Source organism: Actinoallomurus sp. NBC_01490, assembly GCF_036227085.1.
GTDB classification, from domain to species: domain Bacteria; phylum Actinomycetota; class Actinomycetes; order Streptosporangiales; family Streptosporangiaceae; genus Actinoallomurus; species Actinoallomurus oryzae.
Window position 1 is genome coordinate 3667025 of the sequence record NZ_CP109433.1, and the last position, 57671, is coordinate 3724695.

Consider the following 57671-nt stretch of genomic DNA (forward strand, 5'->3'; position numbering starts at 1 on the left):
ACCACCCCCGAGGTCCACGCGCTCGCCGGGAGGCTGCTGGCCACCGGCATCCGGCCCGAACTGGTCGCCCGCGAGGTCTGGGACCGCGCCCCGTTCGGCTACCTGCCCGTGCTGTCCGCGGCGCTCGGCCGCGCCACGCTCGAACCGGACGTGGCCGGCGGCCTGGGCATGGTGTGGACCACGGTCACGCGCGCCGACCGTGCCGCGTACAGCCTGCCGTACGACCTGCTCGAAGGCGTGATCGACGTCGTCCGGCGCACGGACGAGGCCGAGGTCGCCGTCGTCTTCAAGGAGGACGACGAGGGCGCCTGGCAGGTCTCCACCCGCTCCAAGGGGCGCGTCGACGTCGGGATGGCGTGCGTCGCCCTCGGCGGCGGCGGACACCCGACGGCGGCCGGTTTCACCTTGCACGGCGAGGTCCGGCACGCGGTCGAACGCCTACGGGAGCTTCTCGCCGAGATCGAGGTCGTCACCCGCACATGAACGGACTTGTCATCGTCGACAAGCCGGCCGGCTGGACCTCCCACGACGTCGTGGGCAAGCTGCGCCGGCTGGCGGGCACACGCAGAGTCGGCCACGCCGGCACGCTCGACCCCATGGCCACGGGCGTGCTCATCGTCGGGGTGGACAAGGCGACCCGCCTGCTCGGCCACCTCGCGCTCACCGAGAAGTCCTACGACGCGGTGATCCGGCTGGGCCAGTCGACCAACACCGACGACGCCGAGGGCGAGGTCACCGCCACGGCCCCCGCCGCGGGGGTGACCGAGGGGGAGCTGCGCGCGGCGGTGGCCGACCTCACCGGCCCGATCGAGCAGATCCCGCCCCAGGTCAGCGCCATCAAGGTGGACGGACGCCGGGCGTACAAACGGGTCCGCGACGGCGAGGAGGTCGCGCTCAAGGCCCGTAAGGTCACCGTGTACGACTTCGCGCTCGGCGACCTGCGCTACGCCGGTGACGTGCTCGACGTCTCGGCGACCGTCACGTGCTCCAGCGGCACCTACATCCGCGCGCTGGCCCGCGATCTGGGCGCGGCCCTGGGCGTCGGCGGCCACCTGTGCTACCTGCGCCGCACCCGCGTGGGCCCGTACGACCTGTCCCAGGCCCGGACGATCGAGCAGCTCACCGAAGAACTGACCGTCCTTCCGCTGGCCGACGCGGTGTCCGCGGCCTTCCCGCGGCTCGACGTGTCCACCGAAGACGCCCGCAAGATCGCCCACGGCGGGCGCCTGGGCGCGACCGGCCTGGGGCCGGGCCCGATCGGCGTCTTCGGCCCGGACGGCACCCTGCTCGCGCTGATGGAGGAGCACGGCCCGGTCGCCAAGCCGATCGCCGTCTTCGTCCCTTAGCGCCCGTCTCGAAGCCGCCCGCTCAGCAGGACGGCGGGGCTTTGAGACAGGCCCGGGGAGACCGTCTCACTGTTCGCGGCGGCGGGCGCGGTAGGCGGCGACGTTGGTGCGGTTCGCGCAGGCGTCGGAGCAGAACCTCCGTCGCCCGCCGCGCGAGTCGTCGGCGTAGACGCGGTCGCAGCCGGCGGCGGCACAGACCCCGATCCGGTCGATGCCGTGGTCGCAGACCAGCTCCGAGAGGTTCATCAGCGTGGTCGCACGGAACCGGTGCGCCAGCTCGACCTGCGGCGGCGCGTAGTGCAGGTGCAGGCCGCGCTCGTCGTGGTCGGCGAGGTGGGGGTGCATGGGCACGTCCGCGAGCAGGGCGTTCAGCAGCTCCACCGCCCGGTCCAGCGCCTCCGCCTCGAAGACCGCCCGGAGCGTACGTGCCCAGGGGCGCAGGCGCGCCGCGGTGTCCGGGGTGAAGTCCGCCACGAAGAAGCCGTGGTCCGCCAGCACGCCGCGCAGCGCGTCGTCGGTGTCGGCCCCCTCAGCACTCGTCACGGCGTTGACCAGAGCGGCCGCGGCGCCGACGCCGTGACTTTTGTAGCCGGTGACCCGCATCGCCCCATCCTGCCCGACGGTCGAGGTGTAAGCGTTATCATCATATTAATCATTACAGCGATCGCATTGGCGGAATCCGGTGACCGAGTGCCCTGTCTGTGCCTGGCCTGAGTCCGAGCCGTACGAGGTCCTCTCCCGGCACGCCACCTCCGAGGGCCTGGTGACCTACACCCGGTGCGCCTGCGGTGAGGTGCGCGTCAGCCTCCTGCGCTACGGCGTCGCCGAGACCCTTCGCCCGGGGCGCTGACGCGGCGCGACGTCGCCGGAACCGGCCCGATGTCACCCCCGGTGCCCCACCCATGGCACGCTAGGGCGTGTCTCGAAGTCCCCGTCCGTGGCGAGCGGTGCGCGGTAGGACAGCGGTGCTTTGAGACGGGCCCTAGGAGCACCGCGAGAAGGGGTGGACAGTGCGACGTTGGCATGGCCTCGACGACGTGCCCGCAGACTGGGGCAGGTCGGTCGTCACCATCGGCGTTTTCGACGGTGTGCACCGCGGGCACCAGCGGCTCGTCGACCGCACCGCGGAGCTCGCCCGCGAGCTGGGCTCGCCCGCCGTGGTGATCACGTTCGATCCGCACCCCGACGAGGTCGTACGGCCGGGGACGCATCCGCCGCTGCTGTGCACGCCTAAGCGGCGCGCCGAAATCCTCGGTGAGCTGGGCGCGGACGCGGTGATGGTGCTGCCCTTCACCCTCGAGCTGTCCCGCATGGGCCCGGACGAGTTCGTCCAGTCGGTCCTGGTCGACCGGTTGCACGCCGTCCGCGTCGTGGTGGGGGAGGACTTCCGGTTCGGGCACAAGGCCAAGGGCGACGTCGCGCTGCTCCAGGAGCTGGGCGGCAAGTACGACTTCGAGGCCGAGGGAGTGCCGCTCGTCGCCGACGGACGGCCGATCTCCTCGACCCTGGTCCGCGAGCACCTCGCCGAGGGCGACGTCGAGGGCGCCACGCGGCTGCTGGGCCGCCCGCACCGTGTGGAGGGCATCGTCGTACGCGGGGCGCAGCGCGGCCGTGACCTCGGGTTTCCCACCGCAAACCTGGAGAGCCTGCCGCACACCGCCATCCCGCGCGACGGCGTCTACGCCGGATACCTCAACTGCGCCGGCTACGCCGAGCTGCAGGGCGACCGGTCCGCGGGCCATCCGGACGCCCGCTGGCCGGCCGCGATCTCCATCGGCGTCAACCCGACGTTCGAGGGCGGCGAGCGCACCGTCGAGGCGTACGCCCTCGATCGCGACGATCTCGACCTGTACGGCGCGCACGTCGGCGTCGACTTCACCGCGCGGCTGCGCGACACCCTCAAGTTCGACACGGTCGAGGCGCTGATCGAGCAGATGCGCCGCGACGTCGACCGGGCTCGCGAACTCACCCGCGAGTAAGGCCGGTTCACGGGAACACTCCGCCATGACAGGGTGTTCAATCGTTAACGGGCCTCCAGGTTTCACGTGGTACCGTGATTTGCCGCTGGGAAGTGACCGGCAGTAGTCGGCTGCCCGCGCGGGGCGTGATCGCCCACCCACTCGGATGACTGTGGGTACGCATGGTTTCCGAGTGTTTCGACTTGATATCGGCGTACCCGCTAGAGAAGGAGAGCCGTGTCGCTCGACACCGCCGCCAAAAAGAAGATCATGGAAGAGTACGCCACGTCCGAAGGCGACACCGGGTCGCCCGAGGTCCAGGTGGCCGTGCTCACCAAGCGCATCAATGAGCTCACCGAGCACCTGAAGACCCACAAGCACGACCACCACTCCCGTCGTGGTCTGCTGCTGATGGTCGGCCGGCGCCGTCGCCTCCTGCAGTACCTGCAGAAGAAGGACATCAACCGCTACCGTCAGCTCATCGAGCGGCTCGGCCTTCGCCGATAGCGGTCAGAGGGAGCGGCCTCCGCCGCTCCCTCTCTTCGTATTCGTACAACTGAAGGAGCCCGTGACCGCCGCCCCGCGTGCGTCGGGGGCCGGTCCTCGGTAGTGGCCATCGGAACCGGGCGGATCCGACGGCTTCGATCGAAGACCGGCACCTCTCCACAGAGAGTCGCACCACCGGGGAACCGGATGCGGGCCTCCACTGATTCCCAAGGAGGGTTCACATCGTGGAAGGTGTGAAGATCGCCGAAGCCGTTATCGACAACGGCGCTTTCGGCCAACGCACGGTCCGATTCGAAACCGGGCGGCTCGCCCGCCAGGCGGCCGGTTCCGCCGTCGTCTACCTCGACGACGACACCATGGTCCTGTCCGCCACCACCGCGTCCAAGAAGCCGAAGGACAACCTCGACTTCTTCCCGCTCACGGTCGACGTCGAGGAGCGGATGTACGCCGCCGGGCGCATCCCCGGCTCGTTCTTCCGCCGCGAGGGCCGGCCGAGCGAGGACGCGATCCTCACCTGCCGGCTGATCGACCGGCCGCTGCGCCCGTCGTTCAAGAAGGGCCTGCGCAACGAGATCCAGGTCGTCGCCACGGTCCTGGCGCTCAACCCCGAGCACCTGTACGACGTCGTCGCGATCAACGCCGCGTCGATGTCCACCCAGATCGCGGGCCTGCCGTTCTCCGGCCCGATCGGCGGCGTCCGCGTCGCGCTGATCGAGGGCCAGTGGGTGGCCTTCCCGACCCACGGCGAGCTGGAGCGCGCGACCTTCGACATGGTCGTGGCCGGCCGGGTGCTCGAGGACGGCGACGTCGCGATCATGATGGTCGAGGCCGAGTCGACCCCGCACACGCTGGGCCTGGTCGCCGACGGCGCCGCCGCCCCGACCGAGGAGGCCGTGGCCGAGGGCCTCGAGGCCGCCAAGCCGTTCATCAAGGTGCTCTGCCAGGCGCAGAGCCAGCTCGCCTCCCAGGCGGCCAAGGAGACGGCCGAATACCCGATCTTCCTGGACTACCAGGACGACGTGTTCGCCGCCGTCGAGGCCGCCGTACGCTCCGAGCTCGCCCAGGCGCTGACCATCGCGGCCAAGCAGGAGCGCGAGAGCGAGCTCGACCGGGTCAAGGCGCTCGCCGTCGAGAAGGTCGGCCCCGACTTCGAGGAGCGCGAGAAGGAGATCAGCGCCGCGTTCCGCGCGCTGACCAAGAAGCTCGTGCGCGAGCGGGTCATCTCCGAGAAGATCCGCATCGACGGCCGCGGGGTCAAGGACATCCGCCAGCTCACCGCCGAGGTCGGCGTGGTTCCGCGGGTGCACGGCTCGGCGCTGTTCGAGCGCGGCGAGACCCAGATCCTGGGCGTGACGACGCTGAACATGCTCCGCATGGAACAGATGATCGACACGCTCAACCCCGAGCGCACCAAGCGCTACATGCACAACTACAACTTCCCGCCGTACTCCACCGGTGAGACCGGCCGCGTCGGCTCGCCGAAGCGCCGCGAGATCGGCCACGGCGCGCTCGCCGAGCGGGCGCTGATCCCGGTGCTGCCGACCCGCGAGGAGTTCCCGTACGCCATCCGGCAGGTGTCGGAGGCCGTCGGCTCCAACGGCTCCACCTCGATGGGCTCGGTCTGCGCCAGCACGATGTCGCTGCTGTCCGCGGGCGTGCCGCTGAAGCAGATGGTGGCCGGCATCGCCATGGGCCTCATCGGCGAGGGCGACGAGTACGTCACGCTGACCGACATCCTCGGCGCCGAGGACGCGTTCGGCGACATGGACTTCAAGGTCGCCGGCACCCGTGACCTGATCACGGCGCTCCAGCTCGACACCAAGCTCGACGGCATCCCGGCCAGCGTTCTGGCCGGCGCGCTCAAGCAGGCCAAGGGCGCCCGGCTGGCCATCCTCGACGTGATGCAGGAGGCCATCGAGGCCCCCGGCGAGATGAGCCCGAACGCTCCGCGCATCATCACGATCAAGGTTCCGGTCGACAAGATCGGCGAGGTCATCGGCCCCAAGGGCAAGATGATCAACTCCATCCAGGACGACACGGGCGCCGAGATCACCATCGAGGACGACGGCACGATCTACGTCGGCGCCACCGACGGTCCGTCCGCGGAGGCCGCGCGGCAGGCGATCAACTCGATCGCCAACCCGCACATGCCGGAGGTCGGCGAGCGCTACCTCGGCACGGTCGTCAAGACCACGACGTTCGGCGCGTTCGTGTCCCTGCTGCCCGGCAAGGACGGTCTGCTGCACATCTCCCAGATCCGCAAGCTGCACGGCGGCGCCCGGATCGAGAACATCGACGACGTCATCAAGGTCGGCGAGAAGGTCCAGGTCGAGGTCACCGAGATCGACTCCCGCGGCAAGCTGTCGCTGGTGCCGGTCGAGGTGATCGAGCGCGAGGCGGCGGCCGCGGCCGAGGGCGGCTCGGACGCCCCGGAGGCGGCGCCCTCGGGCGACGGCCAGCCGGAGGAACGGCGCGAGAGCCGCAGCGACGGTGAGCGTCCGCGCCGCCGGCGCACCCGCAGCGGCGGCAACCGCGGCGGCGACGGCTCCGACCGCAACTCATGACGATCACCGCACGCGAGCAGAAGCCCGGCTCGACGCACACCGTCCACCCCGGCACCGACGGTGCCGGGGTGGTGCGGCGCACCGTCCTGCCGGGCGGCCTGCGCATCGTCACCGAGACGATGCCGACCGTCCGTTCGGTCGCCTTCGGCATCTGGGCGGGTGTCGGGTCACGCGACGAGTCGCCCGAAGAGGCCGGCGCGTCGCACTTCCTGGAGCACCTGCTGTTCAAGGGCACGCCGAAGCGCACCGCGCTGGAGATGTCGTCGCTGATGGACGCGGTGGGCGGTGAGATGAACGCCTTCACCGCCAAGGAGTACACCTGCTACTACGCGCGGGTGCTCGACTCCGACCTGCCGCTCGCCATCGACGTCGTCTCCGACATGGTCACCTCGTCGCTGATCGAGGATCAGGACGTCGAGGCCGAACGCGGGGTGATCCTCGAAGAGATCGCCATGCACGACGACGACCCGACGGACGCGGTGCACGACGAGTTCGCCGCGGCGCTGTTCGGCGACGTGCCGCTCGGCCGCCCGATCCTCGGCACCGTTGAGTCGATCAGTGGCCTGCCCCAGGAACGCATCGCCGCGTACTACCGGGGACGTTACGTCGCGCCGAACCTCGTCGTCGCCGCGGCGGGCAACCTCGACCACGACGAGGTCGTCCGCCTGGTGTCGGAGGCGTTCGCCTCCCGCCTGGGCGACGCCGGCCGCGGGCCGAATCCACCGCGCACCGAGGGCCCGGGCGCCGCGACCAACCCCGGCGTCCACTCGATCGACCGGCCGACCGAGCAGGCCAACCTGATCCTCGGCACGGTCGGCATCACCCGTACGGACGAGCGCCGCTTCGCCCTGGGCGTGCTGAACGCCGCCCTGGGCGGCGGGATGTCGTCGCGTCTGTTCCAGGAGATCCGGGAGAAGCGCGGGCTGGCGTACTCCGTGTACAGCTACAACTCCCAGTACGCGGACACGGGCACGTTCGGCGTGTACGCGGGCTGCCTCCCGGCCAAGGTGGACGAGGTCCTGGCCATCTGCCGCGACGAGGTCGCCAAGGTGGCCGCCGAGGGCATCACCGAGGACGAACTGGAGCGCGGCAAGGGACAGTTGCGCGGCTCCTTCGTCCTCGGCCTGGAGGACACCGGGTCGCGGATGAGCCGCATCGGCAAGAGCGAGCTCGTGTACGAGAGCCTGCTGTCGGTCGATGACATCCTCGGCCGGATCGAGGCGGTGACGCTCGATGACGTCCGCGCGATCGGCGCGGAGGTCCTCGGCCGACCGATGACACTGACCGTCATCGGTCCGTTCGGAGACCGCGACTTCACGCTGTGAGCCGGGGCCGCCTCAAAGCGCCCGCCGTCCCATCGTGACAGGGAAGCCGGTCCGGGCTCGGCCGACGACCCGACGGTAACGCGTCGAGGCGCCCTCTGGGGCGCCGCTTGACGACACGCCGCCGGACACTCGCCGGCCGACGGCGGGCCGCTCCCGCTGCTATCGCCCTCGCCGGGCAGGCCTCGTGCCTTGCCCCGCGAGGGCGAACGCGTCTCGACCGCGCCGACGGTAAGCCGCAGCCCACGCCCGATCGGCTTCCTGTCCGACGTGTCGTCGCTGCGCGTCGGGCTCGGCGTGGCGGCCGTCCTGGGCCTGCTGATCGCGCGGGCGCGCGGTACGTGCCGATGCGGCGCCTGGTGGCGTTCCGCGGCGAGCGCGAGGTCGAGCGGGACACCGTGACCCTCGCGGCCTGACCCGCCTCACCCGCCCGCCCCGTACGGCCTGACGAACGGCGGAACGGCCCGGCGGCTACTGGAGGAGTCCGCCGGGGCGTTCCTCGGAGCGGTCGCGCAGGCCGGGGCGATGGGGTACGGCGGCCCGGTCGTCCGCCGGCGGGATGTTCGTCGTTGTTTCCGGATCGGCGGAGACGCGGTCGTGGGCGATAGGCTCGGCGCTGCGCCGGAACGAGCGAGAGGGAACAGATGATCAAGGTCGGGGTGCTGGGTGCGCGCGGGCGTGTGGGTGCCGAGCTGTGCCGGGCGGTTGAGGCGGCGGAGGATCTGGAACTCGTGGCCGCCGTGGACGTCGGCGACGCGCGGGATCCGCTCGCTTCCGCGGAGGTCGCCATCGACTTCACGCATCCCGATGCGGTCATGGACAACCTGCGCTGGTGCGTCGAGCACGGCGTGCACACCGTCGTGGGAACGACCGGGTTCGACGAGGGCAGGCTCGACACCGTGCGTGGCTGGCTCGCCGCCCACCCCGGGGTCAACTCGCTGATCGCCCCCAACTTCGCCGTCGGTGCGGTGCTGATGATGCACTTCGCCCAGAAGGCCGCCCCGTTCTTCGACTCGGTGGAGATCGTCGAGCTGCACCATCCGAACAAGGCCGACGCGCCCAGCGGCACCGCCCGCCGTACCGCCGAACTCGCGAACGCCGCACGTGAGAAGGCCGGCGTCGGACGCTCGCCGGACGCGACCACGACCGCCCTCGACGGAGCCCGTGGCGCCGACGTCGGGGGCGTCCGCGTGCACGCCGTACGCCTCGCCGGCCTGATCGCCCACCAGGAGGTGCTGCTCGGCGGCCACGGCGAGACCCTGACGATCCGCCACGACTCGCTGAGCCGCGAGTCGTTCAGCCCGGGAGTGCTCCTGGGCGTCCGGCGCGTCGGCGAACTTCCGGGACTCACCGTCGGCCTGGAGTCCCTGCTGGGCCTCCGCTGACCGTACGAAGGCGGTGCTCGACCCGCTGGTTCTTCCAGATCGAGGGTCAGTGCTGCTCCGCGGACGTTCGTAATCGCGGACGTTCGTAATAGGGTCACGCGGCCGGTTTGTCGACCGCCGCGTCCACCAGGGTGGCGGCGGTGGTGAGGGAGAGCCCGTCCAGGTGCTCGCCCGCTGCGCCCGCCCGAGCCACGGCCCCGTCGTAGAGCATGACCAACTGCCTGGCCAGAGTGTCGGGATCGAGGGCGCCCGCGCGCTCGGCCTCGTCGCGGAAGAAGTCGCGCATGCGGTCCTTGGCCGCGGAGGCCGCGCGGCTCGCCGGATGGTCGACGTCCTTCAGCTCGACCTGCACGGCCAGGAACGGGCAACCGTGGTAGCCGGGTTGCGTGGCGGCCTCCTCCAGCCGCTCGAAGACGTACAGAATGCGCTCGCGCGGCCGGTCGGGGGTGTCGGGCGGCGGTAGAAAGCGGTCGAGCAGGCTCGGCGTGCGGTGCTTCAGGGCCGCGGTCAGCAGCTCGTCCTTGCTCGCGAACAGCTCGTACATCGAGCGCTTGGAGACGCCGGCGGCCTTCGCGAGCGCCTGGATCCCGACGGAGGTCCCCTCCCGGTAGAAGAGCGTGGCCGCGGCGTCGAGCAGGCGAGCGCGGGTTGCCTCTCCCGGAACTGACCGGGCGCCGGTCCGTGATGCGGTCATGTGACTGAGATTACTGCGCTGCGTTCGACATCTAAAACCGATCGGTTTACAGTCAGGAGCAACGAAAACCGATCGGTTTTATATCGCGTGTCGACGCGACACGCCCGAACCCATCCAGGTGGAGGTCACCTCATGAACGTTCACGACTCCGTCGCACTGGTCACTGGAGGAAACCGTGGCCTCGGTGACCGCTTCGTCCGCGCCCTGCTGGAGAACGGCGCGAGAAAGGTTTATGCGGCCGCCCGGGATCCGAGGCGGGTGACCGCTGAGGGCGCGGTCCCCATTGCCTTGGATGTGACCGACCCGGACTCCGTGCGTGCCGCAGCCCGGCAGGCCCAGGACGTCACCGTGCTGATCAACAACGCGGGCTCCAACACCGGCGCCTCTGTCATGGAGGGCGACTTCGCGGACTTTCGCCGGGAGTACGAAACTCACGTGCTCGGCACGCTCGGCGTGACGCGAGAGTTCGCGCCGGTGCTCGCCCGCAACGGCGGGGGCCAGGTCCTCAACGTGCTGTCCGTGCTGTCCTGGCACACGTTCCCGGGGGCCGCCGCCTACTCCGCGGCCAAGTCGGCCGCCTGGTCGGTGACCAATGCCCTGCGACTGGCACTGCGGCCCCAGGGCACTACGGTGAGCGCACTCCACGTCGGCTACATGGACACGGACATGACCCGCATGCTCGACGTCCCGAAGACGGATCCGGCCGACATCGCCCGGATCGCCCTGAAGGCCCTGGAGGAGGGACGCGAGGAGATCATCGCCGACGAGGTGAGCAGGCAGATCAAGACAGGCCTGTCAGGGGACCTGGAGCTGCTCTATCCGCAGCTCGCGTCGCGCTGAGCGGCGACGGGCCCCTCCGCGCCCGACAGCGGTCCCGTCCGGAGCGCCTGTGTCGGCAGCGTGGCCCCTCCATGAGCTTCCGCGGGGCGGCATTAGGGCTACGGGCGGCATGTGTGACGCGTCGCCGGCTGTGTCGCCCGGCCGAAGCCGGGCGACACGGGCCGATGGCTAACGCTCGTCGAGTTTGGTCACCACGACCTTGAGCGTGGTGGCCAGCTCCCGCAGGACCTCGCCGTGGTCTCGCAGAGTCGCCTTGATCTCCGCGAGGTCCCGGCTGTGCTCTTTGAGGGTCTGGCCGTGTTCCCTGAGTGTTTCGCCGTGCTCCTTGAGTGTTTCGCCGTGCTCCTTCAGCATCCGGCCGTGCTCGGTGAGCATCGTGTCGTGGCGTTGGAGGGTGGCGCTTTGCTCCTTCAAGGTCTCCCGGATCTCGTGCGTGTCCACGGCGAGGTCGACGACGTCTCGCCGGAGTGACGCGGTCTCCTGGCGAAGGAGGATCACGTCGGCCTGGAGCCTTCTGGCCGTGGAGTCCGGGAGGGGAAGCGACGTGACGATGTCCTTGACGGTGTCCTCCACGGTCGAGACACGCTCCTCGAGTGAGGGTGACGCGAGCATTATCGGCTCCCAGTGATGGTCGGGGTTTAGGTGCCCTTAAACATACGGAGAGCGATGAGATGATCGCAATCTGTATTCAAAAGTCAGTGGGCCAGCCGGGCGGCCAGATCCGCCACCAGGGCGTGCACCGACTCACTGGAGCCGTACTGCAGGTAGCGCCGTACCCGCCCGAGCGTGTCGACCCGTGACCCTAGGCCGAGGCCGGCGCGCATGTGCAGCGGGCCGGACCGGCCGGGCGGCCCCAGCCACCACATCGCCTCGCGCGTGTGGTGGCGGAGCACCTCGCCCGCGTACGCTCCGGCCAGCACGGCGAGGTCGCCGTCGGAGAAGCCCGTGTCGACGTCGCCGGGAAGCAGCCCCTGGACGCGGCGGCGTTCCTCCAGCGCGTCGTCGAGCAGCACGAGCGAGTCGATCGATCCGTCGAGCCCGTGTTCGGCGGCGAAGCTCGCGGCGTTCGCGGCCTGCAGGGAGTCGAGGTCCGGCGACCCGTCGTGCAGGTTCGGGTACCGCGCCGGGCGCCCCGCCGCCGGGCGCGGCCCGGAGGGGCCGAGAGTCATCGCCGCGATGTCGCGCTCGCGCAGGAACCGCAGCACGCTCGACGGCGGCTCTCCGGCGCTGTGCAACAGGATCGTCCAGCGCTGCCCCTGCCCTTCGAGCCGCTCCGCGTGCGCGCGGATGTGGGCCAGCTTGATCAGGAGCTGTACGTGGTCGAGCGCCTCGCGCTCCGGTGGCCAGTCCTCCGACAGGATCCAAAGGCCCTGGTCGCCGTCGGGCTCTCCCGTCACGAGGTCGACGTTTTCAAGGTCGGCGAGGCCCAAAGGGTGCACTCCGTAAGGGGGGAAGTGTCGCTGCGGTGTGCATTGTCCCGCCCTGAGGGCTTCCACGCACTGCGACCCGCCGTCACGTCGCGAACACATCCCGATCATGGATTCGAGGAAGGCTCGGTCGCCGCCCCCACCTCCTGGCGTGCGCTCGGGAGTCGTATCCGACTCGCTCAGGGCGGGGCCGCGGCGTGGCCCGCCCTCAGGCGGACAAACGCCGACATTTATACTTCTCTAACAGAACTATCTTCGACGCAGAGCGTGGAGACCTGGATTGATGACGCGGTTGCTCGTCGAACCCGCACGTCCGCGAGCGGTTCGGGAACACCCCTACGCCCCCTGGTTCGCGGTCGGGTCCGTCTGCGTCGGCGCGTTCATGGGGCAGCTCGACGCCAGCATCGTCACGCTGGCCTTCCCCGCGCTCCAGCGCGACTTCCACGCCTCTCTGGCCGCCGCGCAGTGGGTCTCGCTCGCCTACCTGCTCGCGCTCGTCGGGCTGCTCGCCGGGGCCGGCCGGCTCGCCGACGCGGTCGGGCGCAAGCTCGTCTACCTCTACGGCTTCCTGGTCTTCACCCTGGCCTCCGCGGCGTGCGGCCTCGCGCCGACGCTCGGGTCGCTCATCGGCTTCCGGGTCCTGCAGGCGGCGGGTGCGGCCATGCTCCAGGCCAACAGCGTCGCGCTGGTCGTCACGAGTGTGCCGCGCGCCAGGATGCGCGCCGCGCTCGGCATGCAGGCCGCCGCCCAGGCCATCGGGCTCGCGCTCGGGCCGACCGCCGGCGGCCTGCTGGTCGGTTCGGCCGGCTGGCGATGGGTCTTCTGGGTGAACGTCCCGGTCGGATGCGCCGCTCTGGTCGTCGGGCGGTACCTGCTGCCCCGCACGCGCGAGCGTGCCGAGGCCGCGCGGTTCGACTGGCCGGGATTGCTCCTCATCGCCGCCGCGAGCACCGCCGCCCTGCTGGCCATCTCCGGTGCCTCCGGGCTCGGCCTGCCGGGGGCGGCGATCGCGGCGCTCGCGGCCGTGGCGGTGGTGGCGACGGCGGCCTTCGGCGTACGGGAGCGCCGCGCGGCGAGCCCGCTGGTCGACCTCGCCCTGTTGCGCACCCCCGCGATCTCGGCGGGCCTGGCCGGGGCGATGTGCGGCTACCTCGTCCTGTTCGGCCCGCTGGCGCTGGTGCCGCAGGTGCTCGCGGCCCGGGGCGCGACGTACGCCGGGCTCGTGCTCACCACCCTGCCGGCCGGGTTCGCGCTCGCCGCGCTCGCCGCCGACCGCCTGCTGCCACGGCGGCTCGGCAACCGGAACCGCTGTGTGCTCGGCGGAGCCGTCGCCACGGCCGCGTCGGCCCTGCTCTGCCTGGACATCTCCGGGTGGGGCCTGTTTTTCCTGGGCCTCGGGCTCGGGCTGTTCATCCCCGCCAACAACGCCGCGGTCATGGCCGCCGTCCCGCGCCGCCTGTCGGCGACCGCCGGCGGGATGGTGAACATGACCCGCGGCATCGGTACCGCCCTCGGCATCGCCATCGTGACCCTCGTCCTGCACACCGCCGGGGAAGGGGCCCGGCTCGCCTTCGTCGCACTGGCCGCCGTCGCCGCCGTCGCGACCGTCACCGGCCTCGTCGCGCGTACTCCCGGAGAACCCCCGGCATGAACGTCCGGCCGCGCCTACTTATCCTGCCGTTTTGGGGGACAATAGACGGCATGGCCAACGATCTTCGGGCGGGTCGCACGTCGGAGGACACCGGCGTCCTCCTCGCCGACACCGTCGCGCGACTCCGTCGCGCCATGCGCCGCGCCGCCCGCGCCGCCGACCCGGCCAACCCGCTCTCGGTCGCCCAGCTCGAGGTGCTGGCGTGCGTGGCCGACGAGCCGGGCATCCGCCCCGGCCGGATCGCACGCCGGCTCATGCTCGCCGCCAACTCCGTCACCACACTGGTCAACGCGCTCCATACCCGCGGTCTCGTCGTACGGACGAACGCCGCCGACGACGCCCGTGCCGTCGCCCTCAGCCCGACTCCGGCCGGACGGCAGGCCGTGGAGAGCTGGAAGGCCACCAACACCGCGATCCTCCAGGCGGCCCTCGGCGCACTGGACGACCGCCACCAGCACGTCCTGGCCGAGGCGCTCCCCGGCCTGCGCAACCTGGCCGAGGCGGTGGACACCCTCGCCGACGAACCCCGCGCCGCCCGCTCCTGAACCAGGGCCGGCTCAGCCGGTGACGAAGCCGTACTTGCGCATGATCGTCCTTGCCGTGGACGAGCTCAGCCAGGCCACGAACTCCTTGGCGGCGTCGCCGTGGCCGCTCCGCCGGACGGCGGCGGCGAAGTAGGTGGCCGTGACGTTCTGGAGGGCCGGGATGGGCACGCTGCTCGCCGACACGCCCGCCGACCGCATGTCCGTCACGTACACGATGCCGGCGTCCGCGGCCCCGGTGCGGATCCGCGTCAGCACGGTCCGCGCGTCGGCCTCCTCCGACGACGGCCGTACCTGCACGCCCACCTTCGCCAGGACCTGTGTGGCGTAGCGCCCGACGGGGACGATCGGGCCGCCCAGCACCACCCGCAGTCTCGGATCGGCGAGGTCGGACAGCCCGTGTACGTGCTTCGGATTGCCGGGCGCGACCGCGATCGTCATCGTCCCGTACGCGAAGGGGCGGCGGTCGGTGACCTCGTCGGCGGCGATGTCCATCGAGGCGCTGTCGGCGGTGGCCAGCACGTCGGCGTGCTCGCCGTCGTCGATGTTCCCGGCGGCCTCCTGCGAGCCGGTGAACTCGAACTGCACGTGTGTCACGTGCCGGTTCGCCTCCTGGTACGCGGTGCCGAGCTCGCCGAACGCGTCGGTGAGCGACGACGCGGCCAGCACCTTCAGGGTGAACCGTGTGTCCCCGGAGGCGATGCCACATCCGCCCAGGGCCACGGTCACCGCGACAACAGGGGCGAGACGCGTGAAATACGGCATGGGCGCGATCTTAGGCCGTTGCGGGACAAGAGCCGCCGCGGGCCGTCAGGGGTGAGTGCCATGGCCTCGGACCGTCGCGGCGTGCGTGCCGTGACTTCCGGCACTCGCGGGGCCGTCGCCGTTTCCCTCGGCCCGTCGTGGGAGTCACCGTCACGCAGGGTACGCGTGGGTCTCCGCGGCCTTGACCGCGGCCCACACGGGCTCTCCTTCGGCCAGACCGAGCTCGGCGAGCGCGGCCGGAGTGATGTCCGCGGCGGCCGGCAGCGGTCCTTCGAGGTGCACGCGGACCTGGTCGCCGTACGGCTCGATGCCGCCGACCGTGGCCTCCCACAGGTTGCGTGGGCTGCCCTCCGGCCTCCGGCGGAACAGCGCCACCGCCGACGGCGGGAACGCCAGGAACACCTCGCCGTCCAGCGACTCGGCGACCGAAAGCGTCAGCCGCTCCAGCTTCACGTCGTGGCCCTCGGCGACGCCGCGGTAGAGGTTCAGGCCGACCAGGCGGGCGACATAGTCCGTACGGGGATGGCGCGCGATGTGCGCGGGCGCGCCCTCCTGGACGACGCGGCCGTCCTCGACCACGACGAGCCGGTCGGCGAGCGCCATCGCGTCGAGCGGGTCGTGGGTGACGAGCAGCGACGCACCGTCGAACTCCGCGAGATGGCGGCGCAGCCCCGCCCGGATCTCCCGCCGTGTGTCGACGTCGAGCGCGGACAGCGGCTCGTCCAGCAGGAGCAGCCGGGGCCGTACGGCGAGGGCGCGGGCGAGCGCGACCCGCTGCGCCTGGCCGCCGGAGAGCGTACGGGGACGCCGGTAGGCGTGCTCGGCGAGGCCCACCCGCGAGAGCCACTCGGCGGCGAGCCGGCGCGCCTCGCTCCTGCGCACGCCCTGGCAGCGCGGCCCGAACGCCACGTTGTCCAGCGCGGTGAGGTGGGGGAAGAGCAGGTAGTCCTGGAACACCATGCCGACCGGGCGCTCGTCCGCCGGCCGGTGACGCCACTCCTCGCCACTGACGCGGATGTGCCCCTCCGACAGCGGCAGGAGCCCGGCGAGGGCGCGCAGCGTGGTGCTCTTGCCCGCGCCGTTCGGCCCGAGCAGCGCCACCACCTCGCCCTCGGCCACCTCCAGCGCGATGTCGAGGGTGAACGCCGGCCGCCGTACGACGATGTGTGCGTCGATCACGACGTCCACCGCCCGCGCAGTCCGGCGAGGACCACCACGGAGACCGCGAGGAGCACGAGGCTCAGCACGATCGCGGCCTGCGGGTCGTTCTCCAGCGCGAGGTACACGGCGAGGGGCATGGTCTGCGTACGGCCCGGGAAGTTGCCGGCGAAGGTGATCGTCGCCCCGAACTCACCCAGCGCGCGGGCCCAGCACAGCACCGCCCCGGCCCCGATGCCGGGTGCGATCAGCGGCAGCGTGACCCGCCGGAACGTCGTCCAGCGCGAGGCGCCCAGGGTCGCCGCCGCGTCCTCGTACCGCAGGTCGGCGGCGCGCAGCGCCCCCTCCACGCTGATCACCAGGAACGGCAGCGCGACGAACGCCTCGGCCACGACGACCCCCGCCGTGGTGAACGGCAGGCTCACACCGAACCAGCGGTACAGCCACTGGCCGACGAGCCCGTTGCGCCCGAGGGCCAGCAGCAGCGCCACACCGCCGACGACCGGGGGCAGCACGAGCGGCACGGTCACCAGTGCCCGGACCAGACGGCGGCCCGGGAAGGACACGCGGGCGAGCACCCACGCGAGCGGCACCCCGAGGAACAGGCAGACCACCGTCGCGAGCGTGGCGCACACGACCGACAGTCGCAGCGCGTCGAGGATCTCCGGCTGGGCGAGCCGCGTGCCGAGGGTGGACCAGGGCGCGCGGACCAGCAGTCCCGCGACGGGCAGCACCAGGAAGGCGAGCGCGACGAGCGCCGGCAGGACGAGTGCCCAGGGCGCCCGGCGGTTCACGGCCGTACCCCGCCGACGGTCATTCGGCGCGCTCCACGACGACGTTGGTGGACTTGACGACGGCGACCGCGACGACGCCCGGTTCGAGCCCGAGATCGTCCGCGGCCTCCCGGCTCATCAGGGAGACGACGCGGTACGGCCCCGCCTGGATCTCCACCTTCGCCATCACGCCGTCGCGTACGACGTCGGTGACGATGCCGCGCATCCGGTTGCGCGCGGAGGAGAAGGCGGTCTCGGCCGCGGCGGGCGAGCGGACGAAGGCCGCCAGATCCGCCCCTGAAACGATCCGGTGCCCGTGTTCGTCGCGCTCGGCCGCCAGCCGGCCCGAATCGACCCAGCGCCGGACGGTGTCCGGGCTGACATCGAGCAAAGACGCGACCTCACTGATCCGGAACACCGTCACCCGCGAGAGTATATCCCTCGCAGAAAGGGAGAATCTTCACCGAAACGCCAGGATGATGCGGGCGTCAAGGGGCACGAAAGCTGGCAGATGCGACGGAGGCGAACGAACACGCCGCCCGGCTACCGGAGTCGCTCGGGTCCCGTGTCAGACGGCGAGGCCGATGGCGAACAGGACGCCGAAGACGATCTGCAACCGGCCCGTCTCGCCGAGCACCGCGATGAGCTCCGGGCCCGACGCGCCGCGCAGGACGCGCCGTACCGGGGAGATCGCCCACAGCGCCGACAGCAGGGCCAGCATCGCCCACGGGTGCACCGCGGCGACGACCGGCACGCAGCAGAGCGCCACGACCGCGCATCCGGCGTACAGCAGGCGCGTGTGCCCGTCGCCGAGGACCACCGCGAGCGTGCGCTTGCCGGCGTCCCGGTCGGTCGGGATGTCGCGCAGGTTGTTCACCACGAGCATCGAGCACGACAGCAGCCCCACCGGCACGGAGGCGACCCACACGGCCCACGGCAGGCCCTCGATCTGCACGTACGCGGTGCCGACGACCGACACGACCCCGAAGAACACGAAGACCGAGATCTCGCCCAGCGCCCGGTAGCCGTACGGTCGCGAACCCCCGGTGTAGAACCAGGCCGCCGCGATCGCCGCCACGCCGATCAGCAGCAGCCACCAGGTGGTGACCACCGTCAGCGCCAGGCCCGCCACCGCCGCGAGCAGGAAGCAGGCGCCCGCCGCCGCGAGGACCTGCCGGGGCGGCGCGACCTTGGAGCCGACCAGCCGCATCGGCCCGACGCGTTCTTCATCGGTGCCGCGGATGCCGTCGCTGTAGTCGTTGGCGTAGTTCACGCCGATCTGCAGCAGCATCGACACCAGCAGCGCGACCACGGCGCGCCACCAGATCGCGCCGCCGAAGCCGATGGCGAGACCGGTGCCGACCAGTACGGGAACGATCGAGTTGGGGAGGGTGCGGGGCCGGGCTCCGGCGACCCACTGGGGGAAGGAGGCCACTACCGCACGCTACCGGCGTCGAAGATCATGGGTGAGATTCTGCCGGATCCGGCTCGGGCGGTTGACGCAGCCCCAGTGTCAGCACGAAGCCGAGGCCCAGCAGCCCGGCCGTGACGAAGGCGGCGCGGTCGGTGGCGACCGCCAGGCTCTCGTCGGCGGCACGGGCGACACGCGGGTCGCCGTGCCGCAGGTCGCGGGCGAACGTGCCGGCCGAGTCGCGCAGCCGCGCGGCGTACACCCCGCCCTGGCCCGCCCCCGCCCCGGTGTCGCGCAGGCGGTCGGTCATGACGTGGCTGAGGCTCGTCGCGAAGACGGCGCCGATCAGCGCGATGCCCAGCGCCGAGCCGACCTGCCGGGCGGTCGACTGCGTGCCCGAGGCGAGGCCCGCGCGGGCCCGCGGCACGTCGCGCAGGACGATGTTCGTCAGCTGCGCGGTGGTCAGGCCCAGCCCGACGCCGTACAACAGCATCCACGGCGCGAGCGCGTACCCGGTGGTGCCGGCGCGCGTCGTGAGGCCGATGAGGAGCACCGCGACGGTCTCCAGGGCCATGCCGGCCTGGAGCATCCGGGCGGCGCCCACACGCCGCGACAGCCGCGCCGCGAAGCCCCCGACGACCAGCGTGCCGAGGGCCAGCGGCAGGATCGCCACGCTGACCTGAAGCGGCGAATCGCCGTGCACGTCCTGGAGGAACAGCGGCAGGGTGAACATCAGCCCCAGCTCGCCCACGCTGATCAGCGAGGCGGCGGCGTTGCCGCGGCGGAAGGACGGGATGCGGAACAGCGCGAGGTCCAGCACGACCGGGCGCCCGGCAGCCGCCCGCGCCCGCTCGACGGCGAGCAGCGCGCCCAGCGCGACCACCCCGGCGGCGAGGGCGACCGGCACCGGGGAGATCCCGGCGTGCCAGTGGAGCGTTCCCGCCGAGAAGGGCCGCAGCGGATGCCACCAGCCGTACCGCTGCCCCTCGATGAGCGCGAACACGGCCGCGCCGAGCCCGGCCGCGGCCAGCAGCCCGCCCGTCCAGTCGACGCCGCGCGGGGCGGTACGGTCGCGGGTCTCGGGGACCAGGATGAGGGCCCCGGCGATGACCACGGCACCGATGGGCAGGTTGACGCCGAACGCCCAGCGCCAGCCGTACGAGGTGGCGAGCCAGCCGCCGAGCAGCGGGCCGAGGGCGGCCATTCCGCCGATGAGCGAGCCCCAGATCCCGAACGCCACGGCGCGGTCGCGGCCGTGGAACACCGCGGTCACCGTGGACAGCGTGGCCGGCAGGATCATCGACGCCCCGACTCCCTGCAGCACGCGGGCACCGATGAGGGCGCCGCCGCCTCCCGCGGCGGCCGCGAGCAGGCTCGCGAGCACGAACACCACCGTGCCCAGCAGGAACATCCGCCTCCGCCCGTACACGTCCCCGGCCATCCCGAACGGGATGAGCAGCGCGGCGAACACGAGGGAGTAGACCGAGGTGACCCATTCGGCGCCGGACGTGGTCAGCCGCAGGTCGGCGACCACCCGGGGCAGCATGACGTTGACGATCGTGGCGTCGACGATGATCAGCGAGACACCGAGGCCGATGATCACCATGCCCAGCCACCGGCGACGGCCCGGAACGCCGATCGCGGGGGCGGGAGCGGCCGGAGCCGTGCTGACAGTCATGGGGATTCGGGTGGACCTGCCTGAGTGTGGGCGATGACGCGCCGCCGAACGGTTCGGTTTCAATCTATCCCCGCCCCTCGGTCCGGCTGATCCGGGTCGCCCTCTGGCCACGCAGGCACTGAACACGGACAATGTCGCCGTGCGCGCCTCCGAGGCCGGCCCCGAACGCATGTCGCTGTCACGTCTGCTGGCGGTGGCCGGGCACGTCGTGGCCCTGCGCCGGCAGCGATTCATGGGGAGTCACGGCCTGACGCCGCACGGTCTGGCGGTGCTGGCCTACCTCGAACAGGGCCACGCTCCGACCCAGCGTGAGCTGGCCCGTCGCTGTGGCGTGGCGCCCTCGACCCTCAATCACACGGTAGACCACCTGGCCCGGTCCGGCTGGATCGAGCGGTGCCGCGACGACTCCGACCGCCGGCTCGTACGCCTGGCGCTCACCGAGAGCGGCCACCGCCACCTCCGGCAGGTGCAGGAGGCGGCCGACCGCCGGATCGAGCCCCTCCTCGACCATCTCGCGCCCGCCGACGAGGCCGCCGTCCGCCGCTTCCTGCTCGACACCGTGGCCCGGCTGCAGGAGGACGACGCGGACCCGGACGATCCGCGGTCATGAGCCCTCCTGCGTCGGGAGGTGTGACCGCAGGGACGATTTTTCGATTCCCTCGCTTCGCTCGTCATGAGCGCTCGTTTGTCGGTGCGCACTGTTAGTTTCGGCACATGCCCTTCGATCTCCTCGAGCTTTTGCCGGACAAGTGGCGTGACCTCATCGAGCCGTTGCTCGACGCCGAGGCCACGCGGCGCCTCGGCGACTTCGTCGCCGCCGAGTACGACGGACAGGTCGTCTATCCCGCGCTGCCCGACCTGTTCAACGCGTTCCGGCTGTGCTCGCCGGACGACGTGCGGGTGCTCATCCTCGGCCAGGACCCCTACCACGGCCCCGGGCAGGCCCACGGGCTGAGCTTCAGCGTCCGCGAGGGCGTGCGCGTGCCGCCCTCGCTCCGCAACGTCTTCAAGGAGCTGCGCGACGACCTGGGCGTCCCGATGCCGGCGGGGGGCGACCTGACGCCGTGGGCCGAGCGGGGCGTGCTGCTGCTCAACGCGGTCCTGACCGTCCGCGCCGGCAAGGCGGGCTCGCACGCGGGCAAGGGCTGGGAGGAGTTCACCGACGCGGTGATCCGGGCCCTGGACGCGACGGACGAGCGCATCGTGTTCGTGCTCTGGGGCGCGTACGCGCGCAAGAAGCGCGACCTCGTCACCGACCCCCGCCACGTCGTGCTGGAGGCCGGCCACCCCAGCCCGATGAACCCTCGCGGCTTCCTCGGCACACGCCCGTTCAGCGCCGTCAACAAGGCGCTGACCGACGCCGGCCGCCCGGAGATCGACTGGACCCTCGACCAGAAGATCTTCTAGCCCGCGACGATCCGGCGGCTCCGCGTCAACGGCGCCGGGCGGCCGCGCGTCGTTACCGCATGCGCCTGTTGATCGCCTCGCTCGCGGCCGCCGTTCTCGCCTCCACTGCGGGGTGTGGAGGTTCCGCGGGGGAACGGCCTGTCGCGGCGGGACGTACGGCGACGCCGAGCCTCTCGCCCTCCGCTTCGCCGTCCGCCAGGCCCGTCCGCGTCGGCACGGTGCGCAACGGCGAGACGAGGTTCCGTGTCCGGGTGACATCGGCCCGCACGGTTCGCGGCTTCGACCGCGGTGGGAGTCGCGAGCGGGCGAAGGCCGGGCAGCGGCTGGTCGTGATCATGATCACTGCGACGAACATCGGGAGGCGTCCCAGCCGGCTGGACGCGGGGAACAGCGAGCCCGTCGACCTCGTGGGGACGGACGGCAAGACCTACTACCCCGGCAGATCGTGGGGGAGGCCGGTCCTGATCTTCCCCGGCAGGTCGCTGACCGAGCCGTACGTCTTCCCGGTCCCGGCGGAAGTCGGGCCGGCGTCCGCCGAGGTAACGCTGTTCGGCGGAACCGGCCTTCCCTCCACGGTCGACCTGAGCATCGCCTGACCCGCGAGGTCAGGCGATGGCGGTGTGGAGGCGGACCATCGCCACCGGCTCGCCCATGTCGACCTTGCTGTGGGCGCCGTCCGGCGCCCAGCCGGCGGAGACCAGGAAGGCTCGCAGCACGTCGTCGGCGGCGAACACCCACGTGACCGCCGTGGTGCAGCCGTCGTCGCGCAGGTGGTCCACGGTCGCGGCGAGCAGGCGGCTGCCGTGGCCCGCCCTCCGGCGGTCCGGGTCGACCAAAAGCGTCAGCAACTCACCGGTCGTCGCGGAGTCCTGGTCGGGGTCGCCGGCCGGGGCGTGGGCCGCGAAGCCCGTGATGACGCCCTCGTCGACGGCCACGAGCAGGCGGTGCCGGGGGCTCGGCGGCGACGCGACCGCCTCGGCCCAGCGTTCGCGCCACAGGCCGAGCGCCTCCGGCCCGGTCATCTCGGCCAGCGCCGCCGCCGGGATGATCGCGCCGTAGCCCTCGCGCCAGGCGCGCACCTGGATCTCCGCGACGGCCTCGACGTCGCCTGGATAGGCCGGTCGTACCCCTACTACGCTCAACGCCCGCTTCCGTTCCCTGATTGACGGCGAGTGGCACTCTATGGCACCGCGTCCCGGCGCCGCCGTTCGCGGTACGCGCGGGTCTTGGTGCGGTTGCCGCACATGCGCATCGAGCACCACGCGCGCGAGCGGTTCTTCGACGTGTCGAGGAACACCCAGCGGCACTCCGTCGCGCGGCACGCCTTCAGCCGTTCCCAGGTGCCGTCAACCGCACTCGCCATGACCGCCGCCGTGACCCCGGCGAGCCCACCGCGTACCCCGCGGTGGATCGGGACGAGCCGGGGGCCGTCGAGCGACAGGCGCACCGGCAGGGCGGCCAGCAGGCCCTCCAGCTCCGGCCGTGCCTGACCGAGAATCGCCGCCCGCAGGCCCTCGCGCAGCTCGACCGCCAGGCCCAGGTCGGACTCGTTCGCACAGGCGCCGGACGCCACCAGGCCGCGTTCGGCCAGCCAGCCGCTGAGGTCGGAGGGCGCGCCGAACTCCTCGATGTCGCACTGGATGTCGTAGGTGTTGACGAAGTCGCGCACCAGCAGCGCGTGCTCCGGGCCGCTCATCCGCCCCTCCTCGATCACGACGGCCGGCGACACCGGCGAACGCCGGTCACCGGGTGCCGGGGACCCCGCGGAAACGCGGAGCCCGAGGGGGCGTTCTCGTGGGGCTCGCCGGAGACTACCCGGTCTCGCCGAGCACGCGGGCCAGGAGGGCCACGCCACGGGCGAACTCGGCCTCGCCGCCCGGCGATCCGTGGCTCAGCCGTACGCGGGGCCCGGCGGGCTCGGCGGGGAAGTAGGGGCGGCCCGCGCTGACGAGCACGCCGGCGCGGAGCGCGGCCTCGGCGAGCGCCACGTCGTCCGTACCGGCCGGGAGCGCGGTCCACACGTGCAGGCCGCCGCGCGGCAGGAGGGCCGGGCGCAGGCCGTGCGCGGCCATCGCGGACACCAGCGCGTCGCGCCGTCGCCGCAGCGCCTCGCTCACGGCGCGCAGGTGGCGCGGCCACGCGGGGGAGCCGACGAGCTCCAGCGCGGTCTCCTGGAGCGGCCGGGCGACGAAGAAGGAGTCGACCAGCTGCGTGGCGCGGATGCGTTCGGCCACCGGGCCGCGGGCGGCCACGGCCGCGACCCGCACGCTCGGCGCGGTCGCCTTCGTGAGAGAGGAGATGTGCACGACCCGCCCCTCGCGGTCGGCCGAGACCAGCGAGGGCGGCGGCGGGTCGATCGCCAGGTGGCGCGCGAAGTCGTCCTCGATCACGAACGCCCCCGCGGCGCTCGCCACGTCGAGCACCCGCGTCCGGCGGTCCGGGGCGAGCACGGCGCCGGTCGGGTTGTGGAAGGTCGGCTGGCAGTACACGGCCCGCGCGCCGGTCGCCGCGAACGCGTCGGCGAGCAGCTCCGTGCGCAGGCCATCCCGGTCGACCGGCACGGGGACGGGCCGCAGCCCCGCCGCCCGCGCCGCGTCCAGCGCGCCGGGATAGGTCGGCGACTCGACCAGTAGCGGCGCGCCGGGCGGCAGCAGGGCCCGCAGCGCGAGCGACACCGCGGCCTGCCCGCCGCCGGTGACGGTCACGTCGGCCGCCGTCACGTCGCCACCGGCGGTGCGGGCGAACCACTCCCGCAGCCCCCGGAGCCCGTGGAGCGGCGGGCACTCCCACGCTCCCGGCCGCCGCACCGCCCGTGCCGCGGCCGTGGCCAGTGCCCGCTCGGGCTGGAGCTCCGGCGCGAGGTAGCCGCTGCTCAGCGTGATCACCCCGTCGGCGGGCGCGACCAGCATGCTCCTCACGCCCGCGGCGTCCACGGTGCGGTCGGCGAGCGGCACCGCCTGCCAGTCGTAGGAAAGGTCCGCCAGGGCACGCGGAAGGGCGCGCTCCGCGACGTACGTGCCGCTGCCGGGCCGGGACACGACCAGGCCCTCCGCGCTGAGCAGTCCGATCGCCCGCGACACCGTGACCGGGCTCACCTGGTGGCGGGCCATGAGCGCGCGGCTGGAGGGCAGGCGGTCGCCGGGCCGCAGCCTCGCCACGGCGCCGCGCAGCTCGGCGGCGAGCAGGGCGATACTGCTATCGTCTTCCATGAGAGATCACGATAACGCTACTGCCCGTGCGACGATAGCGCCTTCCGGCGGGCTCGCCGCGGCGGCCCTCGGGGTCCTGGCCTTCTCCTTCACCATCCCGGCCACCGCCTTCGCGCTGCGCGGTTTCGGCTCGTACACCATCGGCCTGGGGCGGGCCGCGGTCGCGGCCGTGCTGGCCGTGGTCGCGCTGCGCCTCATGCGCTCGCCGCGCCCGCGCGGACGGCAGTGGCCCTCTCTGGCGGTGGTCGCGGGCGGCGTCGTCTTCGGCTTCCCGGTGCTGTCCACGCTCGCGCTCGGTCACGGTGCCTCCGCCTCGCACGCCGCCGTGGTGATCGGGCTGCTGCCGGTCACCACGTCCGTCTTCGCCGTCGTACGGGTGGGGGAGCGGCCGTCGTGGCTCTTCTGGGCCGCGAGTGTGGCCGGCGCGGGCTGCGTGGTGGCCTTCACCCTGCGGAACGGGCCGGGGCGCCTCTCGGTCGCGGACCTCTTCCTGCTCGGCGCGCTTGTCACCGCCGGGCTCGGGTACGCCGAGGGCGGGCGTCTCGCGCGGAACATGCCCGGCGGCGCGGTGGTGAGCTGGGCGCTGATCCTCGCGGCGCCCGTCACCGTGCCGGTCACGGCCGTGCTGCTCGTCGCCGAGCCGCCGCGCTGGAGCGCCCAGGCCGTCGCGGGACTGGCCTACCTGGCGGCGGTGTCGATGTTCTTCGGGTTCTTCGCCTGGTACTCCGGCCTGGCCAGGGCAGGGGTCGCTCGGGCGAGCCAGGTGCAGCTGGCCCAGCCGCTGCTGACTCTGGTCTGGTCGTGGCTGTTGCTCGGCGACCATGCGGGAATGAGCACGGTGACGGCCGCGGCCGGCGTGCTGGTGTGCGTCATGCTCGCCCAGCGCGCCCGGGTCTCGCGGGACATGACGCCATCGAGCGCGGCCCGGCGTACGGTGTCACAAGGGGTGCTCTCACGGCGAGGAGCGGCGGATGGATGACAGGAAGCTGACGATCCCCGAGGGCGGTTTCTGGCCCGCGCCCGACGTGCCCCAGCCGAACATCTATCCGATGGAGTGGCACGTCGAGACCGACAAGCTCGCGGCGATCTACGAAAAGTCCAAGCGCATGGTCTGGAACCCCGCCGACCTGCCCTGGGACGGCCTGCGGCCGGAGGACTTCACCGTCGATCAGCGGCTCGGGATCATGTACTGGTTCTCGGTGCTGGCCAACTTCGACGCGTCCGGCCCGGCGGTCTTCGCCCGCGCCACGATCCAGGCGTTCGAGAAGCACGAGGAGGACCCGGTCCGCAAGTGCTTCTTCTCCATCACCCGCGACGAGATGAACCACGAGGAGTGCTGCCAGCGGACGATCGCCCGGCTGTGGCCCGGCGGCCCGCTCGACTGGGAGCCCAAGACCGACCTGGAGAAGGCCGCGCACAACAACATCGGCTGGCTGTACCACAACGGCGGGCGCTACTGGAACGGCTACAACACCGCCGTCACCCGCTACACCCTCCCGGTGCTGTTCACCAGCTTCATGATGGGGGAGATGGCCGCCTCCACCCTGTTCCGCGGGATGGCCTCGGGCACCGAGCACCCCGTGTTCGGGGAGATGTTCCAGCGCATCGGGCGTGACGAGTCCCGTCACCTGCAGATCTGCATGACCATCCTGGAGAACGAGTGGCCGGGCCTGACCGATGACACCCGGGGTCTGATCACCAAGCAGCTCCGGGCCGGCTTCGTCTTCCTGTCGATGATCCTGTGGGAGCCGCCCGAGGGCTTCTGGGACCTGCCGCCGTACTTCCTGCCCAACCACCGGGTGCTGATGTCCTACGCCCGCGACGCGGGCCTCGGCGTCCTGTCCTTCGAGGAGCAGGCGGAGAACTGGCGCATCGCGATGGCCCGCGTCCGCGCGATCGTCGAACGCTGGGGGATCGCCTTCCCTGCCATTCCCGAGCTCGACATCGACGGCGTCGACGTCGCGAACATCGACCCGCAGGACATCATCCCGGTCTTCTGACTCCCACGCGCACCGGCGACGCGAGAGACTAACCGGGCTTCGAGCCGGGTAAGTTTCGAGGCACCGGAGCGCAGGTCCCGCGCTCCGGTCCAGTGGAGACGCCGGGGGAGGCCATGGCCTGCTGGATGTCTCGTCGCGTACGGGACGGGCGGACCGGCCCGCCCGCGTCCGGCGCCGACGGGTCCGTCGCGACCGCCCGCCGGGTGTCCCTGGCCCGCATCCGGGCACGGGGCCCGCTCTCCGTCCTCCTGGGCCGCGCCGCCGGTCTGACGAGCCGCGCTCTCGACCGCGGGCCCGCCTGGCTCCGTGACCTGGGCGGTCTTCGCCGCCTCGCCGCACGGCGCCGGGCCACCGCCGACGCCGGCCGGTTCATGGACTACGGGCCCGACTGGCCGCCCGGGCCCATGGCCCCGAGACGGCGTCACCCGCTGCTGCGCCGATGTGTCGCCGCGGTCGTGCTGTACGCCGTCATCTGGGCGGTGGGCTCGGCCCTGCTCGAGATCCGCCTGTTCCAGCTGCGCAAGCTCGGCGGGGGCGCTCCGGAGACCACCTACACGACCGTGACCGAGCCGCGCCACCGCTGACCCCGCCCGAACCCCCGGCCCGTTCCGTCCGTCTCACCGAAGATGATCGGGAAGGCACTGCGGTGCGCGCTATGGGCGGTGGCGGTGCTCCTCGGCGTGCTCGCCGTCTTCTTCGCCCAGACCTGGTTCGCGTGGCAGCGGGAGCCGCGGGCGTACGGAGGAACGGCGAACGCCCTGTGGGCGCGCCACCAGTGGGCCGGCGAACCGCACACCGAGGCCGGCTACCGCATGCTCGCCCAGACCCTGAGGGCGAACGACATCACCGACGTCTTCTTCCACGTCGGACCGCTGGACGGCGACGGGCGGATTCCCCCGTCCCGCTACCGGCACGCCGGCGAACTGCTGGCGGCGATGCGCCGCCTCGCACCAGGGGTGCGCGCCCAGGCGTACGTGGGCCAGGTGGAGCGCGCCGGTGACGGTCCGCTCGACCTCGGCGACCCGGGGACCCGCGCCCGGATCCTGGACACCGACCGGGCGCTGCTCGCCGTGGGCTTCGCCGGCATCCATTACGACATCGAGCCGATCTACCCCGACGACCACGACTTCCTCGACCTGCTGGCACGGACCCACGAGCTCACTCGTGGCAGGGGCCGGGTGCTCTCGGCGGCGCTGGAGCAGCCGCCCCTCGCGGACTGGGAGGCGCCGGTGTTCCGCGCGCTGCTGCCGCGCGGGCGGAACCATTACCCGCCGAGACCCACCGGCGCGTACCTGCGCGCCGTGGCGAGTCGTGTCGACCAGGTCGCGATCATGACGTACGACTCGGAGGCCCCGACCCAGGCGCTCGCGGGATGGCACTTCGCGCGCCACACCGAGCGGATCCTGGCGCTCCTCGGCGACCGGGTCACCGTCTTCATGGGTGTGCCGACCTACCGGACCACGACGCCGTGGGCGGAGAACCTGCCCACCGCGCTGCGCGGCGTACGGCAGGGGATCGATGCCCTGCGGCGCCCTCCGCGGCGGCCGTACGGGGTGGGCGTCTACGCGGACTGGACCACCAGCGCGCGCGACTGGGCGACGTACCGGAGGGAATGGCTGGGAATCCGCGAATGAGAAAGATCACAAAGGGCGGGGGCCGGGGGGCGGCGGTGAGGCGAGGCGCGTCACATGAGAGTGGAAGTCGAGAGAAATCCACGAACAAGGCCGGTCCGGGCGACCGGTCCGAGCGGTGACATGCCCGGTCTATGCTCTGACCTGCGACGACGGGTCATTCGGCGGGCCGTGCGGTGAGGGCTACCGCGTGCCCTGCGGCGAGCTTGCCGATGAAACTTGCACCGGGCATTGCAGCTGGCGTCCGGACGGTCGCCACATTCGCAAGGACAAGCAATTGTCACGATTTAGTTACATCACTCGCGAATTGCCTGGACTTTGGCGCGTCGTGCCATCGTCTTGCTCGCGTACATGATCACGTCGGCGTCGCAGGCGGTCGTCGCGCGATCAAACCCCCTTGCCTGGGGGAAGTATTCGGGGGACCGTTGCGCTGGTCGTGGCGGATGGCGGTGTAGGGAGGTTCGGAGAAGGATGAGCATGAGGCACATGGTCGGCCCGGCGGACGGCCGGCTGCAGGAGCTGGCGGCCGACTACTCCGGCTGGAGGTTCGGATTGGGCGGTTCAGGCCACTGGTGGGCGGTGCGCGGCAACGAGTTCCTCCGCGCCCTGAGCCCCGAGGAGCTCAAGTCGCGGCTCGACGAGCACCTCGCGGCCGGACACGAGGGCTGAGGGCCCATGAGGATGCACACGCCCGGTTAGCGGGCGAAGACAGAGAAAGTGCGCGGCCGCGCAGAGCCGGAGCAATGCGCGGCCGGGCGATCGAGCGGACGACCCGAACCGGTGACACCCCCCGGTCTCCATCGGGACCCGCGATGAGCGAGCCCCTCCCGAATCCACCGGTGAGGAAGAGCGGCCCGGACCGCTGATCGAGAACTCCCCGAACGACCCGCACCGAAACGACCGCGCACCGCCGCGTGAAGGTCGGTGGTGCCCTGCCTGCGGTGAGGGTGCCTGCGGTTACCCCGCCCGCCCGGGGGCCGAGCCCAATTCCATTGTCCAGCCCCGGCATCTGTCCGCGGAAGGTCCTCGCGCGACTGTGGACGACCATCGAGCCGGACCGGAGCGGCGTATAGGGGAAGGGATGCGCGCGCCTCGGCCGCGGGTGCGCCGATCGGGTGGGTGATCGGCGCGAGAGAGCCCCAGACCCCGGCGAGCCGAGGCGCGCATCCTCCGCCGGGAGAGGCTCCGCCAGCCCCGCCAGACCCCGGCGGAACCTCATCCCACTCTCTTCAACGCACGAAAGCCCGCCAAGGTTCACCGGTAACGCCGGTTTTGTGAGAGACGATTGATCAGAAGGCGCCGTCAGAACATGTACCCCCGAGCGTGTTCTGGCGGCGTCATCTCCGTTACAGGAGGTCATCGGCGGTAAGAAGGCGACACGAGGGTGCCCGCGGGTCCCCAGCGGGGACGATGCCCGGTAAGTTCGGAACATGGCACCCAGCACGAACGCTGTGCCGCAGGAGCGCGACGACGCGGCGCCCTTCGGCCGGATGCTCACCGCGATGGTCACACCGATGACGGCCGACGGCGCCGTCGACTACGACGGGGCGGCCCGGCTGGCCGCCTATCTCGTCGATCATCAGCGCAACGACGGGCTCGTCGTCAGCGGCACGACCGGCGAGTCGCCCACGACGACCGACGCCGAGGACGAGCGGCTGCTGCGCACCGTCATCGAGGCCGTCGGCGACCGCGCGCACGTGGTCGCGGGCGTGGGTACCAACAACACCGTGCACACCCTGAAGCTGGCGCGTCAGGCGGAGGCCGCCGGCGCCGACGGGTTGCTGGTCGTCACGCCGTACTACAACAAGCCGCCGCAGGAAGGCCTTGCGCGCCACTTCACGACCGTGGCCGACGCGACCGGACTGCCGGTGATGCTCTATGACATTCCGGGCCGTACCGGCACGCCCATCGCTCCCGAGACGCTGCTGCGTCTCGCCGAGCATCCTCGGATCATCGCGGTCAAGGACGCCAAGGGCGACCTGTTCGCGGCCTCGCGGGTGATGGCCGAGACGGACCTGGTGTTCTACTCCGGAGACGACGCCCTGAACCTTCCCTGGCTCTCGCTCGGCGCGGCCGGGTTCGTCAGCGTCGTCGGGCACGTGGTCGGCGCCGATCTGCACGAGATGATCGACGCCTACCTCGGAGGAGACGTCGACCGGGCCCGGCGGATCCATCGCCGGCTGATCCCGGTCATTACCGCGATCATGACCCGTACGCAGGGCGTGATCGCGGCGAAGGCCGCGCTGTCGCTCGTCGGCCAGCCCGGAGGCGCCGTACGCCCCCCGCTGGTGGACGCGACGCCGGAGTTCACCGCCGCGCTGAGGGAGGACCTCATCGCCGGCGGAGTCAAGGTCTTGGAGGGTCCGTGAGAGGACCGCAGGCACCACGCGGCATCGCCGGAGGGGCGTGCCGCGATCAGTAGCTAGGAGGGCGCGTGACGAACGCGCATGAGCATGCCCCCGTACCGTCGAGTGACGAGCGGGGGACCCGATGAGCCATCCACACCCTGACCTGGCGCCGCCGCCCGCGCTGCCCGAGGGCGGACTGCGGATCGTGCCGCTCGGCGGGCTGGGTGAGATCGGCCGCAACATGACGGTCTTCGAGTTCGGCGGCCGTCTTCTGATCGTCGACTGCGGGGTGCTGTTCCCCGAGTCCGAACAGCCCGGCGTCGACCTGATCCTGCCGGACTTCGACTACATCCGGGACCGCCTCGACGACGTCGAGGCCATCGTGCTGACGCACGGGCACGAGGACCACATCGGCGGGGTGCCGTACCTCCTGCGCGAGCGTTCCGACATCCCGCTGGTCGGCTCGCGGCTGACGCTGGCGCTGCTGGAGGCCAAGCTCACCGAGCACCGCATCAAGCCGACCACCGTGCAGATCCGCGAGGGGGAGACGCGGTCGTTCGGCCCGTTCTCCTGTGAGTTCCTCGCGGTCAACCACTCCATCCCGGACGCGCTGGCGGTCGCCATCCGTACGCCCGCGGGCCTGGTCCTGACGACCGGCGACTTCAAGATGGACCAGCTCCCGCTGGACGGGCGGCTCACCGACCTGGGCGGGTTCGCCCGGCTCGGCGCCGAGGGCATCGACCTGCTGCTGTCGGACTCCACCAACGCGGAGGTCCCGGGGTTCGTCACCAGCGAGCGCGACATCGGCGTCGTACTGGGCGACGTGCTGCGGATCGCGCGCAAGCGCGCCATCGTCGCCTGCTTCGCCTCGCACGTGCACCGCGTGCAGCAGGTGCTCGACGCCGCGCACGAGAACGGCCGCAAGGTCTGCTTCGTCGGCCGGTCGATGGTGCGCAACATGGGCGTGGCGCGTGACCTCGGCTACCTGCGGGTGCCCGCCGGCATCCTGGTCGACCAGAAGGAGATGGACGACCTGCCCGGCGAGGAGATCGTCCTGATCTGCACCGGCTCGCAGGGCGAGCCGATGTCGGCGCTGTCGCGGATGGCCAACCGCGACCACCAGATCCGCATCGAGCAGGGCGACACGGTGATCCTCGCCTCGTCGCTCATCCCGGGCAACGAGACCGCCGTCAACCGCGTGATCAACGGGCTGACCCGCTGGGGCGCGCGCGTCGTGCACAAGGGCAACGCCCTGGTGCACGTCTCGGGGCACGCTCCGGCCGGCGAGCTGCTGTACGTGCTCAACATGACGCGTCCGGGCAACTTCATGCCGGTGCACGGCGAGTGGCGGCACCTCAGCGCGCACGCCCGGCTGGCCGCTCTCACCGGCGTGCCGGATGAGAACATCGTCATCGCCGAGGACGGCGTCGTGGTCGACCTGGTCGACGGGCAGGCCACCATCGCCGGCGCGGTCCGCGCCGGATACGTCTACGTCGACGGCCTGTCGGTCGGCGAGATCACCGAGACCTCGCTGAAGGACCGCCGCATCCTCGGCGACGAGGGGTTCGTGTCCGTGGTCGTGGTCATCGACTCCTCCAGCGGCAAGCTGCTGGGCGGCCCGGAGATCCACGCCCGCGGCGCCGGCATCGAGAGCTTCGAGGCCGTGATCCCCCGGCTGGAAGAGGTCCTGGAGACCGCCGCCGCCGAGGGGATCAACGACATCCACCAGCTCCGCCAGGTCGTCCGCCGTACGGCGGGCCGCTGGGTGAACGAGTCCTTCGGCCGCCGTCCGATGATCATCCCGGTGATCGTCGAGGTCTGAGCCCCTCGCCGCGTCGCAGCACGCGGGGCTCCCGGCGGGTCTCTTGAAGAGACCGGCCGGGAGCCCGGCGGCTCCGGCCGGCCGCCTCGCGGGCCCGCTCCGGCGCGACACGCCGTCCGCGCACAGGGGAACCCATCGGGCATAGCCGTTAGTCTCACCATCATGGCCACACGTACGCCAGGAGGCGCCAAAGGCTCCTCAGGCACGCGTGGCAACGCCCGTAAGGCGCCCGCGCGCAAGCCCGCGTCGGCCAAGCCGGCCGCCCGCAAGGCGTCGGCGGGCCGCCGCCCCGCGTCCTCGGCCAAGCGTCCGGCCGCCAAACGCCCGGCCGCCAAGAGCCGGCCGCAGCGGCCCGACCCGCTCGGCCAGCTGATGCTCGGCCTCTACCGCGTCATCGCCGGGGTGTGGCTGATGGTCGCCCGCTCCGTCGGCGCGCTCGCGCGCCGGTTCGGCCAGAGCGCGCGCGACCTCGACGAGGAGCACCGCAGAGACGGCGTCGGCCTGGCCAACCTCGGGCTGGCCATCGTGCTCGCCGCCGCGACCTGGTGGACGCCGCACACCGGCCTGATCAAGTACTTCGGCCGCGCCGTGCGGGACGGCTTCGGCACGCTCGCCGGGCTGCTTCCGGTGATGTTCGCGCTGCTGGCCTGGCGGATGCTGCGCCACCCGGGGCACAACGGCGACGGCGGGCGCCTCACCATCGGCTGCGCCGCGCTCATCGGCGGCATCCTGGGCGTCGTCCACGCCGCGCACGGCACGCCGTACCCCGACGCGGGCGAACGCGCGCTGCAGGACTCCGGCGGCCTCATCGGCTGGCTGCTGTCGGCGCCCCTCACCAGCACCGTGACCGGCTGGGTCGCCGTGCCGCTGCTGCTGCTGGTCGCCGCGTTCGGCCTGCTCGTGGTCACCGCCACACCGGTGCATCAGGTGCCGGAGCGCCTCGCCGCGTTCCGCGACCGCATCCTGCTGCGCGAGCCGCTGATCCCCGAGGACGACGCGACCGCCGCCGAGGAGACGCCGGAGCGCGGCAAGAAGCGCTCCCGCAAGCGCGACGTCGAGCTCGGCGACCACAAGAAGCCCTACGACACCCCGGTCGTCGCCGGCCCCGACGGGCCGGATCAGGCCGAGGAGGAGGACGACGGGCCCAGCCTCGCCGACGAGCTCTTCGAGCCGGCCGAGCCCACCGAGGTCTTCACGCCGCCCGAGCCGCCGGACCACACGCCGCCGCCGAAGAGCGCCGAGCAGCTCACGCTCTCCTCCTCCGGCGTCGGCGGCGCGTACACGCTCCCGCCGGTCGGCAAGCTCAAGCCCGGATCCGTCGTCAAGCCGCGCACCAAGGCCAACGACGCCGTGGTGAACGCCCTGTCGGAGGTGCTCGACCAGTTCGGCGTGGACGCGCAGGTCACCGGCTTCACCCGCGGCCCGACGATCACCCGGTACGAGATCGAGCTGGGGCCCGCGGTCAAGGTCGAGCGCATCACCGCGCTGACCAAGAACATCGCGCTCGCGGTCAAGAGCGCCGACGTGCGGATCATCTCGCCGATCCCCGGCAAGTCCGCGATCGGCGTCGAGATCCCCAACACCGACAAGGACATCGTCAGCCTCGGCGACACGCTGCGCGCCCCGGTTGCGGTCAACGACCACCACCCGATGGTCGTCGGCCTCGGCAAGGACGTCGAGGGCCGTACGGTCGTGGCCAACCTGGCCAAGATGCCGCACATGCTCATCGCGGGCGCGACCGGCGCCGGTAAGTCCACCTGCATCAACGGGCTCATCACCTCGATCCTCATGCGCGCCACGCCGGACGAGGTACGGATGGTGCTCGTCGACCCCAAGCGCGTCGAGCTGACCTCCTACTCCGGCATCCCGCACCTGATCACCCCGATCATCACCAACCCGAAGAAGGCGGCCGAGGCGCTGCAGTGGGTGGTGGGGGAGATGGACCGCCGCTACGACGACCTGGCGGCCTCCGGATACCGGCACATCGACGACTTCAACAAGGCCGTACTGGCCGGCAAGCTCACCGCTCCGCCGGGCAGCGAGCGCGTCTACCAGCCCTACCCGTACCTCCTGGTGATCGTGGACGAGCTGGCCGACCTGATGATGGTCGCGCCGCGCGACGTCGAGGACTCCGTCGTGCGCATCACCCAGCTCGCCCGCGCGGCGGGCATCCACCTCGTGCTCGCCACCCAGCGGCCGAGCGTCGACGTGGTGACCGGCCTGATCAAGGCGAACGTCCCGTCGCGGCTGGCGTTCGCCACCTCCAGCCTGGCCGACAGCCGCGTCATCCTCGACCAGCCCGGCGCGGAGAAGCTCGTCGGACAGGGTGACGCGTTGTTCCTGCCGATGGGCGCGAGCAAGCCGATGCGTCTGCAGAACGCCTACGTCTCCGAAAAAGAGATCCATGACGTCGTCGAGCACTGCAAGAAGCAGGCCGAGCCCGACTACCGCGAGGACGTGGCGGCGAGCGAGCAGCGCAAGAAGGAGATCGACGAGGACATCGGTGACGACCTCGAGCTGCTCGTCCAGGCCGCCGAGCTCATCGTCTCCAGCCAGTTCGGCTCGACCTCGATGCTCCAGCGGAAGCTGCGCGTCGGTTTCGCCAAAGCCGGACGTCTCATGGACCTTCTGGAGAGCCGTTCCATCGTCGGCCCCAGCGAAGGGTCGAAGGCACGTGATGTCTTGGTCAAACCCGACGATCTGCCGGGCGTTCTGGCATCGCTGCGCGGCGAGTAGCGACGGAGATCTTGGGTAGCTGACAATACAGCGTTGCACGTCGCTTCCGGCGGCCGGCCTTCATAGACTCAGCGGTAGCGAAGGACGATTCGGGCGACGTCATCGCGTGATACGCCACGAGGTTCCCAGGAGGTGTCGTGACCGAGCGAAGCGAGGGAACCAAAAGGCACAGCACCTTGGTCACGGCGCCGACGAAGGAGGTGTCGTGACCGAGCGGAGCGAGGGAACCAAAAGGCACGGCACCTTGGTCACGGCGCCGACGAAGGAGGTGCCGTGACCGAGCGAAGCGAGGGAACCGTTGTCGGCGACGGTGCTGACGATGGAGGCGCCGCGAGCATCGGCGGCACCCTCGCGAAGGCGCGCCGGGACGCCGGGATGACCGTCGGTCAGGTGGCCGACCGCACCCGCATCCGCGAGACCGTGATCAACGCCATCGAGCGCGACGACTACACGCTGTGCGGCGGAAACTTCTACGCGCGCGGGCACATCCGCAGCATCGCCCGGGCCGCCGGGATCGACCCCGAGCCCCTCATCGACGAGTACGACGACGCACACGGCGGATCACCGCAGGCGATCCCGGCACGGCAGGCGTTCGAGCCCGAGACGCCCGTACGGTTCCGCGAGCGGCGCGCGCCCAACTGGAGCGCCGCCATGATCGTCGCGCTCGTCCTCGTGGCGATCTACGGCATCGTCCGGGTCGCGACCGGGCACGACGAGCACCGCTCCGCCCAGCGGGCGGCCGCCCCGGCGACCGCCACGCCGGCTCCCCGCAGCAGGGCCACCTCGCCGTCACCGGCGCCGGCGCCGCGCAAAGACGTCACCGTCCGGGTCAAGGCCAAGCGCGCGAGCTGGCTCAACGTCCGCGACGCCAAGGGCAAGGAGCTGTTCAGCGGCATCATCCGCGCCGGGCAGACCGAAGAGTGGAAGTCCAAGAAGCGCATCCGGCTGCTGATCGGCAACGGCGGCGGCGTCCACGTGACGGTCAACGGCAAGGACGTCGGCGCGCCCGGCGAGACCGGACAGGTCATCCGGCTGAGCTACGGCCCGCGCGATCCGCTCAAGGCCAGCCACGCCCCTTCTCCGCGCGATTCGTTCAAGGCCGGCCACGCGCCCTCTCCGCGGGTGCAGCGCAGAGGCTGATCTTCTGCCGTCGTGGCGGGTGCCGCCTGATGGTCGACCTCGTGCCGTCGTGGCGGGTGCCGCGTAAAGGCTGACCTCCTGCCATCTTCGCGGGACCAGTACCGTATGGGGCATGTCCACCCGCCGAACTGAGCCCGTGCTCGCCCTCCCCGCACGCCCGGCCAGAGGGGAGCGCTCCGCGTGAGCACCGCCGACCAGTCCGCGACATCGGCGGACCGCCGCTCCGTCTCGCTCGTCACCCTCGGGTGCGCCCGCAACGAGGTCGACTCCGAGGAGCTCGCGGCGCGGCTCGAGAGCGCCGGCTGGACGCTGGACGACTCCGGTGACGCCTCGGTCGTCCTCGTCAACACCTGCGGTTTCATCGACGCAGCGAAGAAGGACTCCATCGACACCCTGCTGGCCGCGGCCGACTCCGGAGCGAAGGTCGTCGCCGCGGGCTGTCTCGCCGAGCGGTACGGCGCGGAGCTGGCCGAGTCGCTCCCCGAGGCCGACGCGGTGCTGAGCTTCGACGACTACGCCGCGATCGGCGACCGGCTCGACGACGTCCTGACCGGCCGGGGGCACCGCTCCCACACGCCGCAGGACCGCCGGAAGCTGCTGCCACTGAGCCCGGTCGAGCGCTCCGGCGCCCACGTGCACGTCCCCGGGCACGGTTCGGCGCCCGACCTGCCGGAGGGGATCGCGCCGGCGTCCGGGCCACGGGTGCTGCGCCGCCGGCTCGGCGGTGGCCCGGCCGCGCCGCTCAAGCTCGCCTCCGGCTGTGATCGGCGGTGCACCTTCTGCGCGATTCCGGCGTTCCGCGGCGCGTACGTCTCGCGGCGGCCGGCCGAGGTGCTGGAGGAGGCGCGCTGGCTGGCCGGCCAGGGCGTCCGCGAGATCATCCTCGTCAGCGAGAACTCCACCTCGTACGGCAAGGACCTGGGCGACCTGCGGCTGCTGGAGACCCTGCTGCCCGAGCTCGCCGCGGTGGAGGGCGTCGAGCGCGTACGCGTGAGCTACCTCCAGCCCGCGGAGCTGCGCCCCGGCCTGCTGGAGACGATCGCCACGACGCCCGGCGTCGCGCCCTACTTCGACCTGTCGTTCCAGCACGCCAGCGGCCCGCTGCTGCGGCGGATGCGCCGGTTCGGCGACACCGAGCGCTTCCTCGGCCTGCTGGAGCGCATCCGTGAGCTCGCGCCGGAGGCCGGCGTACGGTCCAACTTCATCGTCGGCTTCCCCGGCGAGACCGAGGAGGACGTCGACGAGCTCGCCCGGTTCCTCACCGAGGCGCGGCTCGACGCGATCGGCGTGTTCGGCTACTCCGACGAGGAGGGCACCGAGGCGGCCGGCTTCACCGGCAAGGTCGAGCCGGACGAGGTGGCCGCCAGGGTCGCCGACCTGTCCGTGCTCGCCGAGGAGCTGACCGCCCAGCGCGCCGAAGAACGCCTGGGCCAGACCGTCGAGGTCCTCGTGGAGGAGCCCGGCGAAGGCCGCGCGGCGCACCAGGCCCCCGAGATCGACGGCGTGGTGACGCTCAAGGGCGACGCGCCGGTCGGCGAGATCGTCGCGGCGCGCGTCGTCGAGGCGATGGGCGTCGATCTCCTCGCCGTCGTGGACGAGCGTTGACGGCCGGCGAAGAACCGATCGGGGCGGGTCGCGATCCGATCGCCGCCCCGGCCGTGCCGCAGGCCGGGCTGCTCAACATCGCCAACCTGCTGACGGTCGTGCGCCTGCTGCTCGTGCCGGTGTTCCTCTGGCTGCTGTTCACCGACGGCACCTGGTGGCGGATCGGGGCGCTGGCGGTCTTCGCGGCGGCCTCCTTCACCGACCGCGTCGACGGGCAGCTCGCCCGCAGCCGGAACCTCGTCACCGACTTCGGCAAGATCGCCGATCCGATCGCGGACAAGGCCCTGACCGGGTCGGCGCTGGTCGGCCTGTCGCTGCTGGGCGACCTGTGGTGGTGGGTCACCATCGTGATCCTTCTGCGGGAGGTCGGCATCACGCTGCTGCGCTTCGTCGTCATCCGGTACGGCGTCATCGCGGCGAGCCGGGGCGGCAAGCTCAAAACGATGCTTCAGGTGCTCGCCATCGGGTTCTATGTGATGCCGGGCCCCATCGACGTGCTTCGGTGGGTGACGATGGGCGCGGCCGTGATCGTCACGGTCGTGACCGGGCTGGACTATGTCATCAAGGCGTGGAGGCTGTGGGTCGATGGCCGTGCGAGTCGAACTGCTGACGGTCGGTGACGAGCTGCTGCGCGGCGACACCGCCAACGGGAACGCCACCTGGCTCGGCTGGCGGCTGACCGAGGCGGGCGCCGAGGTCACGCGCAGCACGGTGGTCCCCGACGATCTCGACGTCATCGCCGGAGCGCTGGGCGAGGCCCTGCGGCGCGCCGACGCGGTCATCATGACGGGTGGTCTCGGGCCGACCTCCGATGACATGACGCGTGAGGCCCTGGCCCGCGCCGCCGGGGTGACACTCCGCCGCGATCCCGGTGTCGAACGCCTCCTGCGCGACCGCGCCGCCGAACGCCACGTGCCGCTGCGGCCGGACGCCCTGCGCATGGCGGACGTGCCCGAGGGCGCCGCACTGCTGCGCAACCCGGCCGGAAGCGCCCCCGGTCTGCGGCTGAGCCTGCCGGGCGGCGTGGTGTACGCGCTGCCCGGGGTGCCCTCGGAGATGCGGGCGATCGCCGAGGAGTCCGTGCTTCCGGAGCTGGCCGGTGCGGTCGTGTCCGCCGGTGTGCTGCGCACGGCGACGATCTGGGAGTCGGTGGTCGCCGACCGGCTGGCCCCGGTCGAGGCCATGGAGGGCGTCAAGCTCGCCTATTACGCCTCGCCCGGCGAGGTGCGGGTGCGGATCGAGGCGCGCGGCGCCGACCGGCTGGCCGCCGCGCAGGCGGCGGCGCGCGAGCTGCTCGGCTCGGCGCTGTACGGCGTGGGCGAGGTGACCCTCGACCGCGTCGTGCACGGCCTGCTGGCCGAGCGTGAGGCGACCGTGGCCGTGGCCGAGTCGCTCACCGGCGGACTGCTGGGCGCGCGGCTGACCGCCATGCCCGGCTCGTCCGCGACGTTCGCCGGCGGGGTGATCGCCTACGCCACGCCGCTGAAACACGCGCTGCTGGGCGTGCCGGAGGAGCTCCTGGCCGCCCACGGGGCCGTGCATACCGATGTGGCGGTGGCGATGGCCTGGGGCGCGCGGGAGCGCCTGGGCGCCTCCTACGGCCTCGCGGTGACCGGGGTGGCCGGTCCGGAGCCCCAGGACGGGCATCCGGTGGGCACCGTACACGTCGCGGTGGCCGATTCCGGCGGCGCCGTCGCGACACGTTCTCCTGCCCTTCCGGTGCCCGCCGACGGCGAACGAGCGCGCGCGATCGTCCGGGAGATGACCGTCGTACACGCCCTTGACCTGCTGCGGCGTGTCATGCTCGGTCTCGAGGGAAGTGATCCGTGGCCGGGCTGGGCGGAAGATCGGGAAGAACCAGGCTGATTACAGCGTTACGTCGGAAGCGAACACGAAAGCTTCGGTCTGCCACCTGCCTCGTCAAGACAGGTACGGTGGAACCACAAGAAGGGTCAGGACTCATCGGAGGGAGCGAGACATGGTCCTGCTTCGTCAGCTGCTCGGCGACGTACTCCGGCAGCTGCGGCTGCGCCAAGGCCGTACCCTCCGGGAGGTTTCGGCGGCGGCGAGAGTGTCGCTGGGTTATCTGTCCGAGGTCGAACGAGGACAGAAAGAAGCCTCCTCCGAGCTGCTCGCCTCGATCTGCAAGGCCCTCGGCGTTCCCCTCTCACACGTCCTGCGCGACGTCTCGGACCAGCTGGCGCTGGCCGAGCTCCAGCAGGAGCCGGTGATGTCGGGCGCGCCGGAGCACGAGCGTCTCGACGGCGAGCCCATTACGGCGGACAGCATCCCGGCAACTCCGGAGACGATCGAGAGCGCACTCCGCGCCGACATGGTGGCGGCCTGAGTCCAGGCCCTGCCCACGGCATCGCGATGCCCCGTTCCGTGCCCGCACGGAACGGGGCATTCGTCGTCCGACCAGCGGACTTCCCCGTAACCCACATCACGGTTATCCGCCGGATCGCGGGGAAGTTCCGCCAGTAGTGAGATTGTCACTCTGGCGAAAGGAGATCTGGCGATGACGACGGTCAAGAGCTCGCTCTCGGATGAGGCGCGCAGGACGACCGGCGCGATACTGCAGGAGACGCTGATCGACCTGATCGACCTGCACCTGTCCGCCAAGCAGGCGCACTGGAACCTCACCGGGCGCAGCTTCCGCTCGGTTCATCTCCAGCTCGACGAGGTCGTCGCCCTGGCGCGCGAGTACGCGGACACGGTCGCGGAGAGGGCGGTCGCGATCGGCGTCAACCCGGACGGCCGGGCACGCGCGGTGGCCGAGCAGACCAAGCTGCACCAGCTGGAGACCGGGTGGCTGCCCGACGACAAGGTGATCGCCGCCATCACCGACATGCTGGGGGAGATGGGCAAGCGCTTCCGCGAGCGCATCGAAAAGCTCGACGACACCGACCTGGTGACGCAGGACATCCTGATCACGGCGGCCCAGGATCTGGACAAGCAGCACTGGATGTTCGCCGTCCAGCGCTGAGCCCAGCCCGGGCCGGCCCCTGAGCGGAGCCCGGGTCAGGCCCTGCCGGGCTGGCAGGTGGGGCACCAGAAGGTGACGCGTTCGCGCGCCGGACCGCCCTGGTCGGCGCGCCTGACGCGGCCCCCGCAGCGGCGGCAGGTGCGCCGTCCGTACACCCAGGTCGTGTCGCCGGGGCGTTTCGTGCCCGTCGTGCTCTGGTCGACGCGGGCCTTGTTGGCGTCCAGGAGACGGCGGGCGAGTTCCACCATGCCGTCCAGATCGTCGACCTCGCCGACGGGACGCCAGGGGTCGACACCGCGCAGGAACAGCGTCTCGGCCTTGTAGAGGTTGCCGATGCCGGCGAGCCGGGTCTGGTCGAGCAGGGCCTCACCGATCGGGCGGGAAGGATCCTCGCGCAGCCGGCGTACGGCCTCGGCCGGGTCCCAGTCGGGGCCGAGCAGGTCGGGACCGAGATGACCGACCGCCCGTGACTCCTGGGCGGTGCGGAGGAGTTCGACGACGCCCAGGGAGTACCCCACGGCCTGCCACTCGGCGTTGGCGAGCACGAGGCGTACGCGGTGGTCGCGCGGCACCGGCTCGCTCGCCGGCCGGATGCGCCAGGTGCCCTCCATACGCAGGTGGGTGTGCACCGTCAGGCCGCCCTCGACCCGGGTGAGCAGGTGTTTCCCGCGAGAAACCACCTCCAGGACGGAGCGCCCGGTGAGGTCGGCGGTGGCCGCCCGGGGGACGCGGAAGTCGCTGCGGGTGAGCACACGCCCGGCCAGCGCCTCGTGCAGGCGCCGGGCGGCGGCCCAGACGACGTCACCCTCGGGCATCGCTCACCGGCCGCCAGGCCCTAGGGCCTTTCGTCAGCGGCGGAACGCCGGGGAGTCCCATGCGGCCGGGTCTTCGGTCAGGGCGTGCACGCTGGGCGGCAGCTCGCCGGAGGCGACGTCGGCCAGGCTCACCTGCTCGAGGATGAAGCGCTCACTCGCGCGCAGCGCGATCCACACGAGCTGCAGCGCCTTGGCGGGACCCTCGTAGCCGAGGTGCTCGGGACGCTCGCCGCGCACGCCGACGAGCGGCCAGTCGATGGCCCGGATGACGTCGGCCAGGAAGATCTCGTCCGGTGGCCGGGCCAGCCAGTAGCCGCCCTCGGGGCCGCGCTGGCTGCGGACCAGACCGGCCCGGCGCAGCTGGCTGAGGATGTTCTCAAGGAACTTCGGCGGTATCTGCTGTGCCTCGGCGAGCTGGACCGCCGTGACGGGACGATCGCCGCCGACGGCCAGCTCGGCTGTTGCGCGAAGCGCATAATCGACCCGGGCGGACAGTCTCATAACCCGATTATCCCGCTTCGGATGAGGTGATCGGGCCACCCGCCTCCGATTCTTCACCGATCAGTCCGATGATTTCGGCCGCCGCACGGGCGTTCGCCCGAGTCGCGCCGTAGGTCGCGACGTACGCGGACGCCTCCGGGCGCCACACCGGCAGGCCCATCTCCACCACCACGGCGTCGGACCGCGCCGTCACCAGCGCGGAGACCAGCGTGCGGTGCCCGGCGTAGCGGTGCGCGTCGCGTACGACGATGACGAGCGGACGTCCCGTCGCGCGGGCCAGCAGCTCGCCCGGGTCGGCCGCGTCGGCGTCGACCGGCAGGGCGTCCGGCACCCAGGGCGAGAACCCCCACGGCACCGGGCCGACCGCGATGTTGGACGGCGCCTGCAGCTCCAGCACCAGCGGGCTCGCCGACACCGACGGCGAGCCGGTGACCCGTACCGCCCGGCGCGCCGCCTCCAGCCCGACGGCGCGGTCCACCTCGGCCGTGCGCGGTACGGCGAGCCAGGCCCGCAGGGCCGCGACCCGCTCCGCCGACCGTTCGAGGCGTTCGCCGGACAGCCGCCCCTCGCGTACCGCCTCCATGATCCGCTCGCGGATGGCGTGCACGCTGTCCTCGAACTCCTTGGAGCCGAGGCAGAGCAGGTCCGCCCCCGCGTCGAGGGCGCGCACCGCCGCCTCCGGGATGCCCATCGCACCGCTGGCCGCCCGCATGTCGAGGGCGTCGGTCACGACGACGCCCTCGTACCCGAGCGTGCCGCGCAGCAGCCCCTCGATCGCGGCGGAGGAGAAGGTGGCCGGCGCCGCCCCGGTGAGCGCCGGCACCCGGATGTGCGCCGTCATGACCGACTGGACGCCGGCCTCGATCGCCGCGCGGAACGGCACCATCTCGCGGCGTTCGAGCAGCGGCAGGTCCGCGTCCACCGTCGGAACCTCCAGGTGGGAGTCCTGCGAGGTCGCGCCGTGACCGGGGAAGTGCTTGGCGCACGCCACGATCCCGGCCTCCTGCAGGCCCGACACCGCGGCGGTGATGTGCCGCGCCACCAGTTGCGGATCCGAGCCGAACGCGCGGGTGCCGATGATGGGGTTGTCGTCCGCGGTGTTGACGTCCGCGGACGGGGCGAAGTCGAGGTTCACGCCCGCGCCGCGCAACTCCGCCCCGAGCGAACGGTGCACCCGCCGCGTGACGGCGGGGTCGTCGAGGGCGCCGAGCGCGGCACTGCCCGGGTACGGGCTGCCCGTCTCGTGCGCGAGGCGGGTCACGTCGCCGCCCTCCTCGTCGATCGACACCAGCGGGTCGGCCACCTGCCGCATCCGCGCGGTGAGCGCGGCCAGTTCGCCCGCTCCCGGCACGTTGCCGTTGATGGCGAACAGGGTGACGCCGCTCACGCCCCGCTCGAGCCCCTCCAACACCCAGCGGGGCGCGGCGGCGCCGGGGAACGGCACGAGCAGAGTGGCGTTGACGAGCCTCTCCAGAGACAGGTCGCTCATCGGTCGCTCACCGTTCCTCTTTCCATTAGCGGCTTCGTCCGCTCACTCATGAGCCCTCCTTCGTCGGAGGAGAGACCGGGCACGCGTGTTCTTTGATTCGTTCGCTCCGCTCACTCATTGATCGCTCAATCTCTGTACGTGCCCGGCGACGCTGTCGCGGTGCGGTCATCCCTTCACCGCCCCGGCGACCAGCCCGGACACCATGCGGCGCTGGACGACGAGGAAGAAGGCGATGACCGGCAGCGTGAGCAGCGTCGACGCGGCCATGATCGGGCCCCAGTCGTTGCCGGACCGGCCGAAGAAGAACTGCAACATGATCGGCAACGTGGCCTTGTCCTGGTCCTTCAGGAACGTGTAGGCGAAGATCAGTTCGTTCCACGCCGTGATGAAGGAGAAGATGCTGGTCGCGACGAGGCCGGGCGCGACGAGTGGCAGCAGGATCCGGAAGAAGGTCCGGATCGGTCCCGCCCCGTCGAGGGCGGCGGCCTCCTCCAGCTCCCGCGGCACCGCCGCGACGAAGCCGCGCAGCATCCACGTGCCGAACGGCAGCGCGAACCCGATGTACACCACCATGAGACCGATCAGGCTGTTGAGCAGCTCCAGCCGCTTGAGGTCGATGAACATCGGGATGACCAGCGCCTCGCACGGCACCATCTGGACCACGAGCAGCACAATCAGGAACGTCGTACGGAACCGGAAGCGGTACCGGGCGACCGCCGTCGCGGCCAGTAGCGCGAGCAGCCCGGACACCAGCACCGTCCCGACCGCCACCGCGAGGCTGTTGACGAAGTAGTGCCAGAACGACACGCCGGCGATGCCGCCGTTGAGCACGAAGTCGAAATGGCGCAGCGTCGGATGGAACGGCACCGGGTGCGGGGTGGAGCTGAAGATCTCCTGGTTCGGCTTGAACGCCGTGGAGACCATCCAGAACACCGGGAAGGCCGAGACGACGAACACCGCGATGCCGGCGGTGTTCAGCGCGATCCGGCGGAGCCTGCGCGACCTCATGCGACTCCCTCCTGACGGACGATCATCCGGGTGTGGACGGCGGTGACGATCAGCACGAGCACCGTGAGGACCATGGCGATCGCCGAGCCCAGGCCGTACTTGGCGTTCAGCGAGCCGAACGCTTCGGAGTAGCCGTACAGCGAGAGGTTGAACGAGTCGCTGTTGGCGAGCCCGGACAGGACGAACAGCTGGGTGAACACGCGGAAGTCCCAGATCACCGACATGGTCAGCAGCACGCCGAAGACGGGCCGCAGCAGCGGGAAGGTGATCTTCCAGAAGGTGTTCCAGGCGCTCGACCCGTCCACCCTGGCCGCCTCGTACAGCTCGCCCGGCACCGTCCGCAGCCCCGCCAGCACCGAGACGGCGACGAACGGGAAGGACATCCACACCACGCAGATGGTCAGCACCGTGTAGTCCGGCAGCGGGGAGGAGAACCAGTTGTAGTTCTGCCAGCCGCCGCCGACGAGCCAGTTCGGCAGCAGGTCGAGGAACCACCCGACCAGGCCGCCGGTGGTGCCGAACAGCCAGGCGAAGATGACCGCCGCGGTGACCGGGGGCGTCGCCCAGGCGATGAGCACGCCGCCCGCGACGAACGCGGACATCCGCCGTCCGAGGCGGTTCAGCAGCAGGCCGACGAGCGTGCCGACGACCAGCGTGGCGGCGACGGCGACGGCCGCGAACAGGAGCGTGTGCCGGAGCGCCGCCCAGAACTCGTCGTCGCCGAGGATCTGGCGGTAGTTGTCGAGCCCGACGTTCTCCGCGGGCTCGCCGCGGAGCTGGCGGAGGCCGACCTTCTGGAACGACATCCGCGCGATCTGCGCCACCGGCCAGATGAGCAGCACGGCGATGGTGACGAGCGCCGGCAGGATCAGCAGGTACGGCCCGAAGCGCGGGCGGCGGCGTGCGGGCCGTGCCGGGCCGGACGAGGTCCGGCCCGGCGGGCGCCGCACCGTCTGGACGGTGTCGAGCATGCGGACCCCTTACTGGTTGAGCAGGGTCCCGGCCTGCTCGTCGGCCTTCTTCAGCTCATCGTCGGCCGACTTGCCCTGCATGATGGCCTTGACGGCGTTCGGCAGCACCTTCTTGGACCCCTCGTAGTCGGCCCACCCCTTGCTCGTGGGGGTGAACTTCACGCCGGAGGCCGCGGCCTGCGCGAACGGGCCCATGATCGGGTCGCTCTGGTACGCACCGCTCTGCAGGATGTCGGTGAACTGCGGCAGGAACTTCAGCGTGTCGGCGAACGCCTTGGAGTTCTTCTTGCTGTCCAGCGTGGTCAGGTAGTCGAACGCGACGTCCTTGTACTTGCTGTCCTTCCAGACGGCCAGGTCGGAGCCGCCGGAGAACACCGGGGCGAGGCCGCCGGTCTTGCCGGGGATCGGGAAGACGCCCCAGTTCTTCTCGTCCTTCTTGTTGACCTTCTCCAGCTGGGGGAGCGCCCAGCTGCCGTCCATGTACATGCCGATCTTGCCGAGGGCGAAGTCCTGCTGCGGGCCCTGCAGCTCGTTCTTGCCGACGTACTTGTCCGGCGCGACCTTGTCCTTGGTGACCAGGCCCGCGTAGAACTCGATGGCCTCCTTGGCCTGCGGCTGCTCCAGGGTGCCGACCCACTTGTCGCCCTGCTTGGTGGCGACGTCGCCGCCGTTGGCCCACACGAAGCTGAGGATGCCGTTGGTGAAGTCGCTCGGCGCGGCGATGCCCGGCACATGCTTCTTGTCCTGGATCGTCTTTGCCGCGGTCACGAGGTCCGCCCAGGTCTTGGGCGGCTGGATGCCCAGCTTGGTGAACCAGTCCTTGTGGTACCACACGGCGCGCACGCCGCCGTACCACGGCACGGCGTAGGTCTTGCCGTCGAGCTGGTCGTTGGCGAGGGCGTTCTTGCTCAGGGTCTTGCCCTCGGCCCAGGAGTTCACCTTGTCGGTGACGTCGGCGAAGGCGCCCTGCTCGGCCCAGGACTGAACGTCGGTGTTGCCGACCTCGGTCACGTCCGGACCCGAGCCGCCGGCGATCGCGGTCTGGAACTTCTGCGTGGCCTGCGGCCAGGGGATGTACTGCACCTGCACCGCGGTCTTCGGGTGCTTCTGGTGGAACTCCGCCGCGACGCCGTCCAGGAACTTGGTCTGCTCGGGACTGCCGTCACCCATCTGCCAGACGACGATCTTGGCAGGGTCCGCGCCCTTGGCGTTGTCGTCGGCCTTCTTCTTGCCGCCGCAGCCGGTCACGGCCACGGCGAGCGCAACGGCCGCCGCGGCGGCCCTGGTGTACCTCACAATGGAACTCCCTTCGGTACCGCCCGACCGTGGTATTCATGCGTCATGCCGTACGCGCGGTCGCGGGGGCGCCTGCCTACATTCGGGGCTGCGGGTCTGCCGGATTATGGGGGAGGGGACTGCGTGAACTACTGTGGCCTAAACTAACAGGAAAGTTTCCTAACCAAGAAGAGCCGTTAGCGGATCGAGATGGAAGGTGGCCGGAGATGGCGAGTCGCCCGGGGACGCCAAGGCTCCTGCGCGAACTGAATGACAGATCCGCGCTGGATCTCCTGGTGAGCTCGGGGCCCCTCACGCGTACGCAGATCGGGGAGCGCACGGGGCTGTCGAAGGTGACCGCGTCCCAACTGCTGTCCCGGCTCGAACAACGCGGTCTGGTCGCCGTCGTGGGCGAGCAGGCCGGAGGCCGTGGCCCCAACGCCGCGCTGTACGCGGTCGTCCCCTCCAGCGCGTACGTGGCCGGCCTCGACGTCGGCCCCCACGGCGTCACGGCGGGCATCGCCGACATCACCGGCCACATCGCCGCCGAGATCACCGTCGAACCGGGCGACGACGCCGTCTCGCTGGTGCACAACGCCGTGGTCAAGGCGTGCCGCACCGCGAAGGTGCCGCTGGCCAAACTGCACGCCCTCGTCATCGGCACGCCGGGCGTCGTCGACCCGCGCACCGGCGACGTGCAGTTCATCTACGACCTGCCGCACTGGCACGCGGGCGTCCTGGAGGCGCTCCGCCGCGACCTGCGCCTGCCCGTCGTGATCGAGAACGACGTCAACCTGGGCGCGCTCGCGGAGAAGGAGTGCGGCGCCGCGCGCGACGTGGACGACTTCGCCCTGGTGTGGGCCGACCGCGGCCTGGGTCTCGCGGTCGTGCTCGGCGGACGTCTGCACCGCGGCTTCTCCGGCGGCGCCGGTGAGATCGGTTACCTGCCGGTCCCGGGCGCGGCCCTGCCGGAGAAGGACACCGAGTCGGTCACCTGGGGGATGCCCGCGCTGGGCGGCGGCCTGGGCGCGCTCGCGGGCGCGGACGCCGTACGTGACCTGGCGAGGGAGCACGGCTTCGACGAACCGACCGCCACCGAGTGCGTACGCGCCGCGGCCTCGGCCGGAGCGTCGGGCGGCCCGTTCCTGGACGCCCTGGCGACGCGGCTGGCGTACGGGGTGGCGTCGGTGACGATCGTGCTGGACCCGGAGCTGATCCTGATCTCCGGCGAGCTCGGCCGGGCCGGCGGAGAACGCCTGGTCGGCCGGATCCAGGACGCCGTGGGCCGCATCTGCCCGACCAGTCCCCGGGTGGCCCTGAGCCAGGTCGTGGGCAATCCGGTGCTGAAAGGCGCCCTGCTGGCCGCGCTGGACCGTGCCCGCGACGACGTGTTCTCCAGCGGGAGCTGACCCTCTTCGCGCGGCTCCTCGGAAGGGTGACCTGCGGCACGGGTCGGAGGTAGTCGCCCCCTGTGACGGAGGGCGTTGATAGGTTCTCCGGGCGTCCAAATGTCGCGCTTGGGAGGCCGCCCGTGGTGAACGTCCAGCCGCTCGGCGACGGGGATCCCCGTCGTCTGGGGGACTACGACGTGACCGGCCGGCTCGGAGAAGGCGGGCAGGGCGTCGTCTACCTGGGCCGCGGCGCGGCCGGCCAGGTCGCCATCAAGCTGCTGCACGCCCAGCTGATCGAGGACGAGCCGGCCCGCGCCCGCTTCGTACGCGAGGTGGAGGTGACCAAGCGGGTCGCCCGCTTCTGCACCGCGCAGGTCCTGTCCGTCGGGATGGCCGGAGACCGCCCGTACATCGTCAGCGAGTACGTGCCCGGCCCGTCGTTGCAACGCCTGGTCCGCGACGAGGGCCCGCGCCGCGGGTCGGCACTCGACCGGCTGGCGGTCAACACCGCGACCGCCCTGGCCGCGATCCACCAGGCGGGGGTCGTCCACCGCGACTTCAAGCCGGGCAACGTCCTCATGGGCCCGGACGGCCCGGTCGTGATCGACTTCGGCATCGCCCGGGCCCTGGACGCCAGCGGCACCATGACGAGCGCCGTCAGCCAGGTCGTCGGCACCCCTGCCTTCATGGCACCGGAACAGCTCGCCGAGGGCACGATCGCCCCGCACACGGACATGTTCGCGTGGGCGGTCACGATGGTCTACGCGGCGAGCGGCGCGCCCGCCTTCGGCCACCGCTCCATCCCGCAGGTGATCAACCGCATCCTCCACGCGGAGCCGGACCTCGGCGCCCTGGACGGCCGCCTCCGCCCCGCCGTGGCCGCGTGCCTGTCCAAGGACCCGTCTCGGCGCCCCACGGCGCGTCAGCTGATGGACGAGCTGATGGGCCACAACGTGTCCCGGAGCGGGAATCCCGGCGCCGCCGGCCCGTCGGCACCGAGCACCGCCCCGGCGAGCCGCACCACGGCCGACCCGGCGGGTGCCGGCGGGCTCGGTGCGGCCGGGCTGGGTGCGGCCGGAATCGGTGGAGCCGGCGGGGTCGGGAGTGGTGGAGCCGGGGCGACCGAGCGGATGCCGTCTCCGGGCTCCCCGACGGGGAACGGCATGCCCGGGCCCCGGCATCCCGGGGCGACCATGCGGCTTCCCGCCGCCGGTCCCGCCCCGGCGGCCGGACCCGTCTCCCCCGGTGGGCCGGGCACCGGCTTCCCCGGTCCTCCGGGCTCGCCGGACCGGCGGCCCCGGCGCAAGGGCCGTACCGGCCTGGTCATCGGCGCGGTGGCGGCGGGGCTCATCGTCCTGGGCGCCGGCATCGGCGCGCTGGCCGCCACGAACGACTCGGACGGCGGCGCCCCCTCGAACACCGCCGCCCCGCCGCCGACTCAACGAAGCTCCCACCACCCGGTGAGGAGCCGTACTCCGTCGCCGTCCCGTACGCCCTCGCGGCACCCGACTCCCCGGAAGACCGTCCGCGCCAACCCGTACAAACCCCAGCGTCTGTGCGGCAGCGGCTACCGCGTCATCGAGACACACGGGCTGGGAGAGGCACGGGCCTACCTGCTCTACAACGCGAAGGCCGGCACCAACTGCGTGGTCACCATGGTGCCGCGCTCGTCGGGCAAGGTCTTCTTGAGCGCGTCGCTCGTGGTCAAGGGCGGAAGCCGGGAGAGCCGATCGGGCTCCTTCCCGTTCTACGCGGGCCCGATCCGTCTGCCGGCACGCGGTAAGTGCGTGATGTGGGGCGGTGCGTCGAAGACGGCCAAGTGGACCAGCGGCTGGAGCCACTGCGGCAAATGAACGGCCGTCTCCTCGGTCCGTGTGGGTGATGTACGAGCAGCGATTGATACCGTCTCGTTTCCATGATCGCTGAGCTCGTGGATCGCGTCCTGTCCGGCGACGACGACGCCGCCTGGGAACTGGAAGAGGCGACCGAGGACGACCTCGCGGTACTACGGCCCCACCTCGTACGGCTGCTCGACGCGGACGTCTACCTACCGGAGAGGATGTTCCGCGCGGCCGGAGAGGATGTGCAGCGCGAGGCGGTCGCGCGGATCGACATGGGCGGCACCAGGAACTTCCAGCTGTTCCGGGTGCTCGCCGAAACCCGTGGCCCGGTGGTCGAGTCGGCCTTCGTGAGGTGGCGGAAGGAGCCGCCGCCCGGCATCGAGGCGGGCGTCCTGGCGTCCTTCCTGGCCGGCTCCGGCTGGGACTTCGACGATGACGGACGCGCTCGCGAGATCTGTGGCACGACGGCGTACGGGCTGGCTCCCGCGGGGACGACGGCGCCGTCATCCGACCGCTGTCCATGGTGCGGTGGCGAGTTGTGGACCGCCCTCGACGTCGACACCGCCGACCCTCGGGTCGCCGGCGCGCTCGCCCACACGTCGTGGCGGGGTCGCCTGCGGATCGTCACCTGCTTCCTCTGCGCGCTCCATGGAACGAGATACGTGGAAGTGACCCCTGACGGCGGAGCGGCCTGGTCCGCGTACACCGGCGAACCCCCGGACGGGAGGGTCCTGGTGGCCGAGCCGCCGCCGCGGGTCCGGCTCACCCCGGGCGAGCAGCTCCCCGACCTGCATTTCGCCGGCGGGTCCGCGCTCGGCGGCCGGCCGTGGTGGCTCCAGGATCCCGAATATCCCGCCTGCCCGGCCTGCGGGAAGGTGATGGCGTACGTCGGCGACGTGGCCCCGTCGGACGTCCTGGCGAATGACGTCGCGGAGGGTGCCATCTACCTCTTCCTGCACACCCCCTGCGGGCTCGCCGCCGTGGTCGCCCAGAACGACTGAACGCCGCGGGCACTGCCAGGACCGGTTCCGTTGGGGACCACCGTCCGCAGTTCACCCCTGCCGGGGCGGCGCTTCGCCCATTCGAACCGGCGCCGACGGTGCCCTTATCGGGGGCGCTCGGTCAAGGCTCGTCGATCAGCTCGGTCGCGCGAACGACCGCGGCGAGCGTGTCGGGGTGGCCCGTGCGCTGGTGGACGTCGAGGCAGGTGTCGGCGAGCTTGATGACGTGTTCGTCCTGATGGCGGACGGCCCGGTCGAACACCTCGTCCGCCGACTCCGGGGCGGTGGGCAGGCTGTGGCGGGGCGTGGGTGCCGCGGGGGTGTAGGCCGCGGTCACCGCCGCGCTGGCCGCCCAGGCCGCGTGCAGGCTCGGGATCCACTGGGCGCGGGGAAGCGCCGGCAGCGTACGCAGGACGGCCATGGGCGCGGTCGCGGCGTGAACCAGCATGACCGCCGAGCCGTGGGCGTTCGGCAGGTAGTGCAGGGCGGCCGCCGTCGTCAGCTCGGCCAGCAGGTCCCGGGCCTGCCCGGCGTCGGTGGCGGGCCGGAGCGCGGCGAGCGCGGTCGGCCAGCCGGCCAGGTCGGTGAGCTGACCGAGCCGATGGTTGATGCCCGCCTTCTGGTCGGGAACACGCGGAACGGCGCCGAGAGCGGACGCCGGACCGGCGGTTCCGGACGGGACGGCCGACGGGACCTGCTGCCAGCGCGCCGCCCAGTAGCCGAGGGCCTGACCGAGCTCGGCCAGACGCGGCCCGTCCTCGTGGTCCAGCAGAGCGTGGACCGCGTGACCGGTACGGATCACGCCATGGGTGGCGCCGGCCGCGATACCGGGCAGAAGCCGCGGCCACCACGTCTCCAGCACCGTACGCCAAGGCCGTTCGGTCACCTCACGCTCGAAGAACACCAACCAGTCACCGAGACGGTGCGGATCGCCCAGCGCCGCACGCCAGCCGTCTTCGGTGACGGGCGAGGTGGCGCGTGGCAGTTCGTCCAGCCGCCGGACGTACCGATCCAGCCAGCGGTGTACCTGGCGCGCGTGTCCGCGCCTGACCATGGATTCCACCGCCATGGGACCGTGGTTGGAGAGCCAGCCTTCGAACTCCGGCCCGGTCCGATGCAGCCGTTCGTACGCCTCGTCGAGTGTGCCATCGATGCTCATACGACCTGACGCTAACCACGCGCTGACCTGCGATCATCGGCTCAGAGACCGAACCGTCTTCCTCCATCGGGCGTAGGGCTCCCCGCCGACCTCCCTGGCCGCACTCCGGACGCTGACCGAGTCGATCGCGCACCCTGGCGTGTGGATCCGGTGACGGAGACCATCCGCGGAATCCGGCGGACCACGAGTCGCCGCCGGTGCCGCGGTCGCCGCAGACGACGTTGAGCACGCCGGGCGAGAGGAGTTCGGCCGCGATCTCGTCCGGCACCAGCGTCGTGACCGGTGTCGTGTCGGAGGGCTTGAGCCCGACGGTGTTGCCCGCCGCGAGCGCCGTATCCGATACAGCTCGGCCCACACTCAGGCGACGCTTCCCCCGGCGAACCTCCGGCAAACCGTCCACCAGGACGCCTCGAAGACCGGTAGGAGCTGCCTCCAGGCGCAGCCCGATGTCGCGCGCGCCACGAACACGATCGCTGCCAGCACCTGCCGATCGCCGGTTGCGCCGGCGCCGCGACGTTCACCGGTCTGGTCGGCCTGTGCTCGGCACATCTGCGCCGCGCGTGTCGGCCTCGGCCGCCGCCTTTGTGTCCGTGTCCCACCGCTGGCGGGGTCCGAACACCGACCGACGCGCCGCGGTGCCCCACGCGCGGTCGAAGTTGGTCAGCAGTGCGTCCACCGGCGGATCCGGGCACGTTCCGGTGGATCAGCGTCGGCCTGGGCGGCACGGCTCCGGAACAACTCCCACGGCTCGTCAGGGAACCAGCCGCTCCGCCATCGACGCGGCAGAAACCCTACAGACCACGCCGAATGAAACGACATCTAACGAGCTGCGCGACCTTGGCGCCGACGAACTGCTCCGTATCGACGTCAGGGGCTGCGTGGTGGCGGTGCCGACGAGCCGATCGACTGCACCGCCACCTACTTCGTCGAGACCCGATCGCAATAGCGAAGCCACCCGATGGGCAACCGTAATTCGGCACACGCCCGAACGGGGGGATGCGTCACGCGTCTTGATGCGGCCCAAGGCCGTCACGAATCATCGGACATCCACCGTCGAATCACCTCTGATCCTGCTAATGCTATTTGGTGCTTACGCTTGCCTTGAGTGTGCCTACTCTGCTTTCGATATTCGTTACATGCGAGCTATCGCGCAGCCGGTATGGACCCAGGTGAGCCCCAGGCGGGCGATGTGCTGACCGATGAGCACCGGGCCCTGACACAGCGGACACCGACTGGCCCTACGAGCCTTCCTGGTCCTGTTCGCAATGATCATCCGGCCGCCTGGGCACGATCGGAGATATGTCGGTACGGTTGATTGAGCCTCGTTGGTATTCGAACGGGAATGGCTAAGTCGGCTGAACCGAACCCTGGATATTCATACGTCGAATTCGCTGAGGCTGCCATCGCGCCTTCTCCTCTCCTCGTTGAAGGAAAGAATATCCGGCCGCGCCGGCATTTCGAGATGTGAATGCCAACCTGTGGATAACCCCGTTGCCGAGGAACCCGGTGAGATGGCGGCCGTCCCTGGAGGAGCCGCACGGGATTGAGGGCACAGGCGATGCGCCGGCGGTGGAGGAGATCTCCGGAGATGCCGCCTCCGGGGCAATGGTGCTCGGTCGGCCGTCGACGCGTCCGACGGTGAAGTGGGAGGGCGGGTGCGCGCGTAGGTGGGCTTCGGGGACGGGGGAATCCGGCGGCGTGCGGCGTGCGGCGTGCGGCGTGCGGCTTCGGTGCGCGGTGCGCGGCTTGCGGTGCGCGGCGTGCGGCGTGCGGCTTCGGTGCGCGGTGCGCGGTGCGCGGTGTGCGGCTTGCGGTGCGCGGTGCGGAGCGTGGTGACTGGTGGGGGATTGTTCGCCGGCTCACCGTGGGGCGTTCGGGGGTGAGGCGGGACGGCGGGTGTGGACGGCTTATGTGCGGAGCCGGAGACTTCGGGGAGTCGGCGGGAGTCGGCGGCCTGCGGTCGTCTGGCCAGTGGGGGCTCGTCATGGGCGCTGCACCCGCGAGTACGGACTCTCCCACCGCATGCCACCAGGCCGAACCGAAAACGGCCGGCCGCCGTACTAGCGGGGAAGCTCCTTGTGTGACGGCACCTGGTTGCCATCGATCGACGCCCGCTCAGCCTCGCTCATGCCGCCCGCCGCGAGAATCCTCTGAAGGACCGCGTTCTTGCCGCGGCCATACTCGTCGATATCCGCCGCCGTCGCAGCGACCCGCTTCTTCACCGCGGCGTACTCCTCCCGCAGCGCGGCGCTGGAGCGCAGCACGTCGCGCACGCACAGGTGATTACGCAGCGACAGCGACCCCTCTACGATCACGTAGGTGCTGGTGCCCGTCAGCCGGGCCGGCTCCTTGAACGCCCACCGCTGCGGGATCCCCAGTTCTCCCAGCGGCCTGAAACCGAGCCCTACCAGCACCGCCGCGGCGGACTCGACATCCGCCGGTGCGACGACGATGTCGCAATCGATGATCGGCTTGGCGGCCAGGCCGGGCACCGACGTACTGCCGACGTGCTCGATCGCCACGACTGGCACACCGGCCGCCGCCATCGCCCGCGCGTACTCCTGCCGCAGAGCCTCGAACCGCCGCGGCCAGGCAGAGTCATAGTCGACGACCGTGATCACTCACAGCAGCCTAACGGCGCAGTGATCGGACCTGAACCGGCCGCCCGCATTGACCGCGCAAGGACTCCCGCACCGAACCACGGGTCACAAGCCGAATGGCGGCCGCCGTACTAGTAGGGGCGGCTCGTTATGCGTTCGAGGCTGGGACGGAGTGGCGTTATGCGCGGAGGCGTAGGCCGCGCGGGGTCGGGTGGAAGCCGGCGGCCTCCAGGGCTGCCGCCAGTGGGGAGTCGTTGATCGACTCGCCGTCGGCGCGTTCGACGGTGAGGCGGCCCAGGGCGCCCTCGCGGACCGCCAGGGCCAGGGCGTCGACGGCCGGTTGCAGGTCGGTCTCTTCCCAGGACAGCAGGGTCTTGCCGCCGCGTTCGACGTACAGCACCAGGCGGCCCTCCACCGTGACCACCAACGCGCCCGCCTTGCGGCCCGGTTTGTGGCCGCTCGCGGCCTCGCCCGGGCGTTCGGGCCATGGCAGGGCGGCGCCGTAGGGGTTCGCCGGGTCGGTCGCGGCGAGGACCAGGGCGCGGGCCCGCTCGTCGTCCGGACGCTGGGTGGCGCGCAGCCGGTCGACCGCGCCGGGCAGGGCGAACTGGGCCGCGCCCAGGCCCTCGACGAAGTAACCCCGGCGGCACCGGCCCGTCTCCTCGAACGCGCGCAGCACCGGATACACGGCGGCGAAGCCGCCCGGTGTGCGTTCGGCCATCACGGCGCCGCGGATGACGATGCCGTAGCGGTCGAGCAGGGTCTCGGCCAGGGCGTGACCCCGTCGCGTGGTGTCGTCCGACCGCTCCGGCAGCGTCCACCAGCGGCCCGCGACCGTCGGCGGGCCCGTGCGGGAGGGCATGGCCGGCCGGCGCCGGCGGGTGCGCGGCCGATGCGTCGTGCGGCTCGACCCCAGGCGCGCCCGCAGCGGGGCCAGCGTGTCGTTGGTCAGGTGTCCCGCCCACACCAGGTCCCACAGCGCCGCGACGAGGTCGGCGTCGTTCAGCGAGCCGACCCGGTCGGACAGCGTGCGGAAGAACACCGCGCCGCCGTCACCGAGCGCGTCCAGGACCTTCTCGTGCAGCGGCGTCAGCGTGATCTCGGCGGGCTCGGCCATGAGGAGGGGAGCGGTGTCGGCGAGGTACAGCGACACCCACCCGTCACCGCCCGGCAGCCCGCCCTGACCCGTCCAGATCACCTCGCCGGACGCGGTCAGCTCGTCCAGCAGAGCGGGGGAGTAGTCCGGCACCCGCGCCGGCAGCACCAGCGACTCCAGCGCCGACGCCGGCACCGCGGCACCCTGCAACTGCTCGACGGCCTGCACGAGCGCGTCGAGACCCCGCAGCCGCGAGGACCCTATGCCATGCCACGCGGGCAGGAACCGCGCCAGCGCGTCGTGCGGTGACGGCTCGACCTCGGCCCGCAGGCGCGCCAGCGACCGGCGGCGCAGCAGCCGCAGCACCCCGGTATCGCACCACTCCGTGCCTCGGGCGCCCGGCGTGAACTCACCCTCCGACACCCGGTCGGCCAGCCGGTGCAGCCCGCCGGTCACCACCGCCACGCCCAGCCCGAAGCGCGCGGCCACGTCACCCGCGTGGAACGGCCCGTGGGTGCGCGCGTAGCGGCTCAGCAGGTCGGCCAGCGGATCGGCGACGGGCTCCAGGAACGCCTCCGGGACGCCGACCGGCAGCGGCACGCCGAGCGCGTCGCGCAACCGCCCGGCGTCCTCGATCGCCGCCCACCGCTCCTCACCGGCGATCCGCACCCGGATCGCGCGATGCGACTCCTCCAGCTCGGCGAGCCACCCCGGAGCGACTCCCCGCGCGGTCAGCTCCGAGGTCGCCAGCGGCCCCAGCTCGCGCAGCAGGTCGGCGGCGCCCTCGACGTCGCGGGCATGCCGCGAGGACGGCAGCCGCTGCAGCTCTTGTGACACCTCGGCGACCACCTCGGGATCGAGCAGCTCGCGGAGGTTCGCCTGGCCGAGCAGCTCGGCCAGCAGCGTCGAGTCGAGCGCCAGCGCCTGGGCCCGCCGCTCGGCGAGCGGCGCGTCGCCCTCGTACATGAACGCGCCGACGTAGCTGAACAGCAGCGACCGGGCGTACGGCGAGGGCATCGGCGTCTCGACCTCGACCAGGCGAGCCTTGCGCCCGGCCAGGTCGCGCATCAGCGTCACCAGCCCGGGCACGTCGAAGACGTCCTGCAGGCACTCGCGCACGGTCTCCAGCACGATCGGGAACGAGGCGTACTTGCTGGCCACCGACAGCAGCTGCGCTGCCCGCTGCCGTTGCTGCCACAGCGGCATCCGCTTGCCCGGGCGGTGCCGCGGCAGCAGCAGCGCCCGCGCCGCGCACTCGCGGAACCGCGACGCGAACAGCGCCGACCCGCCCAGCTCGTCGGTGACGATCTGTTCGATCTCGTCCGGGTCGAAGATCGCGAGGTCGCCGGCCGGCGGGGTCACGGCCTCACCCGTGTCGGGGATGCGCAGCACGATGCCGTCGTCGGAGTGCGCGGCCTGCGCGTCCACGCCGTACCGCTCGCGCAGCCGCGACGCCATCGCCAGCGCCCAGGGCGCGTGTACGAGTGCCCCGTACGGGGAGTGCACCACGAGCCGCCAGTCGCCGAGCTCGTCGCGGAACCGCTCGACCACCAGCGTGCGGTCGTCCGGGACGTAGCCGGTCGCCTCACGCTGCTCGGCGAGGTAGGCGAGCAGGTTGT

At 71.7% G+C, this 57671-nt stretch carries 54 protein-coding genes and 2 pseudogenes (2 of these 56 running past the window's edge); 32 read left to right on the forward strand and 24 right to left on the reverse strand.

The window, feature by feature from the left end; genetic code table 11:
- On the forward strand, positions 1-483 hold the 3' portion of the coding sequence (locus tag OG417_RS17565) for a DHH family phosphoesterase (protein WP_329256770.1). 546 nt of this gene lie to the left of the window's left edge; the window shows 483 of its 1029 coding nt (coding positions 547-1029); the start codon falls outside the window, past its left edge; its stop codon occupies positions 481-483.
- Positions 480-1346 (forward strand): tRNA pseudouridine(55) synthase TruB, encoded by an 867-nt coding sequence (gene truB / locus OG417_RS17570; RefSeq protein WP_329256773.1) that lies wholly within the window; start codon positions 480-482, stop codon positions 1344-1346. The genes OG417_RS17565 and truB overlap by 4 nt, the downstream gene beginning before the upstream one ends.
- 66 nt (positions 1347-1412) lie before the next feature.
- On the opposite strand, the gene OG417_RS17575 is transcribed toward truB, so the two are convergent.
- Positions 1413-1949, reverse strand: a complete 537-nt coding sequence (locus OG417_RS17575) for a CGNR zinc finger domain-containing protein (RefSeq protein WP_329256776.1) — start codon at positions 1947-1949, stop codon at positions 1413-1415.
- 79 nt (positions 1950-2028) lie between these two features.
- On the opposite strand from OG417_RS17575, the gene OG417_RS17580 reads away from it, so the two are divergent.
- From OG417_RS17580 to dapB, 7 genes are all read left to right on the forward strand, one after another.
- Positions 2029-2196 (forward strand): hypothetical protein, encoded by a 168-nt coding sequence (locus OG417_RS17580; RefSeq protein WP_329256779.1) that lies wholly within the window; start codon positions 2029-2031, stop codon positions 2194-2196.
- 160 nt (positions 2197-2356) lie between these two features.
- Complete coding sequence (locus OG417_RS17585; RefSeq protein WP_329256781.1) at positions 2357-3325, forward strand: bifunctional riboflavin kinase/FAD synthetase; 969 nt, start codon at positions 2357-2359, stop codon at positions 3323-3325.
- Positions 3326-3541: 216 nt separating this feature from the next.
- Positions 3542-3811: a 30S ribosomal protein S15 gene (gene rpsO / locus OG417_RS17590; protein ID WP_285580821.1), complete on the forward strand. Its 270-nt coding sequence runs from the start codon at positions 3542-3544 to the stop codon at positions 3809-3811.
- Between the two features lie 224 nt (positions 3812-4035).
- Entirely contained in the window at positions 4036-6375 is a 2340-nt protein-coding gene (locus OG417_RS17595; RefSeq protein ID WP_329256784.1) for a polyribonucleotide nucleotidyltransferase, read from the forward strand.
- Positions 6372-7700, forward strand: a complete 1329-nt coding sequence (locus tag OG417_RS17600) for a M16 family metallopeptidase (RefSeq protein ID WP_329256787.1) — start codon at positions 6372-6374, stop codon at positions 7698-7700. The genes OG417_RS17595 and OG417_RS17600 overlap by 4 nt, the downstream gene beginning before the upstream one ends.
- Before the next feature lie 189 nt (positions 7701-7889).
- Entirely contained in the window at positions 7890-8099 is a 210-nt protein-coding gene (locus OG417_RS17605) for a hypothetical protein (protein WP_329256790.1), read from the forward strand.
- Positions 8100-8341: 242 nt separating this feature from the next.
- Positions 8342-9082, forward strand: coding sequence for a 4-hydroxy-tetrahydrodipicolinate reductase (gene dapB, locus OG417_RS17610; protein WP_329256793.1), 741 nt, complete (start codon positions 8342-8344; stop codon positions 9080-9082).
- 94 nt (positions 9083-9176) lie between these two features.
- On the opposite strand, the gene OG417_RS17615 is transcribed toward dapB, so the two are convergent.
- Complete coding sequence (locus tag OG417_RS17615) at positions 9177-9776, reverse strand: TetR/AcrR family transcriptional regulator (protein ID WP_329256796.1); 600 nt, start codon at positions 9774-9776, stop codon at positions 9177-9179.
- A 132-nt stretch (positions 9777-9908) separates the two neighbouring features.
- Between OG417_RS17615 and OG417_RS17620 the strand changes: the two genes are divergently transcribed.
- Positions 9909-10616 (forward strand): SDR family oxidoreductase, encoded by a 708-nt coding sequence (locus OG417_RS17620; RefSeq protein WP_329256799.1) that lies wholly within the window; start codon positions 9909-9911, stop codon positions 10614-10616.
- Positions 10617-10784: 168 nt separating this feature from the next.
- Here the strand turns inward: OG417_RS17620 and OG417_RS17625 are convergent, their stop codons facing one another.
- Both OG417_RS17625 and OG417_RS17630 read right to left on the reverse strand, forming a co-directional pair.
- On the reverse strand, positions 10785-11189 hold the full coding sequence (locus OG417_RS17625) for a hypothetical protein (protein WP_329256802.1): 405 nt from the start codon (positions 11187-11189) through the stop codon (positions 10785-10787).
- A gap of 122 nt (positions 11190-11311) precedes the next feature.
- A complete protein-coding gene (locus OG417_RS17630; protein ID WP_329256805.1) occupies positions 11312-12013 on the reverse strand; it encodes a hypothetical protein in 702 nt (233 codons plus the stop codon).
- Positions 12014-12326: 313 nt separating this feature from the next.
- Here OG417_RS17630 and OG417_RS17635 point away from each other — a divergent pair, with 313 nt between their 5' ends.
- Together OG417_RS17635 and OG417_RS17640 are read left to right on the forward strand one after the other, a co-directional pair.
- Positions 12327-13694 (forward strand): MFS transporter, encoded by a 1368-nt coding sequence (locus OG417_RS17635; protein ID WP_329256809.1) that lies wholly within the window; start codon positions 12327-12329, stop codon positions 13692-13694.
- Between the two features lie 50 nt (positions 13695-13744).
- Entirely contained in the window at positions 13745-14239 is a 495-nt protein-coding gene (locus tag OG417_RS17640) for a MarR family winged helix-turn-helix transcriptional regulator (protein WP_329256812.1), read from the forward strand.
- A 12-nt stretch (positions 14240-14251) separates the two neighbouring features.
- Here OG417_RS17640 and modA read toward each other — a convergent pair whose 3' ends face one another.
- The 6 genes from modA to OG417_RS17670 all read right to left on the reverse strand — a co-directional run bounded on the left by modA (position 14252) and on the right by OG417_RS17670 (position 20021).
- Entirely contained in the window at positions 14252-15001 is a 750-nt protein-coding gene (gene modA, locus OG417_RS17645; RefSeq protein WP_329256815.1) for a molybdate ABC transporter substrate-binding protein, read from the reverse strand.
- A 150-nt stretch (positions 15002-15151) separates the two neighbouring features.
- Positions 15152-16180, reverse strand: a complete 1029-nt coding sequence (locus OG417_RS17650; RefSeq protein WP_329256817.1) for an ABC transporter ATP-binding protein — start codon at positions 16178-16180, stop codon at positions 15152-15154.
- Complete coding sequence (gene modB / locus OG417_RS17655) at positions 16177-16953, reverse strand: molybdate ABC transporter permease subunit (RefSeq protein ID WP_329256821.1); 777 nt, start codon at positions 16951-16953, stop codon at positions 16177-16179. Before modB ends, OG417_RS17650 begins: the two co-directional genes overlap by 4 nt.
- Positions 16954-16972: 19 nt before the next feature.
- Positions 16973-17356, reverse strand: coding sequence for a TOBE domain-containing protein (locus tag OG417_RS17660; protein WP_329256824.1), 384 nt, complete (start codon positions 17354-17356; stop codon positions 16973-16975).
- Positions 17357-17500: 144 nt separating this feature from the next.
- Positions 17501-18367, reverse strand: a complete 867-nt coding sequence (locus tag OG417_RS17665) for a 1,4-dihydroxy-2-naphthoate polyprenyltransferase (protein WP_329256827.1) — start codon at positions 18365-18367, stop codon at positions 17501-17503.
- A gap of 25 nt (positions 18368-18392) precedes the next feature.
- Entirely contained in the window at positions 18393-20021 is a 1629-nt protein-coding gene (locus OG417_RS17670) for an MFS transporter (protein WP_329256830.1), read from the reverse strand.
- A 139-nt stretch (positions 20022-20160) separates the two neighbouring features.
- On the opposite strand from OG417_RS17670, the gene OG417_RS17675 reads away from it, so the two are divergent.
- The 3 genes from OG417_RS17675 to OG417_RS17685 all read left to right on the forward strand — a co-directional run bounded on the left by OG417_RS17675 (position 20161) and on the right by OG417_RS17685 (position 22024).
- A complete protein-coding gene (locus OG417_RS17675) occupies positions 20161-20631 on the forward strand; it encodes a MarR family winged helix-turn-helix transcriptional regulator (RefSeq protein ID WP_329256834.1) in 471 nt (156 codons plus the stop codon).
- A 104-nt stretch (positions 20632-20735) separates the two neighbouring features.
- Entirely contained in the window at positions 20736-21428 is a 693-nt protein-coding gene (gene ung / locus OG417_RS17680) for a uracil-DNA glycosylase (RefSeq protein WP_329256837.1), read from the forward strand.
- A gap of 251 nt (positions 21429-21679) precedes the next feature.
- The gene (locus tag OG417_RS17685) at positions 21680-22024 is read left to right on the forward strand and encodes a hypothetical protein (protein ID WP_329256840.1); all 345 of its coding nucleotides are present in this window, start codon (positions 21680-21682) and stop codon (positions 22022-22024) included.
- 9 nt (positions 22025-22033) lie between these two features.
- Here the strand turns inward: OG417_RS17685 and OG417_RS17690 are convergent, their stop codons facing one another.
- From OG417_RS17690 to OG417_RS17700, 3 genes are all read right to left on the reverse strand, one after another.
- Complete coding sequence (locus OG417_RS17690) at positions 22034-22570, reverse strand: GNAT family N-acetyltransferase (protein ID WP_329256843.1); 537 nt, start codon at positions 22568-22570, stop codon at positions 22034-22036.
- Between the two features lie 38 nt (positions 22571-22608).
- Positions 22609-23124 (reverse strand): CGNR zinc finger domain-containing protein, encoded by a 516-nt coding sequence (locus OG417_RS17695; protein WP_329256846.1) that lies wholly within the window; start codon positions 23122-23124, stop codon positions 22609-22611.
- A gap of 115 nt (positions 23125-23239) precedes the next feature.
- Entirely contained in the window at positions 23240-24637 is a 1398-nt protein-coding gene (locus OG417_RS17700) for an aminotransferase-like domain-containing protein (RefSeq protein WP_329256850.1), read from the reverse strand.
- Here OG417_RS17700 and OG417_RS17705 point away from each other — a divergent pair.
- The 14 genes from OG417_RS17705 (at position 24636) to OG417_RS17770 (ending at position 40905) form a co-directional block, all read left to right on the forward strand.
- Positions 24636-25616 (forward strand): DMT family transporter, encoded by a 981-nt coding sequence (locus OG417_RS17705; protein WP_329256852.1) that lies wholly within the window; start codon positions 24636-24638, stop codon positions 25614-25616. The genes OG417_RS17700 and OG417_RS17705 overlap by 2 nt on opposite strands.
- Entirely contained in the window at positions 25609-26637 is a 1029-nt protein-coding gene (locus OG417_RS17710) for a hypothetical protein (RefSeq protein ID WP_329256855.1), read from the forward strand. Before OG417_RS17705 ends, OG417_RS17710 begins: the two co-directional genes overlap by 8 nt.
- A gap of 113 nt (positions 26638-26750) precedes the next feature.
- Entirely contained in the window at positions 26751-27221 is a 471-nt protein-coding gene (locus OG417_RS17715) for a hypothetical protein (RefSeq protein WP_329256858.1), read from the forward strand.
- 42 nt (positions 27222-27263) lie between these two features.
- Positions 27264-28271 carry a hypothetical protein gene (locus OG417_RS17720; protein WP_329256861.1) on the forward strand — a complete coding sequence of 336 codons (1008 nt, stop codon included), beginning with the start codon at positions 27264-27266 and terminating at the stop codon, positions 28269-28271.
- A gap of 474 nt (positions 28272-28745) precedes the next feature.
- The gene (locus OG417_RS17725; protein ID WP_329256864.1) at positions 28746-28937 is read left to right on the forward strand and encodes a hypothetical protein; all 192 of its coding nucleotides are present in this window, start codon (positions 28746-28748) and stop codon (positions 28935-28937) included.
- A gap of 761 nt (positions 28938-29698) precedes the next feature.
- Positions 29699-30637, forward strand: coding sequence for a 4-hydroxy-tetrahydrodipicolinate synthase (gene dapA / locus OG417_RS17730; protein WP_329256867.1), 939 nt, complete (start codon positions 29699-29701; stop codon positions 30635-30637).
- 121 nt (positions 30638-30758) lie between these two features.
- A complete protein-coding gene (locus OG417_RS17735; RefSeq protein WP_329256870.1) occupies positions 30759-32438 on the forward strand; it encodes a ribonuclease J in 1680 nt (559 codons plus the stop codon).
- Positions 32439-32600: 162 nt separating this feature from the next.
- Complete coding sequence (locus OG417_RS17740; protein ID WP_329256873.1) at positions 32601-35174, forward strand: FtsK/SpoIIIE family DNA translocase; 2574 nt, start codon at positions 32601-32603, stop codon at positions 35172-35174.
- A 273-nt stretch (positions 35175-35447) separates the two neighbouring features.
- Complete coding sequence (locus OG417_RS17745) at positions 35448-36314, forward strand: helix-turn-helix domain-containing protein (protein ID WP_329256876.1); 867 nt, start codon at positions 35448-35450, stop codon at positions 36312-36314.
- 180 nt (positions 36315-36494) lie between these two features.
- The gene (rimO, locus tag OG417_RS17750) at positions 36495-37919 is read left to right on the forward strand and encodes a 30S ribosomal protein S12 methylthiotransferase RimO (protein ID WP_329256879.1); all 1425 of its coding nucleotides are present in this window, start codon (positions 36495-36497) and stop codon (positions 37917-37919) included.
- Positions 37916-38539 carry a CDP-diacylglycerol--glycerol-3-phosphate 3-phosphatidyltransferase gene (pgsA, locus tag OG417_RS17755; protein ID WP_329256883.1) on the forward strand — a complete coding sequence of 208 codons (624 nt, stop codon included), beginning with the start codon at positions 37916-37918 and terminating at the stop codon, positions 38537-38539. The genes rimO and pgsA overlap by 4 nt, the downstream gene beginning before the upstream one ends.
- Positions 38505-39785, forward strand: a complete 1281-nt coding sequence (locus OG417_RS17760) for a CinA family nicotinamide mononucleotide deamidase-related protein (RefSeq protein ID WP_329256887.1) — start codon at positions 38505-38507, stop codon at positions 39783-39785. The genes pgsA and OG417_RS17760 overlap by 35 nt, the downstream gene beginning before the upstream one ends.
- Before the next feature lie 112 nt (positions 39786-39897).
- Positions 39898-40266 carry a helix-turn-helix domain-containing protein gene (locus OG417_RS17765; protein WP_285580770.1) on the forward strand — a complete coding sequence of 123 codons (369 nt, stop codon included), beginning with the start codon at positions 39898-39900 and terminating at the stop codon, positions 40264-40266.
- A gap of 171 nt (positions 40267-40437) precedes the next feature.
- Positions 40438-40905 carry a Dps family protein gene (locus OG417_RS17770; protein ID WP_329256890.1) on the forward strand — a complete coding sequence of 156 codons (468 nt, stop codon included), beginning with the start codon at positions 40438-40440 and terminating at the stop codon, positions 40903-40905.
- 35 nt (positions 40906-40940) lie between these two features.
- Here OG417_RS17770 and OG417_RS17775 read toward each other — a convergent pair whose 3' ends face one another.
- The 6 genes from OG417_RS17775 to OG417_RS17800 all read right to left on the reverse strand — a co-directional run bounded on the left by OG417_RS17775 (position 40941) and on the right by OG417_RS17800 (position 46985).
- Entirely contained in the window at positions 40941-41720 is a 780-nt protein-coding gene (locus tag OG417_RS17775; protein WP_329256893.1) for a DNA-formamidopyrimidine glycosylase family protein, read from the reverse strand.
- Between the two features lie 33 nt (positions 41721-41753).
- A complete protein-coding gene (locus OG417_RS17780; protein ID WP_329256896.1) occupies positions 41754-42221 on the reverse strand; it encodes an RrF2 family transcriptional regulator in 468 nt (155 codons plus the stop codon).
- A 7-nt stretch (positions 42222-42228) separates the two neighbouring features.
- The gene (locus OG417_RS17785) at positions 42229-43710 is read right to left on the reverse strand and encodes a glycoside hydrolase family 3 protein (RefSeq protein ID WP_329256899.1); all 1482 of its coding nucleotides are present in this window, start codon (positions 43708-43710) and stop codon (positions 42229-42231) included.
- Positions 43711-43875: 165 nt separating this feature from the next.
- Entirely contained in the window at positions 43876-44718 is an 843-nt protein-coding gene (locus OG417_RS17790) for a carbohydrate ABC transporter permease (protein WP_329256902.1), read from the reverse strand.
- Complete coding sequence (locus OG417_RS17795) at positions 44715-45689, reverse strand: carbohydrate ABC transporter permease (protein WP_329256905.1); 975 nt, start codon at positions 45687-45689, stop codon at positions 44715-44717. The genes OG417_RS17790 and OG417_RS17795 overlap by 4 nt, the downstream gene beginning before the upstream one ends.
- A 9-nt stretch (positions 45690-45698) precedes the next feature.
- A complete protein-coding gene (locus tag OG417_RS17800; RefSeq protein ID WP_329256908.1) occupies positions 45699-46985 on the reverse strand; it encodes an extracellular solute-binding protein in 1287 nt (428 codons plus the stop codon).
- A gap of 206 nt (positions 46986-47191) precedes the next feature.
- Between OG417_RS17800 and OG417_RS17805 the strand changes: the two genes are divergently transcribed.
- From OG417_RS17805 to OG417_RS17815, 3 genes are all read left to right on the forward strand, one after another.
- Positions 47192-48373 (forward strand): ROK family transcriptional regulator, encoded by a 1182-nt coding sequence (locus tag OG417_RS17805; protein WP_329256911.1) that lies wholly within the window; start codon positions 47192-47194, stop codon positions 48371-48373.
- Positions 48374-48495: 122 nt separating this feature from the next.
- Positions 48496-50208 carry a serine/threonine protein kinase gene (locus tag OG417_RS17810; RefSeq protein WP_329256914.1) on the forward strand — a complete coding sequence of 571 codons (1713 nt, stop codon included), beginning with the start codon at positions 48496-48498 and terminating at the stop codon, positions 50206-50208.
- 62 nt (positions 50209-50270) lie between these two features.
- Positions 50271-51197 carry a hypothetical protein gene (locus OG417_RS17815; RefSeq protein ID WP_329256916.1) on the forward strand — a complete coding sequence of 309 codons (927 nt, stop codon included), beginning with the start codon at positions 50271-50273 and terminating at the stop codon, positions 51195-51197.
- Positions 51198-51318: 121 nt separating this feature from the next.
- Here the strand turns inward: OG417_RS17815 and OG417_RS17820 are convergent, their stop codons facing one another.
- The 5 genes and pseudogenes from OG417_RS17820 to OG417_RS17840 all read right to left on the reverse strand — a co-directional run.
- Positions 51319-52356, reverse strand: a complete 1038-nt coding sequence (locus OG417_RS17820; protein WP_329256919.1) for a questin oxidase family protein — start codon at positions 52354-52356, stop codon at positions 51319-51321.
- 107 nt (positions 52357-52463) lie between these two features.
- Positions 52464-52687 (reverse strand): annotated as a pseudogene (locus OG417_RS17825) (aldehyde dehydrogenase family protein); the annotation flags it as partial.
- Between the two features lie 29 nt (positions 52688-52716).
- Positions 52717-52851: pseudogene (locus tag OG417_RS17830) on the reverse strand (IS5/IS1182 family transposase); the annotation flags it as partial.
- Between the two features lie 1565 nt (positions 52852-54416).
- On the reverse strand, positions 54417-54977 hold the full coding sequence (locus OG417_RS17835) for a GrpB family protein (protein WP_329256922.1): 561 nt from the start codon (positions 54975-54977) through the stop codon (positions 54417-54419).
- Between the two features lie 157 nt (positions 54978-55134).
- Positions 55135-57671, reverse strand: the 3' portion of a protein-coding gene (locus OG417_RS17840; protein ID WP_329256925.1) for an ATP-dependent helicase. It continues 1936 nt past the right edge of the window; the window shows 2537 of its 4473 coding nt (coding positions 1937-4473); its start codon lies off the right edge, out of view; the stop codon is at positions 55135-55137.

Excerpts from the sequence above, each read along its gene's own strand:
- OG417_RS17720 (WP_329256861.1), top strand. The coding sequence starts at position 27,264 with ATGATCGGGAAGGCACTGCGGTGCGCGCTATGGGCGGTGGCGGTGCTC.
- OG417_RS17620 (WP_329256799.1), top strand. The coding sequence starts at position 9,909 with ATGAACGTTCACGACTCCGTCGCACTGGTCACTGGAGGAAACCGTGGC.
- truB (WP_329256773.1), top strand. The coding sequence starts at position 480 with ATGAACGGACTTGTCATCGTCGACAAGCCGGCCGGCTGGACCTCCCAC.
- dapB (WP_329256793.1), top strand. The coding sequence starts at position 8,342 with ATGATCAAGGTCGGGGTGCTGGGTGCGCGCGGGCGTGTGGGTGCCGAG.
- OG417_RS17725 (WP_329256864.1), top strand. The coding sequence starts at position 28,746 with ATGAGGCACATGGTCGGCCCGGCGGACGGCCGGCTGCAGGAGCTGGCG.
- OG417_RS17795 (WP_329256905.1), bottom strand. The coding sequence starts at position 45,689 with ATGCTCGACACCGTCCAGACGGTGCGGCGCCCGCCGGGCCGGACCTCG.
- OG417_RS17740 (WP_329256873.1), top strand. The coding sequence starts at position 32,601 with ATGGCCACACGTACGCCAGGAGGCGCCAAAGGCTCCTCAGGCACGCGT.
- OG417_RS17695 (WP_329256846.1), bottom strand. The coding sequence starts at position 23,124 with ATGAGCGGCCCGGAGCACGCGCTGCTGGTGCGCGACTTCGTCAACACC.
- OG417_RS17765 (WP_285580770.1), top strand. The coding sequence starts at position 39,898 with ATGGTCCTGCTTCGTCAGCTGCTCGGCGACGTACTCCGGCAGCTGCGG.
- dapA (WP_329256867.1), top strand. The coding sequence starts at position 29,699 with ATGGCACCCAGCACGAACGCTGTGCCGCAGGAGCGCGACGACGCGGCG.
- OG417_RS17635 (WP_329256809.1), top strand. The coding sequence starts at position 12,327 with ATGACGCGGTTGCTCGTCGAACCCGCACGTCCGCGAGCGGTTCGGGAA.
- OG417_RS17815 (WP_329256916.1), top strand. The coding sequence starts at position 50,271 with ATGATCGCTGAGCTCGTGGATCGCGTCCTGTCCGGCGACGACGACGCC.
- OG417_RS17780 (WP_329256896.1), bottom strand. The coding sequence starts at position 42,221 with ATGAGACTGTCCGCCCGGGTCGATTATGCGCTTCGCGCAACAGCCGAG.
- OG417_RS17820 (WP_329256919.1), bottom strand. The coding sequence starts at position 52,356 with ATGAGCATCGATGGCACACTCGACGAGGCGTACGAACGGCTGCATCGG.
- OG417_RS17615 (WP_329256796.1), bottom strand. The coding sequence starts at position 9,776 with ATGACCGCATCACGGACCGGCGCCCGGTCAGTTCCGGGAGAGGCAACC.
- OG417_RS17715 (WP_329256858.1), top strand. The coding sequence starts at position 26,751 with ATGGCCTGCTGGATGTCTCGTCGCGTACGGGACGGGCGGACCGGCCCG.
- OG417_RS17700 (WP_329256850.1), bottom strand. The coding sequence starts at position 24,637 with ATGGAAGACGATAGCAGTATCGCCCTGCTCGCCGCCGAGCTGCGCGGC.
- OG417_RS17640 (WP_329256812.1), top strand. The coding sequence starts at position 13,745 with ATGGCCAACGATCTTCGGGCGGGTCGCACGTCGGAGGACACCGGCGTC.
- modA (WP_329256815.1), bottom strand. The coding sequence starts at position 15,001 with ATGCCGTATTTCACGCGTCTCGCCCCTGTTGTCGCGGTGACCGTGGCC.
- ung (WP_329256837.1), top strand. The coding sequence starts at position 20,736 with ATGCCCTTCGATCTCCTCGAGCTTTTGCCGGACAAGTGGCGTGACCTC.
- OG417_RS17790 (WP_329256902.1), bottom strand. The coding sequence starts at position 44,718 with ATGAGGTCGCGCAGGCTCCGCCGGATCGCGCTGAACACCGCCGGCATC.
- OG417_RS17705 (WP_329256852.1), top strand. The coding sequence starts at position 24,636 with ATGAGAGATCACGATAACGCTACTGCCCGTGCGACGATAGCGCCTTCC.
- OG417_RS17770 (WP_329256890.1), top strand. The coding sequence starts at position 40,438 with ATGACGACGGTCAAGAGCTCGCTCTCGGATGAGGCGCGCAGGACGACC.
- OG417_RS17785 (WP_329256899.1), bottom strand. The coding sequence starts at position 43,710 with ATGAGCGACCTGTCTCTGGAGAGGCTCGTCAACGCCACTCTGCTCGTG.
- OG417_RS17760 (WP_329256887.1), top strand. The coding sequence starts at position 38,505 with ATGGCCGTGCGAGTCGAACTGCTGACGGTCGGTGACGAGCTGCTGCGC.
- OG417_RS17600 (WP_329256787.1), top strand. The coding sequence starts at position 6,372 with ATGACGATCACCGCACGCGAGCAGAAGCCCGGCTCGACGCACACCGTC.
- OG417_RS17735 (WP_329256870.1), top strand. The coding sequence starts at position 30,759 with ATGAGCCATCCACACCCTGACCTGGCGCCGCCGCCCGCGCTGCCCGAG.
- OG417_RS17710 (WP_329256855.1), top strand. The coding sequence starts at position 25,609 with ATGGATGACAGGAAGCTGACGATCCCCGAGGGCGGTTTCTGGCCCGCG.
- OG417_RS17575 (WP_329256776.1), bottom strand. The coding sequence starts at position 1,949 with ATGCGGGTCACCGGCTACAAAAGTCACGGCGTCGGCGCCGCGGCCGCT.
- OG417_RS17775 (WP_329256893.1), bottom strand. The coding sequence starts at position 41,720 with ATGCCCGAGGGTGACGTCGTCTGGGCCGCCGCCCGGCGCCTGCACGAG.
- OG417_RS17670 (WP_329256830.1), bottom strand. The coding sequence starts at position 20,021 with ATGACTGTCAGCACGGCTCCGGCCGCTCCCGCCCCCGCGATCGGCGTT.
- OG417_RS17805 (WP_329256911.1), top strand. The coding sequence starts at position 47,192 with ATGGCGAGTCGCCCGGGGACGCCAAGGCTCCTGCGCGAACTGAATGAC.